This is a genomic window from Psychrobacillus antarcticus (genome assembly GCF_029533155.1).
GTDB lineage: Bacteria > Bacillota > Bacilli > Bacillales_A > Planococcaceae > Psychrobacillus > Psychrobacillus antarcticus.
Genome location: NZ_JAIZDB010000006.1, coordinates 57,672 through 115,342 on the forward strand (window position 1 = coordinate 57,672; position 57,671 = coordinate 115,342).

Genomic DNA, 57,671 nt, shown 5'->3' on the forward strand with positions numbered 1-57,671 from the left:
CCTTCTCACTCTCTTCTATTGCATGTTCATATGCAATTTTTACTAAAGCATTCACATGATGGTCTGTTAAAGAATAATAAACTAATTTTCCTTTTCGTCGTGATTTGGCTAGTGATAAATCTCGTAATAATCGTAAATGGTGGGATGCTGTTGCTGTAGAGGAACCTATAATTTCTCCAACATCACAAACGCAAAGCTCTTCCTCTATTGTTAGTGCATAGGCTATCTTCAATCTCGTTTCATCTGCTAGGGCTTTGAAGATTTTAACAGCCATCGTTAGCTCTGGCATTTGCTTCTTTACGGAAAGTACTACATCTTCATGTACTTTTGTTACTTCGCACATATCTTTTGCTTGCATGCTTTCACCTCATTCAAATCATTGTTTGATTGTTATTTATTATATGTTCAAAGTATTTAAAACGCAACTTATTCAAATAGGCGTTTGAATGTTTATTTTTTGCTTTCTTATTTACTTGGTAACGAATGATTTTTTAAATAGGGAAAACCGGGTATAAAAACGCCCGATCCTTTAAGGTCTAAACCTGTTTCTATCGTTTTCTAAGGACTTTGGACAGTGTTTTGATATATGATTATCGTTTGATTTTTTAAAGAGGCTGGTCGTGACTAACGTCACGACTAGCCTCTTTTTTTCTCGGTAATCTTATGGCTATTGACTGTCCGTCGCCCTTATACAACTTTTAGAAACGGGTAAGTACATTTTTGGTTAACTAGAGAAAAGATACTTCCCTATTCCTAGAAGAAGCTCACGAAGATGCAATTTCGTTCGCAATCTCACTTCTTTATAAAATTGAACACTTACTAATTCTTTTGTTTCCACTTGAATAAAAGAACCTGCTTTTTTCATGCTCATTACAACATAGAATTTCTAATTTAAAATTTGAATAAATCACTATATTAACTTATTCACTTTAACCAATATTATTGTTATCCACGTGATAAGCTATGCCCAATCTTATAGTTGAGCACTACTCATTTCATTGATTGTAGTGCAAGCCCGCGGAAAGCGTCCGACTGGAACGAAAATCAGTAGCATTAATCTATCTTTAAATTTCTGTAAACTCAGTGTTCATGCTGTATTTTCATATATTTTCCTATCAATAAAAAGCAACCGAAGATTATTATCTTCGGCCGCTTTTTATTAGTTTGCTTTTAGTATTAATTCATAACCTTCTTCAATCTTGCCATCTATGACTGTTGTGTGATAGTTTCCTTCTACCCAATCCTTCACTTGGCTATGATACCATTCGGATTTCATATGACCACTTTGTCCTGGTCCTACGATATGATAGGCCTCATTTAAATTAGCCAAATCTGCAACAAATCGCCAGGACGCTCCGTGATCCACTTTTCCATCCTCTCCGTAACCAGCTGCTTGAACGGTTATATTGGATCCTCCGATTGGCACTGAATCTGGATTTAGTAGATAAGCTAAAATTGGAGAAGCCCCTCCTAACGGATGATCAAACGTTAGCTGGTGGTAATCTCCCCACTTCCATTTCTTTTCGTTCGAACCAAACTCTTCAGATATTTCTTCGGTCGCTTCTACAAAAGATTCATAAACCCACTCATCTACACCACCGTAGGACTCTAACCAAGCACTTTGCTCGTTATTATAGCCTTTTCGTAGTAATTGGTCTGTAATATTCCCTTTACCAGGTAACATCGAATATACATCCTCAGGCATTTCCTCTTCTAGCAAAGTCTGAGGCAGTTCTTTCATCCATTTATGAAATACGAGCGGAGCTGCTTGATCTTTACCATCAACTTGATCCCACTGCTCCAGTAAGGTTAGAATTTCTTTATATTCACCTTCAACATCTAGATTTTCGACTGACCCAATCATTTGTGTCAGGAATTCTTTAGCATATAAATTTGTTTGATCCATCTGTAAATTCATCATATCTTCTTTTGTGAAATCTGATTTACTCTCAAGTACTTCCGCAATTCTCTCGTATCGATATGATTGGGCCCAAAAATCAGTAATATGATATGGATAGGAACCATCCACAACTTCATTGTTTGCAGTTGCTATAAATCCTTCTTCTGGATTCACAACAATTGGAAGTTCATCATACGGAACAAATCCATCCCAGTCATAATCTGCCGAGTCTCCAGGGACCGGTAATTGACCATCCCCTGTCTTTCTTAAAGGTATTTTACCATTTGCTTTATATGCAATTGTCCCGTCTTTGGCAGCAAATACAAAGTTTTGTGCCGGTGCATGGAAATCCTCCAAAGCGACTTCAAACTCTTTCCAGTCAGACGATTTATTCATTTTTAAAATTGCTTGTAATTCAAGTGTTGGTTCTAATGCAGTCCACTGCATAGAAAATAATGCCGACGCTTCCTCATCTTTGAATAATACATCGGAAATAATAGGACCATGCCTAGTCACTACTACTTCAAAGGGTATATCATCCTGACCTTTTACCTTGATAGGTGAATCACGAACTTCCGCCTGCTCCCATTCCCCTTCATATAAGAATTGTGTACGGTCATCTGGATTTGGCGTTTCAATATAAAGATCCTGTACATCCGGTCCTACATTCGTTACTCCCCAAGCAACCTCTTCGTTATGACCAAGAATAATACCTGGTATACCAGCAAATATAACTCCACTTACATTTTGCTCTGGTGATTCTAAATGCATTTGGTACCAAATGGATGGTGTACTCAACCCTAAATGCGGGTCATCTGCCAGTAAAGGAAGCCCACTTGCTGTCTTTTCCCCACTCACAACCCAGTTATTACTACCATTAAATTCGTTCGGTAGCACGGACGAATCAAAGTAGCCGCTTACATTTACTCGATTACTAATATTTGCCTCTATTATTGATTGGGCATTTTCAGGATAAGTGATGAAAAGTTCCTTCGCCTTTTCTTCATCCAATTCGCTCAAAGCCCAATGTCTTATTGCAAGTGTTGACCAGTTTCCACCTAAATCATATGCCATATACTTCCCAATCGCTAACGAGTCAGTTGGTGTCCACTCTTCTGGCTCGTATCCTAGTAACTTAAACTCATAGCTAAACTTATTTTCTTCTTTTGCAAATTCAATGAAATCATTGACCCCTTCTGCATAAAACTTTAATACTTCCTTCGCTTCTTCACTGTAGCCATCATAAGATTTCTCGGCAGCATCACGTAAGCTGAAGGTTAAGAAAAATTTATCAGTATCAACAGCAGCTTCTCCTACAACTTCTGCCAAACGACCACTAGCCTGCCTTCTAGCAAGATCCATTTGAAAAAGCCTATCCTGTGCTTGCACAAATCCTTGCGCTCGGTAAAGGTCTGCATCTGATTGTGCAGTAATATGTGGAACCCCATCTGTATCACGAACGACTGTTACATCCGAGTCTAATACCTCCATTGCTAGTTCCCCTTCAATAATTGCTTTCGTGCTAGACAAATACATATTCAATCCAATAACGCCAATAACTGCTAGTGCAACAATAGTACCTATAATCCAAGCAGTTATTTTCCACCCTTTTCTCATAATCCTTGCCCCCTTTGCTCTTTTACAATATTCGACATTTGCGGGAATTTCCCTTCCAATAAAAAAGGGAAAACGGAAAATAACGAAGCCCATCTTGATTATTTTGCATCCATATAAAAAAGACCCATGAATAATTATATTCATGGGTCGAGGCTTGTATTAGTCTATATTTTCTCCAACAATTTTCACTTCAAGCTCTAGTTCGACGCCAAAATTTTCTTTTACTGTCTCTTTCACCATTTCAATCGTACTAATATAATCGGTTGCAGTGGCATTATTTTTATTGACGATAAAACCCGCATGCTTCATAGAAACCTCTGCTCCACCAAAGCCTTTCCCTTGCAAGCCACTATCTTGAATGAGCTTTCCGGCAAAATATCCTGGTGGCCGTTTAAATACACTACCAGCAGAAGGGTATTCTAACGGTTGTTTCGATTCTCGTTGGAAAGTAAGATCTGCGATTTTAGCATTAATCTCTTCTTGATTTCCTTTTTCCAATAAAAACTCAGTCGATAATACATAATAACCTTTTTTCGATATAATACTTTTTCGATAACCTAATTCCAATTGCTCTTTTGAAAGCACCAACTTTTCACCAGTTGAAGTTAACACTGTACATTGCACAATTACATCTTGGATTTCTCCACCGTATGCTCCTGCATTCATTGCCATTGCCCCACCAATAGATCCTGGGATGCCACAGGCAAATTCTAAGCCTGTTAGCGATTCCTTTGCTGCAGCCTGTGACACATCAATAATATCAGCACCACTTTCAGCAATTACTTTGTTACCATCAATCATAATTTTATTTAAATTTTCCAACCGCAGTACAATTCCTCTTACTCCACCATCACGAACTACCATATTCGAACCGTTTCCAAGTAGCAATAACGGTATATTATGTTCATGTGCATATTGAACAACAAAGGCTGTCTCATCTTGTGTAGTAGGAGTAACAAATAGATCTGCTTTCCCACCCATTTTAGTTAATGTGTGCAAATTCAATGCTTCATCTATTTTAATATTGGTCGGACTTAACTTTTCATTTAAATTTTGAAACACTTTTTGTTTATTCAAAGAGGGACAATCCTTTCTGCTTTAACCTGGTTACCCTTACATAGTATGCATTTTCAAGCATAATATATCAAGCGAAAAAGTTATAACCATTCTTTAGACCAAGTCTCGATTCCGCCAACTACTTCTTTTAGCGCAAGACCTTTATCCGTCAAGTTATATTCTACCCGTATAGGTACCTCTGAAAAGACAGTTCTTTCAACTACTCCCTCTTTTTCAAGTTCCTTTAAACGCTCTGATAACAAACGACCACTTATAGGAAGAGACGACTCAATTTCATTAAATCGTTTTGCTCCATCTATTAGTTGGTACACGATTAGCGTAGTCCATCTTTTTCCTAGCAACTCCATTGCCTTCGATAAACGTGGACATAATAACGTTTCTTTCATCTGATTCACCTCTATTACTACTTATTATATTCCTTTTTTCGCACTTTGTAAAATTAAAGTAATTTAATTACTTGACGTAACTAATATATTAATCTATATTTAGTTACATAAAGTAACCATATGTTTAATTATTGACAAAAAGAGGGAAAAGAAAATTATGGCATTATATATTACTTTGAAGTTAAAACTCTTGATTTCGAGGTAATATTGTATTATACTAAAAAAAAACACAATCCTTAGGAGGAAATAATAATGACAAAATTTAATCTTGACGCAGCACATTCTACAATCGACTTTTCTGTAAAACATATGATGGTTTCAAAAGTTAAAGGGTCTTTCACTAACTTCACAGCTGACTTAGATGGTAATGCTGATGATTTAAACGGTGCAACTATTAGCTTTGATATTGATGTAAAATCGATCAACTCAAACAACGCTGATCGCGATAACCACTTACGCTCTGGAGATTTCTTTGATGTAGAAACATACCCAAGCATCAAATTTGTTGCAACTGATATTAAGAAAAAATCTGATGGTGAATATGATGTAACTGGTGACCTTACGATTAAAGATGTTACAAAACCAATAACATTCGACGTTGAATATGGTGGTAAGGGTACTAATCCATGGGGCCAAGAAGTAGTAGCATTCGCTGCTGAGTCAAAAGTTAACCGTAAAGAATTTGGTTTAACTTGGAACCAAGCTTTAGAAACAGGTGGCGTTTTAGTTGGCGAAGACATTAAAATTACTGTTGAACTTGAACTAAACCCAGCTCAATAATTAATGATTACACGAGACTATCCTATAACTTTAGGATAGTCTTTTTTAATAGATAGGAAAGTATAAAAAAACAGCATGAACACCAGTTTTTCAGGACTATTAAGAATGATTAATACTACTGATTCCCGTTTCAGGTGGACGCTTTCCGTGGGCACGGCTTCAATCTCCTCGTCACTACGTTCCTGCGGGGCTTTCAGCTCGTGCACCTGTCGCTTCGCTATCGGTGCAGAAAACATTTGCTGTTCCCACAGGAGTCGCCACCTTGCACTCCAATCAATTAAATGAGTAGTACTCAACTAGGAGATATTGCATAGTCTCTCGCTTAGATAAGAAGAGTAGTCCGAGTTAATGTGGGGATAATATCGTCTGTTGAAAGTAGGAATGAAATTGTGTTATGAAGGATAAAGATAGTAGATTTCCTTTTTTACTAGTGGAAATAAAGAAAAATAGTAAGTGTCTATCCAATAAAGAAGCAGAATAGCGAACGAAATTGCATCTTCGTGAGCTTCCTCTATTATTAGGATAGTATCTTTTCTCTAGTTAACAAAAAATGCACTAACCTGTTTCTAAAAATTGTAGAAGGGTTTGGACAGTCAATCGCCATAAGATTACCGAGAAAAAAAGATGCTGGTCGTGACTTCAGTCACGACCAGCATCTTTAAAAAATCAAATGGTAATTATTTAGCAATAAATCTGTACAAAGCCCTTCGAAAACAGTAGAAACAGGTTTAGATCTTAGAGGACCGGGCGTTTTTTTGCCCGTCTTTTTTAATGATAGATAACTAAATGTATAGGCATTTAACTACTCTTATATTACTCGGTGTAGTTTTTTAAATTTTGAAACTATTGCTCAAGATTTTCGTATATACTAGAGAAGAAAAGCTTGGAGGGATATGTATGGAAGAGTTTATAGGATTAGTTGCCGTTGTGATGGTTTTTTCAATACCATTGACCGCAATATGGACCACACATCTACGAAAGTCGCAAAAAGTGAAATTAATCATTGTAAAAGATGAAATTGAACTAGAAAAAATCAGATATAATAACTTTTTACTAGAAACAGAAAAAATGAGAATCGACCTTCAGCAAAAACAAACGAACTTGTTGCAGAGTTCAGATCCCCTTATTTTAGATTTACAAAAAGATACACAAACTGAGAACAAAGCTATATCTTCTTAATACAATCGTGCTGATTTCATTAAGCACGATTGTTTTTTTGAAGTATAACTCCGCACTTCCAGCCTTTTCAGTCGCTCCTATTCCAGACCTTCGATTACAATAGAATAATCAACTAAACGAAATGGGAGCTTACTATGAAAACATCTACCAAAGGGTTTTTCCAATTACTTAAGAGCCTAAAATGGCCAGTAAAAATCACCATAATAGCGATGGTTCTATCACTCTTAAGTACTGTTATTGGGCTAATCGTACCACTTGTTACTAAAGATTTAGTAGATACGCTAACAACTACTGCTTTCAATTGGAAAATGATTGGCGTATTACTTGTTGTATTCCTTATGCAGGCTATTTCCGGGGGATTCTCATTTTATTTATTGTCTTATATCGGAGAATATATAGTTGCTGATCTTCGTAAAAAACTATGGAGCAAAGTACTCCATCTCCCTATTCCTTATTATGATCAAAATGAAAGTGGCGAAACGATGAGTCGTATTACGCAAGATACGACAATGTTGAAGTCACTTATTACGGATCATTTAGTGAATTTCGTATCTGGCATTATTACCATTATTGGATCTGTTACTATCCTATTCTTTATCGATTGGAAAATGACGTTGATCATGCTTGTTAGTGTTCCACTGAGTATAGCAATCATGATGCCGCTTGGCTCCATGATGCATAAAGTATCGAAATCTACGCAAAAAGAAATGGCTTCGTTTTCAGGTCTTTTAGGACGAGTGCTATCTGAAATTCGATTAGTCAAATCTTATCGAGCCGAGAAAACAGAAACTGCTAATGGTAACGACGCAATTCAAAACTTATATCGTTTTGGCTTAAAAGAAGCGAAAATACAAGCGTTTATCTCCCCTTTTATGACACTCATAATGATGGGTATTTTAGTCGTCATTTTAGGCTATGGCGGTTTACAAGTATCTAAAGGAATCTTATCGGCCGGAGAACTTGTTGCGATTATCTTTTACTTAGTAAATATTATTGTTCCTTTTGCACAGATGGCTACGTTTTTCACCTCTTTCCAAAAAGCAGTTGGGGCAACAGAGCGAATCCAAGAAATATTCTATTTGGAAAGTGAAGCTGTAGAACTAGAAGCACCAAAGCCTTTAAAAGATGGAGTTATTACATTTGAAGATGTCCACTTTTCTTATAGTCCAGAGAAGAAAATAATTGGTGGTATTTCCTTCTTAGCGCAACCGGGAACTGTCACTGCTTTTGTCGGCCCTAGTGGTGGTGGAAAAACAACTATTTTCTCTTTGCTTGAACGATTTTATGAACCCGATTCTGGAACAATATTATTTAACGAAATACCTATAGCCGACCTATCATTACATGCTTGGCGCTCTAAAATTGGGTACGTCTCTCAGGAAAGTCCACTAATGAGTGGAACTATTTTATCGAACATCACCTATGGCATGACAGACCCCCCCCCAATGGAGAAAATTATCCACGCTGCTGAGGGAGCTAATGCCGCTGATTTTATAGAGGAACTTCCAGACAAATACGATACTCTTGTTGGAGAACGTGGCATCAAGTTATCAGGCGGGCAGCGCCAACGCATAGCAATTGCTCGAGCTCTTCTTCATAATCCAAAAATATTATTACTAGATGAAGCTACTTCCAATCTAGATAGTGGATCAGAGACATTAGTACAAGAAGCCCTAGAACGATTAATGAATGGAAGAACTACCCTTATCATCGCACATAGACTGGCTACAATTATTCACGCCGACCAAATATTCTTTTTAGAACAAGGTAAAATTACGGGTAGCGGTTCACATGATGAGTTACTTGCTCATCATAAGTTATACCAAGAATTTACCCATGGACAAGGTTTATCTTAAGGACTTTATTAACACATTTAAGAAGGATCAGAAAGTGACGAAGTCGCTATCCGATCCTTCTTTTGTTAAATCAGCCTTCAACTCTTTAAAATCAGTCCTGGATCTAAATTTATCCTTCTTTATCGTAAGTGTTCCTTGTAAGTTGGAGATTTTGGCATATAAGTATTTCCACCTGCTAACACTTCTTTTGTTTCAACATCATAAATTGCATATCTACCTCTAAATTCTTTTTCTGTGTCTTTAAAGGAATAAAAGAAATAAACTTGCCTATCAGGGCTAACAGTCTGATGGTAGTTAATATCGATATCAGGATAAGGACGAAGAATATTCCCATCAGAAGTTATATAATTTAACCCTTCTACCTCATTAAATAATAATTTTTTTCTAATATTTACAGATGCATCTGGCATTTCTTTAAAAAGAACTGTATCCAAATGTCTTTGTTGTTGCTTAGGCTTCTGCTTATATCTTTGATAAAGCTCCTGATGTATGGGATACTTTATGTCTCTTAATGCCTGGTAAAATTCATCTACAGTTTCATCAAAAACTTTTTCCTTATTTGCAGGATGTAAATATTCAATTTTTATTGAAGGTGTAGTTTGTGAATAAACAGGATTTACTAATAACATGGTAAGACTGCACGAAAATATAAACATATACAAACCAGTTAAGAAGGAATTTTTCATTTAGGTTACTCCTTTTTAAAAGTAACGTGCCCTAAATGTTCATTAACTATCCTACCGCTTTATTTCCATAAGAAAAAGTCTTTACTCCTTCTTGAATTAAAACAACAGTTAGTTGAAGAGGCTATCATAAATAAATTTAATACTATTGATTATTTTTATTCAATTGATAGTAAGCATTAATAAGCTTTTCTACTGGAACATTATCTATTTTCATACCTGTCAAATCACTATTTTGTATTTCTACATTTCTAAGATTACTGTTACTAAATTTACTTCCTTCAAGGTCACATCGTTCAAATGAGATTGGCATATTTTCATCTCCAAGATTTGTATCAATGAAACTAACTCCACCTAAAGTGACAAATATCATCTCACTGTTAGAAAGATTTAAATCGGCATATAGTGAATTTCTAAGATTTAAATTTTGGAACTTTGAGTGACTGAGATTACAATTGCTAATATGACTATTCATTACATTACTGTTACTGAATGAACTTCCTTCTAAATTTACACTATAAAACTCTGTTTTTACCATATCGCAATTCTCGTATTGGATACTTGAAATATTTTTATTTTCAACTAAGTTTTCTTTTTCTGATGAAGTTTCTATTTTCTTTAGATAACCATATTCCTCTTCAGTTTCAAAGGTAGTTGTATAACCCATTTTTTCATAAAAGTAATGATTGTTAATTTGTCTACCTGATGTCTCCAGGTCCCAAGTTCTTACATTAGGAAACTCATCCTCTATTAAATTAATTACCCTAGAACCAATTCCTTTACCTTGATAGTTAGGATCAATGAAAATGCGGTCTATTCTCCCGTAACTAATACCAGAAATAGTTATTATTATTCCACCTACAATTTCTTTATCCTGTAAGACTTTAAAATACTCCAATTCTCTAATCATATACTTAGTCATCTCAATAGAAGAATATCCTGGTGGCTGAATATTGTAATCAACTACATTTTCTTGATTTGGAAGCCACTTTTTCAATTCTTCATCAAAAGTCCTTTTCTTAATTTCTGTTAACTTTTCAGCATCCGTAATGGTTGATTTTTCAATAGTTATTAGTGACATTTAAGTATTCCCCCTTTGTATTTATCCTTATATAACCATGTGAAAATAGTATTTTCTTATTAACTCCTGCGTTACTTCAAGTAAGAAAAAGGCTTTACTCCTTATTGCAGTAGAACCCCGATAGTTGAAGAGGACCTAATATCTAAATTAACATTGGTAAGTCATTTTCAGAAATTCAAAACTATCTCCATTTGTATCCTGCGTAAAAGTGCCAACATCCTCAAACCCAATTTTTCTATATAATTTTATCGCCCTCTGATTGAAAGTCGCTACTGATAGCGTTATTCTTTGGGGTGTATATTTTGATTCAGCAAACTCTATACCTGCTTTTAAAAATTCCAAACCATTTCCATTACCGATCAAATTCGGTCTCATCCCCAACCCTATATCGATAGTATTTATAGTTACTTTATTAAAGCTAAAGAAGCCTATAATATCATTCTCTTTAGTAACAACAAAGTTTGAGTCACCTCGTTTTTGTTGGTCTAAGAACATAACAAAGTCTTCTTTATCTGCCTCCATATCGTAAAAAGAATATTCAGCATCATAATGCCAATTAAATGCAATTTCTTCCGCTTGTTCTTGTGTCATAATTTCAAATTTATATCCCACACTTATCCCCCCTTGTATTACAATATCATCCAACCATTAACCTTATTGAGCTACGGGTGCTTTCCGTTAGATGAATATAGATATTGCTATCCCTAACCAAATATTTGTGCAGTAATAGCAAATAACTCTTTATTCCTATATGGCATATTAATAGAATTCTTTATCATTATCGGGGGATTACTAACTTTTACAAATCCGCTTTTCTCCAAGAATAACATTAACTCTTCATTATTGGATGGCACATCAATTCTTAACTTTCCTTGATGATTACGAACTAACCTATCGATTATTAAAGCAGCTGTTTGCGAATCTGGTGCTACAATAGGTCCTATTAATAGATTTACTGGTCCTAATATGGATAATCCAAATCCAATAATATTCCCCTTTAGATTTCTAACAACTAAACAATGTTTTGATTGATTTATCCTGTTAAGAAGTAATTTTCTTCTCTTATCACCAAAAGCAGCCGAGTCTAATTCAATAGTTTCATTAATATCATTCTCACTGTACTTCTCTATGGTAATTTCTCGATTATTAAATAGTTTAGTTTGAATATATTTATCATTTAAATACTTATGTATATAGTCGACAGTATTAAAACCCATGTTTTCATATAAGGGTTTCCCATCTTCAGTTGAAATTAACATTATTGAAGTATCTTGAGAAACACTGTCTATACATTTCTGAGTAGCCTTTTTTCCTAAGCCTAAACCTCTATATTCTTCATTAACAATAACCGTTCCAATTGAAGCTAAATCAGTGTCATAAGGAATTATTGCAGCACTCGAAACAATTTTGCCCATAGAATTTTTATGTCCGTATATTTTACCAGATGACATAACAGTTCTAATTTCATGTTCATCATAATCCCAGCCTACTGATGCAGAAAGTTCTATTAAACTTAAGACATCATATTTATCAAATTCCACTAATTCTAATACTGTTTTATTGTCTGTATGCATTAGAAATCCCCCTAGTTTAAATTCAATTCTTATAATAATTTCCTATCTAGCCTTGTTCAACTTAACTGCGCCATAAGTTCAATTGAAAAATTTCACAATATTATAATTATTTTAACATAAATATCCATTGCCTATATTTATAGGAAGAACCATTCATATATTCATTAACGATTAATCAGCCTTTTTGGCATATATAATCTATATAGAATTAAACTAATAAACATATTAAGCAATGAAAGTTGCACTAAAATACAGTCATATTCTCAGTCTTTTCATAACTTCTTTCATATTTTAAATTTTCTATGATTTCCAATCTAGAGTATGGTATCTTATTAATAATTGGATTTGATTTCCTTTTATTGATGTAGAAGAGGGTGTGGGTTTTATGAACCTAGGACAATTGATTAAGTTAGAGCGCCAGAGACAGAGTATTAAGCAAGAGGCTTTAGCTTCTGGTATTTGCGTCCCCTCCTACTTAAGCCGAATTGAAAATGGCTTAGTCATTCCAAGCGAAGATATAAAGCACCATATTCTTATGCGACTAAATATTCCAGTAGATACTTTAGTGAGTAGTTCCAGCGAAGAGAATACTATTCAGTTTAAATTGCGGTTTAAGCAAGTTATAAACTCAAGAGATAAAGTATTGGCTAAACAGCTTCTACATAAAATTCACCTTTATATTGAAGAACATCCCCTCGAAGCCGATCGACTTACACTGTTATTATTGGAAGCTCGTTTAATGCTTATGTTACCTGATGATTTGGAGATACAAAGAAGTATAAACATATTATTAGGTTTCAAAAAGGAAATGACGATAGAGCAATTATATTATCTGTACACGATTCAAGGTATTACCGCTTACCAAGATAACCAGTACAGCCAAGCATCCCATTTTTTTAAAGAAGTTTTTAAATTGATCAAAGGCTATCGTATGGAAGATTGGGAGATGGCGGAGTTATATTATATATCTGGATTATCTCTATTGTCTGAATCTCGTTACATACTAGCAATTGACTATGTAAAGGAAGCAGTTTCTTATTTCAATCAAGAAATATTAATCGAACGATCTATCGAGTGTTTAATCATTCTAGGGATTGCGCAAAAGAATTCGGGTGTCCTAAAAGAAGCACTTGCTACTTTTGAAAGGGCCAAAGATATCAACTTGAAGATAGAATCACGTAAGTTTAATGGAATGATTGAGCATAATCTAGGCTCCTGCTACTCTTTACAGAAGCAATCTGAACAAGCCTTACAGCATTTTTTTAATGCTCTAGATTTCAAACATAACCCGGACGATAAGATTGTCACTATTTTATCTTTACTTAAGGAATATCATAAAAATGGTGATTTACAGAATGCATTAGTATGGTTGGAAAAAGGATTACAAACTGTCGAGTATATAGGAGATAGTAAGAAAGAACTTTATAACAACCATTTTTCCGTATATGGAGCGATATTACTGGAAAACCAAGTGCTTATACCTATATTTAAGAAAAGCTTGGACTATTTTGAAGGTAAGCAAGATTATAAACATTGTATGATTTATTGCCATGTATTAGCTAAGCGATTAGCTAAAACTAAGCAATATAAGCAAGCTTCCATTTATTATGAATTAGGATTCCATTATCACTTGCAGCAATTAAAAGTATCAAGTTGGGAGGAATTGTCATGAAGAAAGGACTATTTTAGGTTCTACTTCGTTTCGTTTTATTCACACTTCCAGCTCTAAGTTCAACTAATCTTGCAGAAGATGACAAACCAAAAATTACATCCGTTGATAAGTTTATCTAAATGATAAAAAACTAAGGTACAAGATTCACTTGAGAATTTTGTGCTTTTTTATTCTATTTTTGTTATTCAATGGTTAAATCTTCAAGTGATTTGAAATTTCACTGCATAAGTATCAAAAAATAGGAGGAACTATGTCTACACGTAATTCTAAGAGAATTGGAAAGAATAAAAAGAACTTAAAATATATTATCTTTGTTATTTCTACATTACTTTTGGTAGGTGTTATTAGTTTTGGTGTAAATCTTATTTTGGAAACGAAGAAAGCAACAACCAAAATGTTTGAGCCATTAATACGCGATGAAGATGTACAGAGTGACAAGCCTGAACTGAAAACAACACCTTTTAGTTTATTGGTAGCTGGTATTGACGAAAATAAAGGCGAAACATACGGTCGTTCTGACATGCTACTATTAGTCACCGTACATCCTAATTTAGGTAAAATTTCAATGGTGAATATCCCTCGAGATACTAGGGTTTATGTGGAGGAATTAGAAAGAGAAGATAAAGTGAATCACACCTATTCAAATGGCGGGATAGACTATACGATAAATGCGCTTGAAAAACTGTTAGAAATTCCAATAGATTTTTACGTTTCTACAAATTTTCAGGGCTTCGAAGACATAGTCGATACACTTGGCGGAATTGAAGTAGATGTACCGTTTACAGTTAATATTCAAATGGCAGATACACTTGAATGGAAAACTTACATCGAAGGCCCCATGGTATTAAAGGGAAACGAGGCTCTAGCCTATGTTCGAATGCGTAAAAAAGATCCTGAAGGTGATATAGGTCGCAATAAACGTCAAAAACAAGTGATTCAAGAAATACTAAACGAATCCACAAGTTTTAGTAGTATATCTAAACTAGATGATTTGATAAAAAATGTAGGTGATAACGTAAAAACAAATATTTCAACGTCTGATTATTGGAGCTTTATTCAACTATCTCAACAATTGAAGGGCTCGCCTATCGATCAATTAACGCTTGAAGGATATGATGAAAGAATCTACAGTAAAACAGAAGGAAAAGAATTATGGTTCTTTATACCAAATGAAGACTCCTTAGAACAATTAAAGAGTAGCCTGCAAACAAACTTGGGGAAAGAAACACCAAAGAATATTCCTCCAAGTAATATCAACTTAACACTTTATAATAAATAGGAAAATATAAAAACGAGTCCTCATAAATAGATAGACTCGTTTTTGGGGATTTTAAAAACTCCTATCTACAGCCACTTCTTCATCTGCAACGATATGTTGACTATATACTTCCACAAAATCCAAAGACTCTTCAATATTATCCACTAGTTCAAAAACGTCAAGAATCATTACGAGCCTTATCTTCGTATCTTCTCCAAAGATATTCTTATAAATAACATCTTTATAATGCGCCTTAACCAATCGATCGACATCCTCTAGTTTTACAGCACGGATGATATTAATGGTCTCTTCATATATCTTGCTTGACTTCGTGTCGGATAACGAAATATGTTCGAATAATAATTTAACTGAAAAAATTTTATACATTATGCCCACCTCTTACTTATAACTCTATTATGTGAGCACAAGGATTGCTATATATTTTATGTGTGAATGTAGCTTCGTAAATATACCCTTAATCTAATGTTTTTGTTCATACTTTCCTCGATAAAAAAACTAGCTAATGCCTGAAGCACTCGCTAGTTTTTCTTTCATATATAATTCCACAAATATAATTGATTTTGTTCAAATATTAAACTGACTTTCATATAACTCGGAGTAAAAACCTTTTTGTTTCAGTAGTTCTGTATGTGTCCCAACCTCGATTAATTCGCCCTGGTGAATGACTAAAATTCTATCTGCGTTTTCAATAGTTTTTAAGCGGTGGGCTATGACAAAACTAGTTCGCCCTTCCGAGAGTCTATTAAGTCCTTGTTGTATATCTATCTCTGTTTTCGTATCAATGCTTGAAGTTGCTTCATCTAAAATCAATATATCAGAGTCTGCTAAAATGGCACGAGCAATGGCCAATAACTGACGCTGCCCTTGACTCAAATTAGATCCACTCCCAGTAATCTGTGTGTCATATTTATCAGGTAAATGCTTGATAAATCGGTGAGCTGAGGCCAGTTTTGAAGCCTCTATTACCTCCTCATCCGTTGCCTCAAGTCTACCGTAACGAATATTTTCCAAGATGGATCCAGAAAATAAGAAAGTGTCTTGCAAAACAATACCAATTTTTTCTCGAAGCTTACTTATTTGATAGTCCTTGATCGATCTCCCATCGATTTTAATGTCTCCCGAGTCTATCTCATAAAAACGCATAAGCAAATTAATAATCGTAGTTTTCCCTGAGCCTGTCGGACCTACTAGAGCAATCTTTTCTCCTGACTTAGCCTCGAAACTAATATTCTTCAAGATAGGTTTTCCAGTATGATACGAAAAGTGAACGTTCGAAAATGCAATATCTCCTTTTAAAGTATCTATCGAAATTGCGCTCTCCTGATCTTGAAGATCCGGTGTTTCATCCATTATTTCAAATACTCGCTCTGCTCCAGCTATGGCAGATTGAAAAGTATTCAATAATGTTGAAAGCTGATTGATAGGCCGGAAGAATTGTCTTGAGTAATTAACAAATGCTGCGATTATTCCGATAGTTGCTAATTCTTGAACAGCCATCAGCGCACCAATCCCTATTATTAATGCAAGACCTAAATTGTTAATAAAGTTATTGATAGGTCCTAGAAATCCGGATACAGTATCAGCTGCAGTGGCCGAGTGCCGAAGTCGTTCATTTACAACGGAGAACTTGTTGAAATTCTTTTCTTCTTGGCCAAATAGCTTAATTACTTCATTTCCGGAAATGGCTTCTTCTATAAAACCATTCAGTTCTCCTAAATCACGTTGTCTTTTGATGAAGTTGCTACTACTATAGGTGATTATCTTTTTTGTTGTGAAAATAACTAATGGAACTATTAATAGAGACACGATAGCCAACACCCAGTTAAGCATAAACATCGCTATCGTCACACCAGTCACCATCATTACTGTAGAAATTATTTGAATGACACTTTGACTTAGTGCGTTATTTAAACTTTCAATATCATTTGTCACACGACTCATAAGATCTCCATGTGTACGTTTATCGAAAAACCGCAGAGACAAAGTTTGAAACTTTTCATATAAATCTTGGCGTAGTGACCTAATTGTTATTAGGGACACACGAACCATTATAAAGTTCTGTAACCAAGTAAACGCAGCCGCGGCAATGTACACAATCGCAAGGATCACTAAGAAACGCAGCGTCCCGTCCATATCTTTCGGAATTATATAGTCATCAATGGTGACACCAATCATATAAGGAACTAACAGGTTTAATAGAGTAGATATTATAACTAATAAAATCGACACAGTAATAGCAATTTTTTGTTTCTCCATATATCGCCAGACTCGTATGATTGTTCCTTTTTTATCTTTTGCTTTCTCTACTGGTCCACCAAATCCTCTTGGACCTCTTGCTCGCCCTATTGCACTAGATACTGGTTGAGCGGAAGTTTTACTCATAGGAAAGGACCCCCTCTCCACTTTGCGTCGCGTAAATACTACGGTAAATCTCGCTAGTTTCAAGCAATTTTTCATGCATACCACTTGCCACAATCATTCCATCTTCCATTACTAGAATTCGGTCAGCATTGATAATCGATGAGACTTTGGATGATACGATAAATACAGTAGTATCAGATAGATAATCTGTTAGTGCTTGTTGTACCTTTACTTCAGATATTGCATCTATAGCAGAAGTTGAGTCATCTAACACTAATATTTTTGGTTGACGGATGAATGCACGAGTCATCGTTAAACGTTGCTTTTGACCACCAGACAGATTTGTAGCCCCTTGCATAAGCTCATGAGAAAACTGTCCATCCACTTTTTCTATAAACTCACTTGCAGCTGCTGAGTTAGCAGATTTTTCCATATCCTCTAAAGTCGCCTCTTCTTTGCCGAAGCGTATATTTTCCTCTATGGTCCCTGCAAATAACGTTGCCTTTTGCGGCACAAAACCAATTAACCCACGTAGCTTCTCAATAGAGTACTCTTTTATATTTATGCCATTAATCAGTACCTCACCTAAATCTGGATCATACAATCGAGGAAGGAGTTTGATAAGCGTCGACTTCCCACTTCCTGTTGGTCCAATAATTCCAATCGTTTCTCCACTATTTACACGAAAGGAAATATCCTTTAATACATATTCTCCATTTTTACTATAGCTAAAGTACACTGATTTAAACTCAATCTCTCCCCGGACGTTTTCGGGAGATACAGGTTTTACAGGATCAGTTATATCAATTTTTGTTTCCAATACTTGTCGAATTCGACCTGCGGAAGTGAATGACCTCGTAATTTGCATTAATACATGGCTACTCGATACCAATCCGTTCATGATAATAGTTAAATAGTTGATGAAAGCTAAAATAACACCGACTTTTAGTGCTCCTTCATTGACTTTTATCGCACCCATCCACATTCCAATTACTACCCCGATATTAACGATAAATAGCATAACCGGCATGAGTGTTAGAATCACTTGTTCTGCAGACATATTACGTTTCGTAAGTTCTTCATTTACACGTTTAAATGCGTCTATCTCATAATCTTGTCTATTAAATGCTTTAATGACACGAATACCGGCGAACGTTTCTTGAAGCTTCATATTCACTTTGTCCATAGCTTTTTGTACTTTCGCAAATAATTTACCTGTTTTATAAGAAAAGAAGTAGATTAAAGCCATTAAGATAGGAATAATGACGAATAACACTGGGAATAACTCTCTAGCTGTAAACCAAACAATCGCAACTGCTCCTACAAATAAAAGCGGTCCTCTTACAAAAACTCGAAGTGTCATCATAAGTGCTTGTTGGACAGCATTGATGTCACTTGTCACAATCGTTATTAATTTTCCTACACCAATATTGTCCATATTTTCACTTGAAAACCGCTCGCTCATTTTGAATACATCTTTACGAATATCAGCAGCAAAGTTTACAGCAGCTCTAGTACTGTATATCGTACACCCTACTCCCCCTATTAAACCAATGACTGCAGTTACAAGCATTAGAACACCAAGTTTAATAACATACGCTACGTCATTATTAGCTATACCACCATCAATAATATGTTGCATAATAGTCGGGGATAGTAAATCCATTGCTACTTCAATACACATAAATATTGGTGCTAAAATAGCAAAAAGCATATATGGTTTAACATAAGGAAGTAATTTTCCAAAGGCCTTCATAAAATCTCACTCCCCTAATAATCTTCATTCTTTAATCGTTCTGTTATTTCTTTCATAAATGCAATTAGTTTCTGGGAGTTTTCAGGAGTACTCCGTGTTTGCCTAATCGCCGTTCTCAGCTCAGTCTCCCACAAATCGATTAGCTCTTTCAAATGAGTCGCTTCCTCGGAATTTTGCCAACTCCACCGAGCTTCCCAGTTGCTCCAGAACGCCCCTTCTTTACGAATTCGGAACTCCTTTAATCGAACTTTTCCCTTTTCTTGAATGAAATAAGTCTTTTTCTCGGATGTAGGCTCTAGCTCAATCATTTCCTGTTCATGCATTTCCTGAAGTGCCGGGTACACAGTTCCCGCACTTGCTGAATAATTTCCACCCGATCTAATTTCTAATTCCTTCATTATCTGATAGCCATGCATCGGCGCTTCCTCTAGCAGGTGCAAGACTGCCATTTGAACAAACCCTCTTCTCCTTTTCATGTAAATCAGCTCCTTCTTACTATATCGATAATTTTAAACGATATATCGATTAAAAACAATAATAAAGGAGTTACCCAATATACGATTTGGGTAACTCCTCTTTTGATTCAACTATTATAGATAAAATTGTATACCACTACTTTCAGTCGATGTATTCAACCTTTTCCAATGGTTCAAAGGCTGGTCCTTCTAGTACATCACCCTTATAACTAAATCTGGAACCATGACATGGGCAATCCCATGAGCTTTCTGCATTATTAAAGGAGACATTACAGCCCATATGCGTGCACGCCGGTTTTACTAAATAGACTTTTCCTTGATCGTCTTTGTAAGCACCGACTTTTTTGCCATCTAGCATTATTAAATCGCCGCTACCATTTTTCAAGTCCTCAAGCTTCAAATCTAATAACTCTGTTTTTCCTTTAACAAGCTCCTTCGCAACACTGGCATTTGTCTTTGCAAAACTGGTGATATCTTCTTTTTTCATTTTAGAACGGGTTGGACTATACAAATCGATATAGCGATTTTCCTTTTCGAGTACAAGGTCAGCCATTATTTTTCCCGCAACCGTACTATTTGTCATACCCCATTTAGCATATCCTGTAGCAACTAATACATCATTCATACCTGCTGTCATCTGACCGACATAAGGTAGCTGATCTAAAGTTACTAAATCCTGAGCCGACCAGCGGTAGTCGTAACTTTTCACTTTAAACTGTTCTCGTCCAAAAGCTGCAAGGGTTTCAACGTTATCATTTGTGTCGCCTTCGAATCGACCAGTTACATGACCTTCTCCCCCTAATAACAAATACCTTTTTCCATCTTGACCTAAAGCTGTGCGTACAGATCTTATCGGCTTCTCCACATTTATATACATACCCTTTGGATAGTTAGGTGGTGCAATAGAAGCCAGAGCATAGGAACGCTCTGAATGCATCCGTGCAAAGTATAAACCACTCCCGTCATTAAACGGGAAATGACTGCATACTAGTATTTTATTTGCTCGGATTTGCTGACCTTCCATCAGTTCTACTGTGTTGGACTTAACAGTCTTCGCACGTGATTCTTCAAAAAATTGCACACCATTTTCTATCGCTTTTTCCATTAATGCCTTTGCATATTTTATGGGATGGAACTGACCTTGGTCATCTAGCTTAAGTGCTTGCTTCACTGTATATGGAAGCCCTGTATCCTTCGTTAAGGCTGCACCCTCTATTCCTAAAGTGTTATAAGCTTCCATTTCCTTTTCCACTATTTCTATACCAGGATCGGTCTCTGCGTAAATATAAGCCGGCAGCGTTTCATAGTCACAATGTATGCCCAATTGTTCAATCGTTTGTTTGATAAATTCTTTAGCCTCCGTATTCGCATCATAGTATAACCGTGCGTTTTCTTCTCCAAAGGTAGTAATCAGTTGCTGATAGATAGGGCCATGCTGCGCTGTCACCTTGGCAGTTGTGAATCCCGTAGTTCCTGTTAATATCCGACTCCCTTCTACCACAATCACTTTTCGTCCGCTACTACTCAATAAATACGCTGCGGTTATTCCTGTAAGACCAGCACCAACAATCACAATATCCGTTTCTATATGGTCGGTAAGTTTAGGGAATAGTGGAAAGTCATTGCTTGCTTTCCAGTAGGATTTTGATTCTGTAGGTAAAATTTGATCTGACAATGTATTTCCTCCTTTTTCTACAGTGTCTATCTATTGATGAAACTTTATTCAACATTTTACGTATTACAGAAAAACAGCTTTTAGTTAGGAGTGTTAATATGGATAGTTTTGGGTTCTTTTTTGCAGGTGTGCCTATATTTATTGGAATTATTTTTATAGTAGTAGTTGGATTTATCATTTTCGCGATAATTAGCGCTTTAAAGCAGTGGAGTAAAAACAATAATTCTCCTACGTTATCTGTACCTTCACAAGTAGTGACTAAACGCACTAAAACAAGTGGGGGTGCAGGTGATAGCTCGGCATCTACTTCTTACTTTGTTACTTTTCAATTTGATAGCGGAGACCGTTTGGAATTACATCTTAGTGGAACCGAATATGGAATGCTAGCTGAGGATGATATTGGTGTATTGACCTTTCAAGGTACGAGATACCACTCATTTGAACGAAAATAAAAACGTGCAAAAACGCCTGGTCCTTTAATAACAAAACGCAGATATACCAATGGTTTTCGCTCCGAGAGGACGCTTTCCGTGGGCACCGCTTCAGCCGCTTCAGCCGCTTCCCTCGCTTACGCTCAGTCCAGGGTCTTCAACTCGCGCTGTTCCCACGGGAGTCGCCGCTCTGCGCTCCAATCAATTAGATCCACTTTATATAATCGGCTACTCGGATATAAAACCACCTAAGTAGACGTGTTTTTCTAAAAATAATTAAGGGAGTCAGTGACTTAGAAAAAAGAAAATATGTTCAAGCTGTATTTTTATATACTTATCTTAATCTTAAATAAAAGCGTACAGGCTCATGTAACCCGTTCAGTTGAGTGGAACAAAATTACATTCGAATTCGCAATATATTGATATCTAAGTTATCATCGCAATTAACAAATCAATTAGCTTTATTTTTGACGCATAAAATGGCTTAGTTCTCCTTGAGTGAGAACTAAGCCATAACTATTTCGACATCTGAATCTTCCACTAACGCACGCGTTAGTTCAAAAAAATAAATTCAAAATTCATCTTTTTTCCTAAGCTTATATCCGATAAACTCCACACTACCGCAACCTATTATCATCGATAAAATTGGTACAACATAATACCTCGGAGGTCCAAATATAAAAATAACAATAATAAATAGGATAAACCCCTCCTTAGAAGACAGATTAGGATACCTTTCTTTTTTCTGTACACTATGAGGGGCCATAGAAGCGCTTGAACGCTTAGAACAAACTATTCATTTATTTATAAAGTTCTTTTAACTAGGTTATCTTTCTCCTGAAAAGTTCTATTTACAAGATAGATACCAATAATAATAAACAAGCCACCAACTATGATAGAAGGGTATAACGTCTCCCCTAATAGTAACCAGCCAGATAATACACCGAAGAAAGGTGCCAAAAATAAATAGGCACTCGTTTTTCCTGGATCCCCCTTTTGTAAAAGATAATACCAGACGGCGAATTGAACAATAGAAGACATAATACTTAACCATAATAAAATGAACAATGAATTACTGTTCAATATGAAGACTGGTTTTTCAAGAATAAAGCTGCCAAGTAAAAGTAGTAATCCACCAAAAAGCATCTGGTAAGCGGATAGAACCCACGTATTGAAAAGTGAACCCCATTTTTTAACTAATAATGTTGAAATTGCCCAAAAAACAGCAGAAAGAATACCGAAAAGAACGCCAATCTTTAATTCAATTTGCGCACCTACTGCAATACTTACCCCTACTAACCCTAAAAGAACCCCAATCCATTGATAAAATTTATAGCGTGTTTTTAAAAATAAGGTACCGAATACAACAACAAGTAACGGATTAGTGAATGTAAGAATTGAGGATTCACTAGCTGTAATGGTTCGTAAACTCAAGAAAATACAACCCATAACACCGGCTGTTTGGAATGCACCAATAATAAGCATCTTTATCCAGTTTCCTTTAGATACTGGGTGCGGTCTTTTTAAAATGATAACACTTACTGCCATTATGAATCCAGCAAGTGTGAAGCGTAATCCTGCTAATAACAACGGGGATGAATAAGACAAACCTATTTTACCTACTGCAAAAGAAGAACCCATTAAAAATGTCGTTAAGAGTATTAACAATGTAAATTTGAAAGTATTCATTTTTTATCTCCTTACATATTATACTGAGCTATCTGTATCTATTATAACTTCTAAACATTTCAGCTACGGTCGAAATATGGAATGGAAATGGAAATAAAAATCCAAGTTGGTCGAATAGGCTTATTTGCTTGAGGAACCTTCAAATGCTGCACTGCCAATTAAATTAACTAATGGGCTTTTCCATACTGCAGTGATCTTGCTTATAGGAGTGTTGTTAAACACAAATCGACAAATATTTGTTCTCTTTCATTTTGATTCCAACTATTGTTCTTTCAATTTGGACTGGTCCAAATGCAAAGAAATCAAATTCAAAGCCACTCAAGTATCCGAAAATGATAGGAACAAGTTCATGTATAGCAATTGCTACCCACATCGCTAAAATTAGACTCCTAACATGGCTGTCATATCATATGTATCCTTAAAACTAAGTCCAACTAAAATTAGAAGGAATCCAAAAAAATATACTTGTTATAATACCGAAATTCACTTCTTCTTAATAGTCCTCGCTTATGTTTATAAATGGGATTACCACCACTTTATAACCTCCCCTACGTTAGTTTAAGAATAACATTTCACAATTCATATCTGAGATCAACTTAATTTTTTGGACATAAAAATAGACCATCGGAATGATGGCCATATTTTGCTAAAGCACCACGTTAGTTGAACAAGGAATATTAAATCTTCAATAGATTTTCAGTTAGAAAAACTTTAGCCATAAAATAAGCATTTGCAGTAAAAAGTTGTGTATTTATCTGATTTGTTCTTATTAGATTTCCCATTTCTTCAAAATCAACTAACTTAACATTTATCTCTTCTGTATCATCTAAGTCTTGTTCAAATTCTTTAAATGCATCCAACATTAGATAAGTTATCACTTTGTTATTTTGTGTGGCTGGGTTAACCATGAATTCACCCAAAAAAATTGGTTTTCTCAAAGAAATAAAACCTGTTTCTTCCTTAACCTCTCTAATTAACCCTTCTTCATGTGTTTCATTTCCTTCTCTTTTTCCAGCAGGAACTTCTAAGAAAAAGTCTTTTCCTGCATAACGATACTGTTCAACAAGAACAATTTGTTTTTCCTTTGTAATTACTACTGCATTTACCCAATCAGAATATTCGTTTACATAATAATCGTCAATCACAATTCCATTTGGAAGCTTGCATTTATCTTTTCTTATATTCCCAAATGGACTTTTATGTATATACTCTGATTTTAATGTTTTCCATTTATCCATAATATCCCTCCACTATTGCTGTTTCTTAATTTAATCAACCTATATCTTTATATATTCTCTAATAATGGGGGTTACTCCTTCTTCAACTAAACTGCTTTGTTAGTTCAATAAGAAAAAGCTACCACTACAGGCAGCCATTTGTTTAACTAAATCACCCGTTAGTTGAATAAGGGTTGTAGTTTCTCAAGTCGCATTAATAAAAAATCTGCCTCGAGGTGCTTTGATTTCAAAGAAATATTTTTCATTTCTTTTCAAGTCATCTAATTTCACACTTTTCCCAGCAGGTACTTGAATTTCATCAATAAGTACATTACCATCTTCATCTTTTACTCTTAAAAATACATCCGATTCACTATTACCATCATTAATGATTTCTTTATCCCAAAAAATACTATCGAAAATTATAAAATCTTGGTCGTTAAACTTTAGGCTCTCCCACTCTTCCGTATCAATTGTCATATTTACAATACCCGTCTCCTTTGGGAAAAAGATTTGATTGACAACACCAACTTCTTGAACTGTAAAAAATCCTATTATTGTCACCATAAAAGTAATGGCGATTGCTATAAATACTTGAATACGTCGCTTTCTATTAATTTTTTTGAACGGTGTAATGGCTTTCTCAATATCTTCTGGCAATTGTTGAAAAAGATTTGTTTGCTGTTGCATAGTGTCTAACCATACCTTACATTCTTCACAACGTTCTATATGGTCTTCAACTAATTTTATAGTTTCTTCACTACATATTCTGTCAATGTAAGATGGCATTAAATCTTTAATAATATTACAATTCATGTGGTTCAATCCTTTCTGATAGTTTTAATTTCGCACGATAATAAGTCACTCTCGCCCAGTTTTCACTTTTATCAAATATTTCACCGATTTCCTTAAAACTCAGATGAAGAGATGCTCTGAGTAAAAAGATTTCACGATAAGGCTCTTGCAATCTATGAATTTCTTTATGTATCGCAATCAGTGTACTTCGTTTTATTACCGCAACATCTGGTAAATCCTTATTTGATGGGACATCTAATCCTATTTGCATCATGTTTTCTATACTGGTACTATGAAATTTTTTCTCCTTTTTTAAATAGTTGTAATAGGAGTGTTTAGCAATTTGGCATAACCAAACGGATATTTTGCATTCGCCATTGTAGCGATGAAACGACTTTACCGCCTGATAAAAGGTTTCTTGTGTCAATTCTTCAGCCAAATCCACATTTGACGTTAAACAAATAAGAAACCGCTTAACTTCATCTGCATAAGATTTATAAATTTCACTTAAATCTTCCAAATCCCCCCTCCTCTCACAAAATTTTTAACTGGGATACTTATATATAGATTTAAAACGTTTTTCGTTACAAGAAATTTAATGTTTTTTTGAAAGACTCTATTTTATTTGATTTGTAATTCATTTTCATAACGAAAATAGCATTTTACTAACTAATAATTAAAAGGTTTGGTTCTCTCGTACTCAAAACCAAACCTTTTTCAAAACTTAGACTCTTCTTTTCCTCAATGAAAAAATTCATTATTCAACTAAACTGCTTCTTTAGTTTAATAAGAAAAAAGCTTTACTCCTTCTTGAAGTAAAGCACCCGTTAGTTTAAGTGAAGTGTTTCACATACTCTTATCATTACTCTGTATGTTGTGGTTCAATTCCACTTTCTTCTACCGATGTGCCTCATACAGTCCACATACTTACTTAACTTATCACTATATCTTCAACTGTATATTCATAAACTACTTTTGGCTCACTATCGAAAATTACATGAAAATTTATAACTGGTTCTATTTTAAAGTCGTCTGTATCTGTAATTCCCCATGAATCCATTGGATATTTATCTTCTAAATGACCTTCTAATACTTCTATGGCTTTTCCTAGAGGTTGAAAGTATTTTTGCAATTATGAGTTGATGCATCTTTAATTAAAGCCTATTATAAACTCGACTATAATCACGTGGCAAAATTGTTTTTTGGGTCAAATCTTCTGTTTTTTCATTGACCATTAAGGACTTTCTTTTTTGTTTCTTTTTCAGAATTTTTCTCGAATCTTTGGTAGCGATCCCTTCTGCTATCTTATTAAAACAATAAATTAATAACATAAATACTAAAATAGGAGGAATAATCATCCAATATTGCTTTGTCGTAAATACTTCTCTTGAAATAGAAATCATACCGGATAGCTCATATATTTCGGGAACTAAACGCCCAGGAGAGTCCGGATAACTTCTTGCACCCCCAACAAAAAGAGATAATATACCTAAATGAACAAACATTTGTAGAACTTGAACCACATGCTGCGTCCAGTACAATAAAAGCTTATTCCATAATTGAGGGTTCAAATGCTTGTTGATAATCCAAATTAGAGAGCCCCCCATCACCACCGAGCTTTGTACATATTCTTTTTTCAGTGCATCATTCATTTCATTTCCAATGAGACTAGTTGTTACCGGTAATACAATAAGGGACATGATCATTATTTGAATAAACAATCTCTCCCCAAGAGTTGTTTCCCAAGCTCCTGTAGAAGTGGTCAAGATCTGTAAAAGTAAAATATACACTAACAATGTCAAAGGTAAAAAGTGCATACCATCAGCTATGGAGTTGATAATTTTTCTGCCTTTTCCGTTTAAAAAGAAAACATAAACAACCCCAAAGATATATCCAGCTACTACACGAATGGTGGCAATAATCAATGTCACGAGAATTGTATACTTAATACCAACCAGCAGTTGTTGGAATACAGAATAACCATATGGGTCCGTTCCGAATATCACGCTTGAAGATGGCGGGTGTGGAGCACTACTCAAAATTTTTCCTGCTCCATCATAGACAAAATTAATCTGTTCAATATGATCATCATAAAAAAAGAAATAGCCAAAGCTAATTGCTAACAAGGATAATAAAATGAACAGCGGAATATTAAAGATTAAATTATTAAAAGGATTAAGTTTTACCTTGAAACTATTTTTACTTTTCATTAGGAAGATAGATTTCCATTGTTCTTTATCAAATAAAGGCACATGCATTTTCTCAAAAAGAACACTTCGCTCTGTTTCTCCCTTATTTACCATTCTTTCTCCTATTTGATAAAAAATATAAAATGGCGTGAAAATGGAAATTAATATAAAGGTTATGCCCTGTGGACTAAAATCATTGCGTAAATAGTAGAGAATCCCTTGAATACCAAAAAGATATTCAATGATTAACAAGGAAGACAATGTAAGCCAGACAATTGATTTTGATTGATGGAAGATACTTTTTAAGACATTCGACGTACAATGTCTAATCAAAATTTGCATTTTCGATAACCCTTTAGATTTTGCAAGATCTACATAAGGCTGCTCCATCTCTTCCGCGAACAGGACTACGAAAAGTTTAAAAAATAAGATAGTCGGCACGACAGCTAAGCAGAGAATAGGTGCTGCGTAAACCTTCTCCCCACCTAAACTATAAAAAGATAAAAAACGATAGCCAGTAATTAAATAAACTTGTACAACTGCAATTTGAAAAATATATATGTATGTGATATCAGGAAGGGCCGTTAAAAGTTCAGAAACACGTGACATAAGCTTTTTAAAATTTCCTTTGCTACTTGCTGTCATTACAGCAAATAGAAAGGATGCGAATAGAGAAAATAATAAAGCAAGAACAAGTATTGTCATAGAATAAAGATATGGCCCATCAAAGTAACTACTTAGAGAAAATGGAATCGTTTCTATTGTTGTTAATGATTTGTTGAATGATTTGTAATTGAGATGCCATTCAGATGGGGTTATCAAAGCCGTACATACACTAATAAACTCTTTAAAAAACAGTTTAAAATTGAAAAGACTTCCTTGAGTAAAGAGAATAGGTACACAACTTAATAAAATAATCCCAACGACACCCAGGATATACTTTTGTATGGACAAACTTAAATTTTTCATAATTCCCCCCTTAATTCTTTGTATAAATTTCTCTGTTTATTTTTTTTACGTTAGATTTGGAGAGAAGTTTCATTTTAAATTGAATATTGTGTATTTTAATTAATTTTGAAGTTAATAAAAAGAAGCAATATTAGTCATTCAGTTGTCAGTCCCCAGTTGTCAGTCCCCATATCTAGCTCCTGTCTGTCTTTAAATTTTCACTTTTTCGATTATCGATAAGTTCCTTCTTCAACTAGACTGCCGCTTTACTTCAATAAAAAAAAGGCTTTACTCCTTCTTGAAGTAAAGCACCCGTTACTTGAATAAGTGTCACACATTTATTTACACAAAATAAATTGATTAAATTGTTCTACTGTTTCAAAGTAATATTTAGATTCCAATTTCATTTGTTCCTTGATTTCAGGAATACTGTGAGACCATCCAGCAGCAGAAAAATCTACATTACAACTTCTAGCCATCTCCAATCCAGGCTTTAGGTCATCCAACATGAGTGCTTCAGTTTCTCGAAGATTAAAGCGTTTTAAAATTTCCTTGATTGGATATGGATGTGGTTTTCTCTGATGTTCTGGAAGTTCCCATCCAAAGATTGCGTCTGGCATAAATCCACAATGAATAGAATAATCTCTTTCAATTCGGTTCCTCTCAGAATGAGAAACAACCGTCACAATTCCACCTTGTTTTTTAAATTCTTGAATAGTCTCTACAAACAGTTCATAGAAGTCTGGTACAGTTGATTCGGTATATTTTTTCCATACCACTTGCTGATGTCTTTGTTCTTCCTCTGTGAATTTAATAATGTCTTTACATAAAGAAGAAAATCCTGGATTGAAACAGTTTCTAACAAAATCTTCAAAAGTAATGGATTTATCATGTGGTCGTAAGTCTGTAAGAGCCTCCACAAATGATGGATAGTGTATATCTGGTGTGCTTTTTACTGCTGTATCATCGTGGTCTAAGATTAAACATTTATATTTTAAAGCCATAATACCCTCCTATAAACTCATAGTAACCTAAACATTTTAACATAATATTATTTAGTAATTCTTTTTCTTAAGGCAGATAATTCTCTAGATATAAAATCACCCATTCTCTATAACAGAGTCATTTAAATAATATCGCCATCAACTATTCTTAATCCTTGTTAAACTAACCTGCGGCGTTAGTTCAATAAGAAAAAAGGCTTTACTCCTTCTTGAAGTAGTCGAGTAGAGGGGAACCTCTCTACCTAACGGTAGATTGTGGCCCCCCTCACAGAACCGTGCTTGCGCAATTCACGCACACGGCTCCTCCAAATCATCATTCACACTGACTCTGCTATCCTCAATAGTTTAGTTTACATTTATTATCTCTACCACTGTGTGTAGTAAATGTGTCCCTAGTAAGGGTGATCACTTGGTAGCAGCCTTTCCTCCATCGGCATTACCCAACTTCATTGGTACTACGCTGCTATCCGACTCCCTACAACGGCATTTGGTTTCCTTGCTTATTATCGCTTGTACACCATACTCTCCTAGAAAAAAAAGAAAAGACCGGTAGAGTCTCCCGAGTTGCCGTATCATATCGATGTGTGACGTGCCAAGGTCTCTGACTCCAGAAAGGTTTTATCCTTCTTGCCTTTAACGATGGATAAAATATAGCTTTCTGCCGTGCTTAAAGCATCAGCCCTCTCGATAGTAACAATAACCATTGTTACTTGGATGATTTAGTTGCTATTAGTTGTGTTAAAAGGGTATTTAATTCAGTGGAAATCGCTATATACCTATGAAAAACGGACTGTTAATTGTATGTTAATTAACAGTCCGTTTATGTGTTTAATTTGAGTTTTTTACCACTCAACTGAACGAGTTAGCTCAGAATGAGCTCCACGTTTCTTGATGATTTCTTAAGCTTGTAGTCCTTCTTCTTCCGCCACTTTTTGTAAAGCACCAACAAATGCATCCGTTGGTTGAGCTCCTGAAATAGCATACTTGTCGTTTATCACAAAGAAAGGTACACCTCGTACTCCGATTTGTCCAGCCTTAGCAATGTCCATACGCACATCCGCTAAATATTCTTTGGAGTTTAGGACACTCTCTGCTTCCTCTCTTGATAAATCAAGTGATTCGATCAAATCAAGCAGCACATCATTATTTCCAATTGCTTTTCCTTCGATAAAGTAGGCATGTAATAATAACTCATTAGCCTCTTTTGCTTTACCTTGTGCAGATGCCCATTTAACTAAACGATGTGCATCTAATGTGTTAGCTGGCTTCATTGCTTCAAAGTTGTACTCAAGACCAACTGTTTTTGCTTGTTCTACTACTCCAGCAGTCATCGTTTTAGCAGCTTCCACAGTAGAACCGTATTTTTCTGCAAGTATTTCATACATACTTTTATCTGATTGTTTTGGTGTATTCGGGTCTAATTCAAAGCTTTTAAATTCTACTTGAGCTTGTGAAGTAAAACCGGTTTGTTCTAAAGCTTCTTCTAATCTTCTTTTCCCAATATAACAAAAAGGACATACAAAATCTGACCAAATTTCAATTTTCATTTTCGTCATCACCTCCTCTACATTGTAATAGGAACAAATCTTGATTTCAAAATTATTGCCTTGCTTTAAGATGCTTTTTTCAAACTAATAAAAAGTTCAACGTACGAACACAATAATAGATAAGTAAAGTACTAGATATCATACAAAAAAACGATGCAATATGCATCGTTTTTCAAGATCTCTTATTCTGCTAATGCTTCTGTTAAGGCTGGTACTACTTGTTTTTTACGGGACACTACGCCTTTTAGAAGGGCAGTATTGTTTTCAAACTTCACATTGAATGCTGCCTCAGCTTTTAACGCTAGTTTTCCTAAGGCTAGTACTACTGAGTCATTATTTAGAATATCTGTTACGACAAAGAAGAATAGATCCAATTCTTTTTCTTGGATTTCACGAGTGATTAGCTCTTCTAATTCCGCTTGACGATTCATCACATCGTTGACATCTACTGCGTTTACTTGCGCAATGATTACTTTTGAATCACCCATACCAAACTCTTTTGCATCTAGCGTAAGTAGCTCTACTAAGCTCTTATCACTTAAATCTGCTCCTGCTTTTAACATGGCTAGTCCGTACTCTTCTACATTAACTCCAGCAATTTTCTCTAATTCTCTTGCAGCAGCTATGTCTTCCTCTGTGCAAGTAGGTGATTTGAATAATAATGTGTCTGAAACGATTGCAGAAAGCATTAATCCTGCAATGTTTGCAGGTACTTCTACGTCTTTTTCTTTATAGATTTTATTGATAATCGTGGCCGTACAACCTACTGGCTCTGCACGGTAGTAAAGTGGATCTGCCGTTTCAAAGTTTGCAATACGGTGATGATCGATTACTTCTGTTACTTGAACCTCTTCGATCCCTTCTGCGCTTTGTTGTTTTTCATTGTGATCAACTAAAATAACCTTTTTCGCTTCGGTGGATACGTTTATTATAAGTCTCGGTGCTTCAAAACCGAATTTTTCTAAAGCAAATTTTGTTTCATTATTTACAACACCTAAACGAACTGCCTCTGCTTCCACACCAACCTGATTCTTTAAGTGTGCATAAACGATAGCTGATGTAATTGTGTCTGTATCTGGGTTTTGATGCCCAAAAACGAGTACTTTTTCCATGAATAATCCTCCTAAAATCTATTTCCGATTATATTTTATCATACATCTTGATTGTCATTGAAAAGTATATCCGCTAGTTTATGCTTTTGATGTAGAAAATCTGCCAATGTATATTCATCTAGCACCTGTAGATAGGCATTCAGCGCTAAGCGTAGCGTCGCCCGTAATCCACATACCGGTGTAATAACGCAAGTATTCGTTTGACAATCAAAGCATTCGACAAGATGAAAGTCGTCTTCTGTATGTCGTACGACTTGTCCTATATTAATAGTTTCTGGCTCCATTGCTAAACGGATACCTCCACCTCTTCCTCTAACTGTATCTATATACCCGAGTTTCCCGAGTTCATGGGTAACTTTCATCAAATGGTTTTTTGATATTCCATATGCATCTGATATCGCTTGAATAGTAGAAAGTTTATCTTTTTCTTGTGCTCCAAGGTATATTAACACGCGAAGTGAGAAATCTGTATACATAGTCATTCTCATATTGCCACCGCCATTCTTCCATTTCATTATAACGATATTGAAAAGATTATGGTATAAATGTGTCTGATTTATTAAAGATGTATTTTATATATTGCTTTTAAAAATATAAGGGAGTATATTGTGGTTGTAACCAAAAGAAAAGGGAGTGTGTATAAATGTTATCTCAAAAAACAATTGATATCGTTAAATCTACAGCACCAGTTTTAGAAGTACACGGTGTAGCTATTACTACTGCTTTTTACAAAAATATGTTCGAAGCACATCCAGAACTATTAAATATATTCAATCATGCAAACCAAGCAAAAGGACGTCAACAAACTGCTTTAGCAAACACTGTGTATGCTGCTGCTGTTCATATTGATAATCTTGCTGCAATTATTCCTGTTGTAAAACAAATTGGTCAAAAACATGTAAGTTTAGGTATCAAACCTGAACATTATCCTATCGTTGGGAAATATTTACTTGAAGCAATTAAAGAAGTACTCGGTGATGCTGCAACGGATGATATTATTAATGCTTGGGCAGAGGCATACGGAGTAATCGCAGATGCATTTATTGGCATTGAGGAAGAAATGTATACTGCTACTGAGTCTAAACAAGGTGGTTGGAGATTCTTCAAGGACTTCGTTATAGCTGACAAAGTAAAAGAAAGCGATAACATCACTTCTTTCTATCTGAAAGCTGCTGATGGTTCCGTATTGCCATCTTATGAGCCAGGTCAATTTATCACAGTTCGAGTAAGTATCCCTGGTGAAAAATACATGATGATTAGACAATATAGCTTATCAAAAGCTGCGGACAATGAATCTTTCCGTATTTCTGTGAAAAAAGAGGATGAAGCGAACCCGGAAGGTAAAGTATCGGTTCACCTTCACAATAACGTGAAAGTTGGAGACAAAGTAGAGCTTACTGCACCAGCTGGAGATTTCATTTTAGATTCATCACAAACAACTCCTGTTACTTTCGTAAGTGGTGGAGTTGGTATCACGCCAATGATGAGTATGTTCGAAACAGTTGCAAAAAATAACCCAAGTCGCATTGTATCATTTATCTATAGTGCTCGTAATGAAAACTTACATCCATTCGACAAAGATATTCGCTCATTGATGGAAAACATGGTTGATGCAAAATATGTAACACTTTACTCTGAAATTGGCGATGGTTTTATTACGAAAGACGTTCTTAAAGAATATGCAATTGCAAACGGCGATGTTTATGTATGTGGACCAGTTGGATTTATGGAAGCTATGATCAACTATTTGTTGGAGATAGGAATTCCAAACGAAAAAATTCACTATGAATTCTTTGGGCCAGCAATACAATTAGAATTGGCAAACGCTTAATAAATTTAATTAATAAAAAGTGTTACTTCTATATGAAGTAACACTTTCTCAATTTAGGAATTATTTTACTTTTGAATAGATTTTAAGTTGTGTTTACTTATCAACAATAATGTTATAATTAGGATATAATTCATAACATGAGAAGAAATGAGTGAAAATGTCTAATGCCTAAAAATTCCGAGAGCAAATATATCCCGTTGGCTGATTTTTTTAAACAATCGACTAACAAAGAAATTACATTAACATTCGTTGAAATCGAAGCAATTATTGGACATGTTCTTCCGAATGCAGCTTATTTAAGTAGTAGTTGGTGGAAAAAAACGAAACCACCTGCACTTCACTATTTTGCATGGACAGATTCGGGTTATTCCGTTAAAAGTGTGGATCTTGGAAAGGCAATTCATTTTCATAGTGTTTTACATGAGACCGATGAACGAAAACCTGATGATAATAACAATCAGGACATCCTTGTTATTCGTGAAGCGGATTTAGAGGATGCTCGTCCTTTTATAAATTTACAAGAAACTATTTTTGCGGAAACCGATTTTATGTTATTCGGAAAATCTGATAGACAATTAACAGTTCAAAGTATCCGAAAAAGCATGAATACATGGAAAACTTCACCTAATTCTATTTTACTTTTAGCTATTGTGAACGGCCAATACGCAGGGTTTGTACAGTTTATAGGTGGCCCTGCTCCACGTGCTGTACATAGAGCATCTGTAGTTATCGGGGTTAAGCAAACCTTTTCTAATAAGGGAGTTGCTTCTTCTCTCATGCTGCAAGGCGAGAAATGGGCAAAGGGATCTGGAATTTCTAAGCTAGAACTTACTGTTATTAAAGAAAATATCAATGCTCAAAAGCTCTATAAAAAGCTTGGGTTTGAATTAGAGGGCACACGAAAAAACGCATTAATTATCCATGACCAATTCGTAGATGAATATTATATGGGGAAACAAATTTAAGGAAAAGCATATACTTCATAATAAGAAAAACAAGGTAAAAAAACGCCCGATCCTTTAGGATTTAAAACTGTTTCTATTGTTTTCGAAGGGCTTTGGACAGACCTACTGCTATATAATTACCGTTTGATTTTTTAAAGATGCTGGTCGTGACTGAAGTCACGACCAGCATCTTTTTTTCTCGGTAATCTTATGGCTATTAACTGTCCGTCGCCCTTCTACAACTTTTAGAAACGGGTTAGTTCATTTTTTGGGTAACTAGAGAAAAGATACTATCCTAATAATAGAGGAAGCTAACGAAGATGCAATTTCGTTAGCAATTCCGCTTCTTTATTTAGAGAACACTGACTATTTCTCTTTTCTCCACTAGTAACAAACGAAATCTACTTTTTTCATCTTTCATTACACAATTTCATTCCTAAATTCAACAGACGGTTTTATTTCACATTAACTCGGACTACTCTTCTTATCTAAGCGAGAGTCTATGCAATATCTCCTAGTTGAGTACTACTCACTTAATTGATTGTAGTGCAAGTCGGCGACTCCGGCGGGAATAGCGTTAGGTGAAGACCCCGCAGCGCAGCGAGGAGGCTGAGGCAACGCCCGCGGAGGCCAACAGGAGGTTGGTCACGAAGGCGTTGCCACACGAGGTGGCGCTCTTAGCCTTTGTACTCCGACTGGAACGGAAATCAGAAGCATTAATCTTTCTTAGAAGTTCTGTAAACCAATGTTCATGCTGTATTTTTATATGCATTCTTTTAAAAAACCAAAGTTGATCTAATTTCAGGCCATCTTTGGTTTTCTTGTTTTTGATACGAATGGATTGTCTGTCTCCCAAAATCGATACGGGTAATGTATAGCCTCTCCACTGTTTTCAATGCCAATTCTTGGACCAGTTGATATAGATGTTACTTGCTTCCCTTCTGCCATATACAAAGGCTTATCGGTCCAATGTGAACCATAGTGTTCCATGGAGATAGCCATAGCTTTTGTTAGCTTTCCCGGTCCGTTCGTCCACTGTGTCATCGGAAGTCCGTTCCGCAATTGCTTCATCAACTCTAAGCCTTCCACTGGTTCCACAGCACGAATTAGTATCGCATTAGGAATGCCAGTAGGTGCCGAAACTACATTGATGAGTGTATGAGTATGCATTTGATACGTATAAATCAAACCTGGCTCCCCAAACATAACCTCCGTCCGCTTCGTCTTTCTATTACCAAAACTATGTGCTGCACGGTCATCTGGTCCCATATAGGCTTCCGTTTCAACAATCTTTCCAATTAGCAACCCACTTGGATGCTCATGGACAATATAATTCCCTAATAATTGACGAGCAAGTTCTAAAGTTGGCTGCTGAAAAAAACGATTATCGATTGGTTTCAACTTAAATAAACCCCATTTTTTTCGCTTCAAATGTTAGCTCTTCTCTAAACTTCGGATGAGCAATAGAGATAAGCTGCTTCGCCCGCTCTGAAATTGGTTTCCCAAACATTTTAGCAACACCGTATTCCGTTACAATCATATCGACATCATTTTTAGAAGTCGATACTACTGAGCCTGGAGTAAGACTTAGCTTTATACGTGAGATCTCATCATTTTTGGCTGTAGAAGTTATACATACAAAGCCTTTCCCTTCTTTAGCAAAACGAACACCACGGGCGAAGTCTGCTTGTCCTCCAGTAGATGAATAGTACTTTCCAGCAACTGTTTCGGATGCACATTGCCCAAATAAGTCGACCTCGGTAGTCGCGTTAATAGAAACAATACGCTCCTCCTTAGCTATTTCTCGTGGATCATTCACAATGCTCACAGGTAAAAATTGTACAGCAGGATTATTATTAAGGAAATCATACATTTTCTTCGATCCATGTGCAAATGTGGCAATAATCTTTCCTTTATTCGTAAACTTTTGTGTTCCATCGATGGCACCCGCTTGTACTAAGTCCACAATTCCATCGACGAACATTTCTGTATGAATACCTAAATGACGATGATTTTTTAATAAACTCACTACTGCATTTGGAATAGAACCAATTCCTATTTGTAGTGTGTCTCCATTTTTTATCGTTTCTGTCACATATTCAGCGATTTTCAAGTCCTTTTCGCCAATAGGTGCTGTAATATCCTCGAATAAAAGACGATCATTTTCAACAAATCCAGCAATTTGGCTAATATGGATTTGATTTTGACCAAAAGTGCGAGGCATATGCTGGTTCACTTCTAATATAAATGGCACTGTACCGATAAATTCACTCACTATATCTGCCTGTGTCCCTAAAGAAAAGTATCCGAACTCGTCCATCGGTGAAGCTACAGCCATAATCGTTGACAGATTTGTAGAGCTTCTTAATATACGCGGCATCTCATGAAAATGATTTGGTACTAAATCTACTAATCCTTGTTGGAACTGCTTTCTGGTTGCCCCACTTAAAAAGTAGGAAACATGGTGTAGTTGCCCTGGAAAAGCAGCATTCATATACTTTCTAGATTGTAACGCGAGTAATTGATGTATTTTCACATTATTTAATTGGTGTGCTTGATCCTCTAAAATATCCAATAATTTATGTGGTTCACCATTCGTTAGCGGAAGAATTATGTCTGCATTAGTAGGAATTAGATCAATTACCTGTTGCGCTGTTAGATGTTTGTTATTCATGTTGTTATACCCCTATGGTGATCCATATTTTTAATAATTGGTGCGGTCATTAGAAATCCTTCAACTTCTTTCGGATTTCGTAAAATACATATATCAGTATTTTTTACTTTTCTTAATATGTCGAGTGTATGTGGGCGTACATCCTTCGGAAAACGCCATACCCATTTAGCAAATTCCACGTCCATTTTTTCCTTACAGCCCGGTGCCATATCCGGACGTGTTTTGCCGCGATAAATCCATGCCCTTTTGAAAACTCTATACGTGCATAGTACTTTTGAGAAATCCAAAAACACGATCAAATCTGCATAGGATGCTCGTAACTCTAATGTCGAGTCAAAATTTCCATCTATGATCCATTTATCTTTTTTAAGTTCCCCTTTAATCTTTTCGCGAAATTCTGGCTTTGCTGTAGGAACCCAACCTTCGTTCCAAAAGAGTGCATCTAGATGGATTAAAGGCAAATCCCATCTATCAGACAATCGTTTGGATAATGTAGATTTACCTGCCCCGCTTGAACCAATGATGAGTATACGTTTATGTTTTAACTGATACATCCTCTGCCCCCTTTGTATTGCCACTCTTCATTTTACTATGTTTTCATCCTGAGGCAAAACAAAAACCTGCTCCTCCCAAGGAACAGGTTCTGGTTCTGATTCTATTCTAATTCTGTTTGTTTTGTTTCTGTACCGAGGAATATTACCGCTAGTACGCCAATCACAATAGCAACACAGAAAATACCAAAGATTAAACCCATATCATACCCAGTTGTTACCATTGTTCCAACTAATAACGGACCTAATATTCCTCCCACTCGCCCAACTGCAGCCGCCATTCCAGAGCCAGTTGCACGAATAACTGTTGGATATTGTTCAGGTGAGTATGCATATAATGCACCCCAAGCCCCTAAGTTAAAGAATGATAATAGTATTCCAGAAAGCATTAGTAATCCCGTACTTTCCGCAGACCCAAATACTAACGCACTAGCCGCAGTTCCCAATAAATAAGTAACTAATACAAATTTACGCCCTGCCCTCTCGATTAACCACGCTGCAGAGAAATAACCTGGTAATTGAGCAATGGTCATGATCAATACGTATTCAAAGCTTTTAATAAGGGTGAATCCTTTAATGACCATTACACTTGGTAGCCATAGGAACATTCCGTAATAGGAAAACACAACTGTAAACCATACAATCCATAACATTAGCGTTCGCTTTGCATATTTCTTTGACCAAACTTCACTCATGTTTTGAATAATGCTTCTAGATTCCGATTTTTTTTCCGTAAATTTCGGGGAATCAGGTAATTTTAAACGTAAATAAATGGCATAAAAGGCTGGTAAAGCTGTGATAATTAAGGCAAGTCTCCAACCGTAATTAGGAATAATAAAATAGGCAATGAGAGCAGAAATAATCCATCCTGCTGCCCAAAAACTTTCTAATAGGACAACTACTCTTCCACGTTCTTTCGCTTCCACACTCTCAGAAACTAATGTAGATGCTACTGGAAGTTCTCCTCCTAGTCCCATTCCTACAAAGAATCTTAACAATAAAAATGCTGCAAGTGTCGTTGTAAGAGCGGATAATCCACTTGCAATAGAAAACATTAAAAGAGTAATCATGAATATTTTCTTTCGTCCGACTTTATCTGCTAGCACTCCAAATACGAGGGCACCTACTGCCATCCCTATAGAATTGACACTTCCGACCCATCCCATTTGTCCTGGAGTTAAATTCCAATCTATCGCTAAGGCTGCAATGACAAATGATAGAATTCCAACGTCCATTGCATCGAACATCCATGCAAGCCCTGCTATCCCCAATAGTTTATTTTTGGATATCGTTTTTTGTTCTTTCATAACTTTAGATTTCACTCCTGTCTTTACAGCTGTAAAGTTTTTAGTTTACTTGTTTAGTATACGCATGAAACTTCAAACTTACAATATAAATTTCACCTTGTTTTTTACACTTTATTAGAGTAAAATGTCCTTTATACACACACATATGTTTGTTCAAGAAGAACAGAAAGGCGGAATACATCATGGCTTGGCAAGGACTAATTGAAGAATATAAAGAGTTTTTACCAGTAACAGAGAAAACACCTAAATTGACTTTACTGGAGGGTAATACGCCTCTTATTAAGCTAGAAAATTTATCTAAAGAATTAGGTATCGAATTATATGTGAAGATAGAAGGAGCAAATCCTACTGGATCTTTTAAAGATAGAGGCATGGTTTTTGCGGTTGCAAAAGCAAAAGAAGAAGGAAGTAAAGCAGTTATTTGTGCTTCTACAGGAAATACTTCTGCTGCCGCTGCTGCTTATGCAGCTCGCGCGGGCATGCGAGCAGTTATTGTTATACCGGAAGGAAAAGTAGCTGCTGGAAAGTTAGCTCAAGCATATATGTACGGAGCAGAGGTCATTCAAATAGAAGGAAACTTCGATGTGGCACTTGAAATGGTTCGTGCAATTAGTGAAACTTCCCCTATTACTCTAGTGAATTCTGTTAATCCATATCGTATTGAAGGTCAAAAGACAGCAGCCTTTGAAATTTGCGATGTGTTAGGTAGCGCACCAGACTATCTAGCAATACCAGTCGGAAACGCGGGTAATATTACTGCCTACTGGAAAGGGTTTAAAGAATATAACGAGAAAAAACAAACAGGTCTTCCTAAAATATTTGGCTTTGAAGCTGAGGGTTCAGCCGCTATCGTACAAGGAAAACCTATCGAATTTCCCGAAACAATTGCTACTGCAATTCGTATCGGTAATCCCGCAAGCTGGAAAGGCGCAGAAGCAGCGCGCGATGAGTCTAACGGTGTGATCGAAGCTGTAACTGACGATGAAATTATCGAAGCATACAAACTAATTGCAAGCAGAGAAGGTATCTTCGCAGAACCAGGCTCATGTGCTTCCATCGCAGGTCTATTGCGTTCTGTCAAAGAAGGAAAAATTAAAGCAGGAAGCAAAGTAGTCGCAGTACTAACTGGTAACGGTTTAAAAGATCCACAAACTGCAATCGACGTAAAAGTTGCGGAGCCACATAAAATTGAAAGTAATGCACCAGCTCTTAGCGCATTTATAGAGGAGGTGCTAGCGTAATGGTTTGGTGTATTTCAATACCAGCAAGTACTGCGAACCTTGGACCGGGATTTGACTCCATTGGCATTGCACTAGATAAGTATTTAGAACTTGAAGTAGAGTTAGCGTCCGATTGGAAAATCATTAACCTGTCAAGTAATCTTCCGGACGTGCCAAACCCACTGGATCATTTGATCGTACAAGCTGCGGAAAAAACTGCGGAGTTACACGGTTTTTCCCTACCACCGTGTTTAGTGCGAGTGAAGAGTCAAATCCCACTAGCACGTGGTATGGGAAGCAGTGCTTCTGCCATAGTCGCGGGAGTAGAATTAGCCAATCAAATCATGGAACTACAGCTCACTGACCAGGACAAATTAAAAGTGGCAACGCTTATGGAGGGACATCCTGACAATGCAGCAGCTTCCATTTACGGTGGCTTTACGATCTCCTCTAATGCAGAAAATGGAGAAATAAATGTATTTCATGCAAATCATATCGAGGCTTCATTTGTGCTATTTATCCCAAACTTCGAGTTAAAAACAGCAAAGGCTAGACAAGCACTGCCAGATACTTATACTCGTCGAGAAGCAGCACAAGCAAGTGCAACTGCAAACTTGTTAACTGCAGCTTTTCTCTCACAACAATTTGAACAAGCTGGAGCTTATATGGAACAGGACTTATTTCACGAGCCATACCGACTCGATTTGATTCCACAGAGTAAGGATATAAAAATTTTCGCTAAAAACGCAGGTGCATATGGTACTTGTATTAGTGGAGCAGGTCCTACCCTACTCTCACTTGTTGAAAAAGGAACAGAAGAGGAATTCATTTGTAAGTTAAAAGGACATTTCACTGATTTCGACATCGTTGCAATACCAATGAATCGTACAGGTATTGTTGTTACGATAAAAGATACGGAGAGCGCCCACTAAGGGAAATTCCCGTAAATTAGAGTTGTATTATACGTAAAAAGGCAGCGCAACCTTCAAACGAAGTTGCACTGCCTTTTATTATTAAGCTAGTAGAACAAGACTTAGAGCCATTACTGCCATTCCTGCAACGAGTCCGTAAATAGATGAATGGGTTTCATCATATTTTTTTGCTGCTGGTAATAATTCATCTAAAGAAATAAAGACCATAATCCCCGCTACTCCAGCAAATATTACTCCAAACGCGACTCCATTTAAATATGGCATCAATACTAAATAAGCAACAAACGCTCCAACTGGTTCAGCTAAGCCAGACAAGAAAGATAACTTAAAGGCTTTCTTCCGACTACCAGTTGCATAGTATATAGGTACTGCTACTGCAATTCCTTCTGGTATATTGTGAATAGCTACTGCAATCGCAATTGCAATCCCCAAATCGGGATCTTGTAGAGCAGATGCAAAGGTCGCTATTCCCTCTGGAAAATTGTGAATTCCTATTGCCAATGCTGTGAAAACACCCATTTTCATGAGTTTTGTCTGCTCTGCATTGCTTATTTTGACATCCATATCTTCTACACTTTTTACTTCATGTGGGTTACCAAGACTAGGTATTAATCGGTCGATTACCGCAATTACGAACATCCCGCCGAAAAAACCAACTAATGTCATCCAATAACCGTTAGTCTCTCCAAGTTCTGCAACGAGAGAATCCTTAGCTTTCACAAATATCTCTACCAAGGATACATAAATCATAACTCCTGCTGAGAAACCTAATGCAACGGATAAAAATTTAGTATTTGTGCGAGATGTCAATAATGAAAGTAGACTACCAATCCCAGTTGCAAGACCAGCAAATAATGTAAGTAACAAAGCAAAGGCTACATTTCCATCCATTGACCCAACTTCTTTCTATTTATCGATTTTCATTTATTATACGCAAAATGTTTCCTTTACGCAACTCTTTTCAACTAGTGAAAATATAAATTTTTTAATTTGGAAATTTTCACGTTTCTTATCAATTGGAAAGCCAACACCCCTCCTTTAATATCTTCCCCAAGTGACCTAGGTTTAACCTATTTTTGCGATAAGTCGATTTATAGATCCGAATGCCTTCTATCTTTTTTATAAAATGCTTTAACAAATGAAAAAACACTGGAAGAAGTGTACGACACTTAATCCAATGCTGATTTTTTATAAAGCCTTCATTGCTACTCTTATTCTATTCCACGACAGTGTAACTACCATGCTCCATAGCAATTACATACTCAGGTTGTGGTGGTTTTCCACCGTGCTCTTTAATTTTATTTTTATGTCCCGCAATATGCTCTGGACTCTTTTCCCATGCTTTCCAAGCCTCTTCTGATTCCCAACGAACTATCATTAATACTTCTTCTTCACCACGACGAACATTTTTCACTAATAGTTCGCGCCCTATAAAACCTTCACGCTGTTCAATTAATGTTGGACCTTGATCAGGTTTTTTCTTAAAACGTTCAATAATTTTATCTGCGTTACCTTCAGTCACTGTCCACTTACGAATTTGCACTAACATTTCCATTCCTCCATTTTAAATCTATCTTTATGATATTCTCTTTTTTAGCTTTCCGTATCAATTGGCTTGTCTTCATTAATAATCTCTTGAGTTGTTTCTTCTACTTCATATAATTCAAATAACTGCGAAAACTCTTCCATAAGCATTTCTACCGCTTTCAATTCACCCACTATGATTGGATTAATCGATTGTAATTCGGGAGTTTCTAGTTGTTTCTTTAATGCTATAGATTTCATATTCATCATATCATAAAACGCTAATGCTCTCCCACGTCGGAACGTTTTAGCACCATGTCTTTTTTCTTTGCCATCTACTTTTTCTGGTCTTCCTCTACGTTGTCCTTCATGATGATTTTCGTCACGACGATTATGTCTACCTCGAGGATGTGATTCACTTCTCATATAAAACTCCTCCTTTGTATACGTTTGTATACGTTTGTATACGATTTAAATGTATACAAACGTATACATTTAGTCAATTTATAAAGCTAAAATTATCTAAGGTAAAATCAAAATTTCCTGTTCGCTAAATAGTTTCCGATATTCAACCAATCCTGCTCAAGAAAGTCCCGATTGGACGGTCTATAAAACACAGATGCAGGGTGATAGGTAGGAATTATCATATAACTTTCAGCCGAACATATAAATACAGTAGAATCCAGAGACTCCAAGTGACGTATTGGTTGATTTAGCAGTTTACCATGTAACATGGAAACCTTTGCATCTTTTCCTATTAATCGCTGTAAACCTACATTTCCTAATGTAACAATAATATTAGGTACAATATTTTTTAATTCATAATCTAATATTGGAGCATGTGCCACCACTTCTAACGCAGTGGGCGGCCGATTATACTTTCTTTGCATTACCTCGCCATTTCGAGCCTTCTTTTCTCTCCACACATATGGTCGACTACGAACTGCACTGGTCATATATACGTCATCTCGGGTCAATCCAATACTTTCTAACGACTTATTTAATTCGTCCCCTGCTCTACCGATAAATGGCACCGCCTTTATCGCCTCATTCTCTCCAGGAGCTTCACCTATTAACAGTATACTTGGTTTTTTTGGGCCTTTCCCTTTAACAAATCCTTCAACAGGAAATCCCGCTATACGTTCGATTCCTAGTTTAACAAGCTCCTCTGGTATTTCAAACATGTATCTCACTCCTTTTAAAAAAACCTTTCCAATGAGGAAAGGTTTTTACTGTGTATACTTTTTAAAAACTCTATTTCTATATTCATACCACAATGCCACGATGACAAACCAAGAATACCCAATCATCCATCCGGCTAAAACATCTGAAGCATAATGTCTGTGTTCCGCAATTCGAGATAAACCTACCATCACAGTGACAAATATAGTGACTAACCAGATTAAAATTCGTCTCGTTTTATTGGACTGATGCTCTGTTAAAAAGTAGGCAATTGTAAACAAATATAAAAGCCCAACCATTGCATGACTGGAAGGAAAGCTAAAAGTCTCTAACTGTTGCGGGACATCGGGGCGTTCTCTTTCAATCCATTTTTTTAGCATTTGATTCAGAACATTCCCAAACCCTATAGACAGTAAAACAAAGAGCATTCCTCGATAATTTTTTGAGCGAAACCATAGATAAACAATTAATAAAAGCGTTATAAATATAATAAATTTAGTATCCCCTAAGTAATGAAAAAAAACAATTACTTTATTATCTCCAAACAACTGGGACATCTGCGAATCAAACTGAGCTATTTCTGTCGTATTAAAATATAAAAAGAGGGCAGCAAACCCTAATAATGTTACTAGACTAAGTGGATAAAACCATTTCTTCACAAAAAAACCTCCTATCCCATAACAAAATTATAAGCTAGAAATATGTGGATGTACAATGAATACTGCCTTTTAAAATCAAGATATGATATCCGAATATAGTTGACTTCCACTCCATTCAGGCGGACGCTTTCCGCTGGGAACGTATCCTCCTGAACCGAAAATCAGAAGTAACATTTAATTTTTGTACTATTTACACTGAGTTAGTAGCTTTATAAACCGTATATTTTCTTTAAATAAAGAGCCACCCTTCTCGTTTGCACGGTTAGGGTGGCTCCTCGTTAGTTTGAATTATTTTAATTCATCTAAGATTTCTTGTAATTTTGCTGCTTCAGTTGTTACACCGTTACTTGAGAAGTACCAGTTCGTACCATCTAAGTATACGATCTTACCTTCTTTATAAGCACGAGTTTGTTTAATAATATCATTTTCGATATCTGCTTTAATCGTTTCTACATCCGAAACTGTACGATCAACGACTAATAATACTTCTGGATCTACAGAAAGTATTGACTCATAAGAAAAGTCAGATCCATGGGAAGACGCATCAATATCAGTTGTTGCTGGTTTGAAACCAAAGTCATTGTACACATATGCGAAACGAGAATTTGCGCCATTATCGAAACCAGACATTTTTTTGTCGTCATACATAGCAACTAATGCATTTTCATAGCCAGCTACTTTTTCGTTTACAGCATCCACTTTTTCTTGTAATGCAGCCTTTAACTCTTCACCTTTTTCTACTTTATCAAACATATTAGCTGCTAAGTCAACTGTTTCATAAACTGCATCAATATAGTTAGAGTTATCTGAACCAATGAATACTACGTTTGGTGTGATTTCTTTTAATTCTTCATAGAATGGAGTTTGACGACCAGAGATAAAAATGATATCTGGTTCTGCAGCTGCCACTGCTTCGAAGTCGATTGCTTTTAATGTACCAACGTCAGCAATATCATCGCTTGGTGCATATTTTTCTTTTAAGTGTGTTGGAATGTTCCCTTTACCGCCACCAGCTGGTACACCTACGATACCTTCAACGCCTAATGCATCAAGTGTATCTAAGAAACCGTAGTCCAAAGAGATAATGCGCTTAGGCTCTTCTTCTAATGTAATATCTTCAAAAGTAACTGAAGCGCCTTCTTCTGTTTCACGCGCAGTACTTAACGAAGATACTGTCATAGGAAATGCTGATTCTTCTACTACTTCTTTTTCTGTCTCACTTGCTTTGTTTGTGTCACTTGCTTTAGGTGTTTCTGTTTCTTCTGATCCACATGCAGCCAACATTAATGCTAATGCTGCTGCAGTAATTATATTCCACTTCTTCATACTAATTTTTCTCCTCCTAATAATTAACTCATTCACCCTCTGGTGTGATAATGAAAATCATTCTCATCAACTAACCAAATTCTAGTTGAGTATCCTCAGATTGTCAATTACTTTATTAAAATTAATTATGAGAATTAAAATATACACAAATTCGGCAACCGTCTTGTACTTGAACAGGAATATGCATATCATATACTTCGCGCAAAGATTCTGAGTTAATAATCTCATTTGTTGGACCATCTTTTACTAGACGTCCATCCTTCAACGCAACGATACGATCTGAATAGACGGAGGCAAAGTTAATATCGTGCAACACGATGACAACTGTTTTCCCTAGCTCATCAACAAGTTTACGCAAGATTTTCATAATTTGTACTGAATGCTTCATATCTAGATTGTTTAATGGTTCGTCGAGTAAAATATATTCCGTATCTTGCGCAATAACCATAGAAATGAACGCACGTTGTTTTTGTCCACCAGAAAGCTCATCTAAAAACTTATCTTGCATATCAGTTAAATTTAAATACGCTAACGCTTTGTCCACAAATTGGTTATCCTCTTCGTTTAAACGACCTTTCGAGTATGGATACCGTCCAAAAGATACAAGCTCACGAACCGTTAAACGAACATTTAAATGATTTGCTTGCTTTAAAATCGCAACTCGTTTTGAAAATGCATCTGATTTCATTTTCTTAACGTCCGATTGATCCAACAACACTTCTCCAGTATCCGCATCTAACAAACGGCTCACCATTGATAATAACGTTGATTTACCAGCACCATTAGGTCCAATAAAGGACGTAATGGCTCCAGATTGAATTTTTAATGTGACATTTTCGACAACAGTTTTTTTCCCAAAGCTTTTAGAAAGACCTTTAAGTTCAATCATGCTGTTTTCCTACTTTCCTTTAGTAACAAGTAAATAAAGTAAAGCCCACCGATAAAGTTAATAATTACACTAATCGTTGTCGTTAAATTAAATACATGTAGCACTAAGAATTGTCCGCCCACTAATGCAATAACACTTATTAAGCTTGCGCCAACTATTAAAACGGAATGTTTGTATGTGGAAAAATATTGATAAGCTAAGTTGGAAACAATTAACCCTAAAAATGTAATTGGTCCAACTAACGCTGTTGATACTGCAATTAAAATCGATGATAAAATTAATATTCGTAAAACCATTTTGTCATAGTTAATACCTAAGTTTATTGCATGTTCACGCCCTAAAGACATTACATCTAACTTATGTAATATGCGTCTACCATACAGAAATGCTAAAGAGACAATACCTGCTGATATAAATAGCAATTCTGTTTTTACGTTCATAAAGCTAGCAAATAATCGAGCTTGTAAGCTTTCATACTCCACCGGATCAATAATTACTTGCATAAATGTAACTAAGCTACCGAGTAGTGTACCGATAATCATACCTGCTAATAGTAGCAAGAAAATAGGATACTTATCTGCTCGGAATAAGAAACGATATAAAATCACTGCAAATAGTACCATTGCAACAACTGATACACCGAAGTTTAAGTAACGACTTACAACAAATATGGAAGACGATCCTAAAGCAAAGTAAATAATTGTTTGAACGATGTGATACATCGAATCGATACCCATAACCGATGGTGTTAACAATCGATTATGCGTTACTGTTTGAAACGCTACTGTTGCATAAGCGATTGCAGTTCCTGTAATGACCATTGCAAATAATCGTTCTAATCGTTTTGGAAATGCATAACTAAACCCGCCTTTTATGTCGTAAAACGCAAATAACAACATACAAATTAAGGCAATTACCGATAATATAATTAACTTCGTACTATTTTTGCGCATATGCTTTCCCCCTAAATAACATAATTAAGAAGATCGCACTACCGATTACTGCAACTGTAGTATTAACCGGAATTTCATATGGATGTACGATTAAGCGGCTAATGATATCGCAGAATAATAAGAATGCTGCGCCCATAAAAATGGTATGAGGAATTGTTTTACGTAAATTGTCCCCTAAATAAAGGGAAACAAGGTTAGGCACAATTAATCCTAAAAACGGTATAATACCGACTGTTAAAACGACTGTCGTAGAAATAACTGCAACAATAATTAAACCAATATTCAATACCGTTCGATAGCTTAACCCAAGGTTTTTAGCAAAATCCTCACCCAAACCTGCTACGGTAAATTTATTGGCATAAATATATGCAATAATAATCGCTGGGACAGCTACATAAAGAAGCTCATACCGACCAGATACAACTAATGTGAAACTCCCTTGGAAAAACGAATCAACATTTTGTAAAATGTTCGCTTCATACGCCAAGAAAGTAGAAAATGCTCCAATAATATTCCCGTACATAATCCCTATTAGTGGGACAAATATTGCATCTTTGAACTTAATACGTTCAAGTAGCTGCATAAAGATAAATGAACCAATTAATGCGAAAGCAAAACTAAACATGATTTGGCCGATATAGGACATACCCGAAAAGAATAACATTGATATGATGATACCTAATTTTGCTGCATCTAACGTACCAGCCGTTGTTGGCGATACAAATTTGTTTCGGCTTAAACTTTGCATGATTAAACCTGCAATACCCATCCCTGCGCCAGCTAAAATTATAGCGAATAATCTTGGTAACCGACTTATTAAGAAAATCTGTGTTTCTAACGATTCCCAATCAAGCAAATCACTCGGCTTTATGTCAATCGCACCAATAAATAGCGAAATTACTGACAGGATGATCACTGTAACTACCAACATCCACAGTCTCATTTTAAACCCCATATTTCTTTTATTCTCAGATTAGCGAGAATCATTCTCAACACTGAGTAAAAATTTATTTTGTATTTGAAGATATAACATCCCCAAATATAAGTCCGACTAGCGGGTCATATATAACTTCCTTAAATATAATACATTCCATTAATAAATACTTAGTTGGTGATTGAGCCTTTTTTATAATTAGACTACATATGAGTAAATCTTTTCAAAATTATAGTCGCCACTCTTTTAAATAATGAATCACTATTGAAAATCATTATCAATTAATTATAGCATCTCGACTCTTTAAGTCAACGACTAAATGAAAATGGTTTTCAATTGAAACTCAATTGAAATGCCATTTTACCCTATTTTAACCCATTTCTATTTTACTACATTATTCTCCTAATTCAAAAAGGCTTTTGCAATTGTTGTTTTTTCGCAACATTTACACAAGCCTTTTGACACTAAGTGTTCATTTAAATTTCTTTCGCACTATCTATAATCTCTTGTGGGACCACTATCTCATTTATTTCGTTAAATTTAGAGAAGTTTGTTTTAACGTCCATTTTTAAGTTGATCGTTTCTCCATCCATTGTCATATCCATATCTATAACCATATCTAATTTGTTCGTTTGGAATGATTCTTTGTCAATATGAACTACATAGTCGACCGAATGAATGGTATAGTCTAAGTCAACATTTCCTTCTCCAGTAAGGCTTTGAAGTGCTTCATCTACTTGATCTTTCACAAGACTTGTAAACTCTTCACCACTGCCTTCAAGTGTTAAAATATAGTTCTCATCGTCTTGTTCAAATTCCACTTTTTCTAAATATTCTTCTAAAGGCTGTAGTTGTGCTGCTGGATCTGTTTGGTTCGTAGCACCCATCATTTGGTCTACCATTTCCTTAGGAAACTTCATCCACTGTGCAGCAGTTCCTTCATACACATACAATGCATCTTCCGTAATATAAGTCTCCATATCAATCTCTTGAGATTCGCTTCCTTCGCCAACGCCCATCATAGTGGTTGTCCCTTTTTGATGCATTTGCATTGGTTCTATTATATATTCCATATCCATCATGGATTTTATATCCAGCGTCATTTCTTCACTTGGAATACTCATTGTTTGTTTCATATCTATCGTACCTTTTACGCTTTTAAGCTCTTCTGAAGCTTTCATTGACTTGTCATATACTTCTTGTAAGGTAAGTTTACTAGTTTCTGTTACCTCTTTATCTTGTACCGGCGTTGCAGTTTCGTTACATGCAGCCAAACCTAACGCTAAGGTTACTACGGATAATAGAGCTGTCCATTTTTTCATAAAAATAATCATCCCTTCTCAGTAAGATACTTACTTTACGGGATGATTGCATAAAAGGTTTCATTTTGTTGGAATTTACTTAACGCCACGCATATATTTTTGAATCAACGGAGTCATCAAGTACAGTAATAAACCAATAACTAGAGCTACTGCTCCAATGACACCGAAGTAAATAATTTCGTTTTCCGGCGTGTAAAATTTAACTACTTGAGCATTGATTGCTTGAGCTGATGCGTTCGTCATAAACCATAAACTCATCGTTTGAGCTGCGAATGCTCCTGGTGCCAGTTTCGTTGTTGCAGATAACCCTACCGGTGATAATAAGAGCTCTCCTAATACTACAAGGAAAAAGCTCAGTACAAGCCAGAAAGGACTAACTAGTGAATCTGTTCCATTGAAGTAAGCTGGAATAATCATGACGATAAAAGACAACCCTGCAAATAACAAACCAAATGAGAATTTTTTAGGAGTAGATGGTTGTCTGTCCCCAAGTTTCACCCACATCCAAGCAAAAACTGGTGCCAGAGCAATGATAAATAATGGATTTAACGATTGGAACCAGGCAGGTGAAATCTCATATGAGCCAATCATTAAATCTACTCGCTCATCCGCATACTGTGCCAAAATGTTAGAACCTTGCTCTTGAATCGCCCAGAACATCATAGCCGCAACAAATAATGGAATATATGCAAGTAAGCGAGACCTTTCATCTTCCGTTGTTTTACTGCTTCTATACATAACGATAAAGTACAAGGTAGGAATTATGATACCTAGTATAGAGACAGTCATGATGAACCCATCTAACGTTAAAATTCCTTGTTGAATCAATACAAAGCCAATAACTAAAATTATAACTATAGCAATACCAATTCTAGTTAATACTTTTTTGCGTTCATCTTTGGCCATTGGGTTTGGCACATATGTACCTGCTAACCCTAGATATTTCTTTTTAGTTACTAAAAATACGACTAAACCAATTGCCATACCGACCGCAGCAAGACCAAATCCTAAATGGAAGTTATACTCAAGACCAATTGTTCCAACGATTAAAGGTGCGATAAACGCTCCCATATTAATCCCCATATAGAAAATGCTAAAACCTGAATCACGACGAGTATCTTCTTTAGAATACAGATCCCCGATAATACTTGAAATATTTGGTTTCAACAAGCCTGTCCCAATGATGATTAATGCCATCGAGGCAAACAAAGTAGTTAAACCACCTGGGAATGCCAAGACGATATGACCGAACATGATGAGAACCCCACCATAGAATACCGTTTTCGTCGTACCGAATAGGCGGTCAGCTATCCAACCTCCAATAATTCCAGACATATAAACTAGTGAACCATACACAGCCATAATGGAGTTAGCAGTAGAACGTTCTAGTCCCAATCCTCCCTGCGTTACTTCGTAATACATATAGTAGATTAGTATTGCGCGCATTCCATAGTAAGAAAAACGCTCCCAAAACTCCGTGAAAAACAATGATAGTAATGCTTTCGGATGACCAAAAAATCCCTTCTGAGGGACGGATTTAACAATTTCTTCTTTTGTTGGCATCTTTTTACCTCTTTTCTAATTTTGAAAACATTAGGAATACACTCTATCGCCATATTAATGGATTACATGAAAAGTAACCTAATGCCCATAAACCTAACAAGACACATATTATAAACTGCCCTTTTGCAATTGTCAAAAAACCTTTTATATTTCAACTAAGAAGATTTCTAGTAAAAAAGAGCGTAATATCAACGTTCTAATATAAAATATAGCGAAAATTTTTACTGAAATTGGAATTTTATTTATTCTATCGAATTTAATTATTTCGACTTTTGAAATTGTTGGTTATAATAGTCGTTATGACAGAAGGAAGGAGCTAATAAAATGCTCAAGAAGTTTTTTTCATATTACAAACCGCATAAACGACTATTTATCATTGACTTCAGTAGTGCTGTATTTGTCGCAATTTTAGAGCTCGCATATCCAGTTGCAGTTCAATGGTTTATCGATGACTTGTTACCTACTGGGGATTGGAGCATGATAACAAAAATCAGTATCCTACTATTAGTGGTATTTATCCTCAGCACTTTTCTACAGTATATCGTAAGTTATTTTGGCCATAAACTCGGCATTAATATAGAAACCGATATGAGACAGCAATTATTCACCCACGTTCAACGCCAATCATTCCGGTTCTTTGATAATACAAAGACAGGCCATATTATGAGTCGAATTACAAATGATCTATTTGATATAGGCGAACTGGCTCATCATGGTCCTGAGGATTTATTCATTGCCATCATGACTTTAATCGGGGCCTTTACGATTATGTACAATATCAATCCAGAGCTTGCAATTATCGCGATCGTCATGGTGCCAGTACTATCCGTTGTAGCAACATACGGTAACATCATGATGAACAGAGCTTGGAAGAATATGTACGGTAAAATTGCTGATGTAAACGCTCGAGTGGAGGACAGTGTTTCTGGTGTTCGCGTCGTCCAATCATTTACAAATGAACATTTTGAAATAGCTCGTTTTAAAGAAGATAATGGACAATTCCGTTTAGCTAAGCTTGTTGCCTATAAAGTAATGGCTGGTACACATTCCAGTATTTATATGTTAACTCGTTTAGTAACCTTGGTAGTGCTTGTTGTCGGAGCTTGGTTCACGCATAAGGGAACGCTTTCCACCGGGGAGCTTGTAAGTTTTGTTCTATATGTCAATGTGTTGATCAAACCCGTTGATAAAATTACCGCACTACTTGAACTATATCCTAAAGGGATGGCTGGTTTCAAACGTTTCTTAGAGCTAATCGAACAGGATCCTGAAATTCAGGACAAGCCTAATGCACTTACTGTTCAGCATTTAAAAGGAGATATAACTTTTGAGCAAGTTGGTTTCCGATACGATGAATATAAACCTGTATTAGACAATATCAATTTGTCGATTAAAGCAGGAGAAACTATCGCATTTGTAGGTCCATCTGGTGCAGGAAAAACTACTATTTGTTCGCTAATCCCAAGGTTTTACGATGTTCAAGAGGGTGCGATTTCTGTAGACGGGTTGAATATTCAAGATATGACGATGAAATCATTGCGTTCACAAATTGGTATTGTTCAACAGGACGTGTTCTTATTTACAGGGTCCATTCATGAGAATATCGCATATGGTAAACAAGATGCGAGTGAAGCAGAAATTCGAGATGCGGCCAAAAAGGCTCATTTAGAGGATATGATTGCATCTCTTCCAGAAGGTTACGATACACAAATTGGAGAACGAGGACTTAAATTATCTGGTGGACAAAAACAACGTCTAGCAATAGCTCGTATGTTCCTGAAAAATCCGCCAATTTTAATTTTGGATGAGGCTACATCTGCTCTTGATACTGAAACGGAACGATATATCCAGAAGTCTCTGATGGAGCTAGCTGAAAATAGGACTACGCTTATTATTGCACATAGACTTGCAACTATTCGTGATGCGGACCGTGTACTTGTTGTAACAGAGGACGGTATCGTGGAAGATGGGTCCTATAGTGATTTAGTGGCACAGGATGGCATTTTTGCTAGACTGCATAACATACAGTTTCAAGAGGTTTAATTGGCTCAACTAAAAAGTTGTCTTCCGGTAGTTAACTACCGGAAGACAACTTTTTTATCCTATGGTTTTATTCGGGTGATTCACCTAATTGTTCCCGCTAAAGTAGCAATTTTCTATTGAACAAATAGAAATTCTTGAAAGCGATCATAATCTGACTTTTTCAGTTCTACTTGTACAACCGTGCCTTCTTCTTCATATGAGGTAGCGGAAACGGATGCATGCTCGTTTAAGTAAGATACAATATCTCCTCGATCAAATGGGATCAATAGTGAGCAATGCACATAATTAAAGAAGATATGTTTTTTAATAATGTCTAATAACTCTTCTAATCCTGCTCCCTCTTTCGCAGAAATCCAAATATTATCGCCTGTTACATTCGGGTATTTCAAATCCGCTAAATCAGATTTGTTATATATATAGACAGTTGGAACATCTTCTACACCAACAGCTTGAAGTGTTTCATTCGTAACGTCCATCATAAAACGATGTTCTGCGTTCGATACATCCACCACATGTAAAAGTAAGTCCGCATCACGTGCTTCTTCCAATGTGGAGCGAAAAGCTTTCACTAAGTGATGGGGAAGCTTGCTAACGAAACCTACCGTGTCGGTTAATAAAAATTCCTTTTGATCGGGAAGTTTAATCTGTCTTACGGAAGTTTCTAGGGTTGCAAAAAGCATGTCCTTCTCAAATACCTGTTTGGATTCCATTTGACCAACTTTGTTCAGTAATTGGTTCATAATGGTCGACTTACCAGCATTCGTATAACCTACTAAAGATACAACTGGAATAGCATTTTTCTTACGTTGCTTGCGCTGTGTCTCTCGTTGATCTTTTGCATGGTCGAGGTCCTTTTTAAGTTTAGCAATCTGGTCTTCTATTTTACGTCTATCTAGCTCAAGTTTTGTTTCCCCAGCACCACGGTTTTTAAATCCACCGCCAGTTCCTCCGCCTTGTCTACCAAGAGATGCTCGAAGTCCTACAAGACGTGGGAGCATATATTGAAGCTGCGCTAAGTCTACTTGCATCTGTGCCTCATTCGACTTCGCACGGCGAGCAAAGATATCGAGTATTAGCATCGTTCGGTCAATAACCTTGCAGTCTAAATCGCGTTCTAAGTTTCTAATTTGGGATGGCGACAGTTCGTCATTGAAGATAATTAGATTAGCCCCAGCTTCTTCAAAGAGGTTTCTAATCTCCTCTACCTTCCCTGTGCCAACGTAATGGGACGAAGTAACTCGATCAAGATTTTGCGTGACCTGCCCAACTACTTCCACATCTAAAGCACCTGCTAAATTGTGTAGTTCTTCCAATCCATATTCAAAATGCTCGTCCTTTTGTAGTTTTACAGCAACGAGTATTGCCTTTTCTATTAATTCATCCATATAATTTCTCCTTTTAAAGAAAGCGATAGATTGCTTGTTCGTAAATGATTTCTTCCTGTCGATTAGATCCAACTATATCAATGCTGGCAAGTCGCTCTTTAGCATTATTTGTACTTTGTTTAAATATTAAACGTGTATTTTCCAACAGTAATGTTTGCTCATCATGTTCTATCAGTTGAAAATAACTTTTCCACTTATTCATTACTTCCCTTGGATTTCGAACTTGAAACTCACAGGCTGTAATTGATAATTCTAAATTACTTTTTTCTATTGTTCCATCTTCCTGAAGCAAGCGATACTTGTCCTCATCACTTTCCTCCCATTCTATAAAGAACGGTAATGGTAATGCATCACTTATTTCTTCTTTTACAAATAGCATTTTCCACTTACGCACTAGACCACTAGTCGTCTTCCTTTCAGCATGTAGAACACCAGATGTTTTTATACCCTGCTCCTCTAGCTGTATACAAAGGCCATCTATGGTTGTCGTACGTATGCAAATTGTATTGAACCCCGCTCCACTCTTTTTCAAGTCATGAAGGATTAGATTGATCAAAGGGTGATTTGCATTTTTTGCAACATCTTCATATTCTGCTGCAAGCCATTCAATATAGCTAGTTTTCGTATAAAGAAGTGCGTTATATGTTCCCCACTTAGTATGTTGACCACCCACTACTGCGTGAATTCCTTTTTCAGTCCAATCTTCAGCTACTTCTTGCGGCTTTTTCGTTACGCTATGAACGATATGATCCAAATACATTTTAGTGCCTCCATTCAATAATTCCCTTGTCATTAGTATACCAACAAATGTAAAGAGCATCGATTGGAAAAACCGATGCTCTCACATTTTATTAAGATCCTACCTTAATAACCTGTGTCTTAACAACAATATCATAAAGTGACTTTTTTCTTTTAGTGAATATAGCGGTTAAAATATATGCAAACATAAGGGCATAGATAATTCCGCCGATGATATAGTACTTGAACGGAACTTCTGCATCTCCTAGGTAAATTAGACGATAAACAAGATAATGCGAAAGCTCCCAAGGTAAAAATTTTAGGACGTTTCGACAAATTGCATGAAGTAACGAAAGAGGTTCTTCTTTTTCATTGACCACCTTAATCCCTATATATTTCTTTCCAAATGACTGTCCACCTATCACTGAGTCACTCATAATAAAATAGAGTGAAACTGGCAAAGTGACCATTATAAATCCTGTGACCTGAGCTACTACAAGTGATTCACTGAAAAGATTTTGTACAGAAGGAAATAAAAAAATATTCAAGATAGCAAGTACAATCAGGTAGGCAAATATAAGTAAGTAATCAAACATAAACGCCTTGAATCGCATTATAAATGTTGCATTCACTTAAATTTACTCCTCCTATTGTGTTTATTTACATGAAACTTGTCGATTTCCCAGGAAATAATTCGAATTATGCTTTGGTCTTCTCCTTAGACATTTCACGAAGGAGGAACTTTTGAATTTTCCCTGAGGCTGTCATTGGGTATGCCTCTATAAACTCAACATATTTCGGTATTTTATGAAATGAAATTTTTCCTTTGCAGTAATCCTTTAATTCATCGGAAGTTAACTGCTGCCCATTTTTTAAAATAACCCACGCCATAAGCTCTTCCCCATATTTTGGATCAGGTACTCCAACTACTTGAACGTCCTGGACATTTGGATGTTGATATAAAAATTCTTCTACTTCTTTTGGATAGATATTTTCTCCGCCACGGATTACCATATCTTTTATACGTCCTGTTATATCAATATATCCTTCCTCATCCATCACTGCGATATCACCCGTGTGAAGCCAGCCATTGTTGTCGATTGCCGACTTAGTAGCTTGTTCGTTCTTATAATAACCCTTCATCACTAAATAACCTCGTGTACAAAGTTCTCCAGGAACTCCAGTAGGTGTATCTTCTCCTGTTGCTGGATCAATAATTTTAACCTCAACCCCTTTATGGGGCTTCCCAACTGATGACACACGTTTCTCAATTGGATCATCCGTCTTCGTTTGCGTAATGACTGGAGATGCTTCGGTTTGCCCATATGCGATCGTTATTTCGGCTGCGCCCATATCAATAATCACTTTTTTCATCACTTCAATTGGACAAATCGATCCAGCCATAATACC

Annotated in this window: 54 protein-coding genes (2 of these 54 cut by a window edge); 11 read left to right on the forward strand and 43 right to left on the reverse strand. The window is 36.0% G+C overall.

The features are described from left to right. From LDK52_RS04375 to LDK52_RS04390, 4 genes are all read right to left on the reverse strand, one after another. A protein-coding gene (locus LDK52_RS04375) for an ArsR/SmtB family transcription factor (RefSeq protein ID WP_277584729.1) crosses the window boundary here: on the reverse strand, positions 1 to 358 show its 5' portion. The gene continues 17 nt to the left of window position 1, outside the view; the window shows 358 of its 375 coding nt (coding positions 1-358); the start codon lies at positions 356 to 358; the stop codon falls past the left edge of the window. Positions 359 to 1,159: 801 nt separating this feature from the next. After that, positions 1,160 to 3,517 (reverse strand): penicillin acylase family protein, encoded by a 2,358-nt coding sequence (locus tag LDK52_RS04380; protein ID WP_277584730.1) that lies wholly within the window; start codon positions 3,515 to 3,517, stop codon positions 1,160 to 1,162. Positions 3,518 to 3,676: 159 nt separating this feature from the next. Next, positions 3,677 to 4,594: a UDP-N-acetylmuramate dehydrogenase gene (gene murB, locus LDK52_RS04385; RefSeq protein ID WP_277584731.1), complete on the reverse strand. Its 918-nt coding sequence runs from the start codon at positions 4,592 to 4,594 to the stop codon at positions 3,677 to 3,679. 80 nt (positions 4,595 to 4,674) lie between these two features. Continuing rightward, entirely contained in the window at positions 4,675 to 4,980 is a 306-nt protein-coding gene (locus LDK52_RS04390; protein ID WP_277584732.1) for a winged helix-turn-helix transcriptional regulator, read from the reverse strand. Positions 4,981 to 5,232: 252 nt separating this feature from the next. On the opposite strand from LDK52_RS04390, the gene LDK52_RS04395 reads away from it, so the two are divergent. The 3 genes from LDK52_RS04395 (at position 5,233) to LDK52_RS04405 (ending at position 8,795) form a co-directional block, all read left to right on the forward strand. Further along, positions 5,233 to 5,760 carry a YceI family protein gene (locus tag LDK52_RS04395; RefSeq protein ID WP_277584733.1) on the forward strand — a complete coding sequence of 176 codons (528 nt, stop codon included), beginning with the start codon at positions 5,233 to 5,235 and terminating at the stop codon, positions 5,758 to 5,760. 897 nt (positions 5,761 to 6,657) lie between these two features. Beyond that, positions 6,658 to 6,939 carry a hypothetical protein gene (locus LDK52_RS04400; protein ID WP_277584734.1) on the forward strand — a complete coding sequence of 94 codons (282 nt, stop codon included), beginning with the start codon at positions 6,658 to 6,660 and terminating at the stop codon, positions 6,937 to 6,939. Between the two features lie 134 nt (positions 6,940 to 7,073). Further along, positions 7,074 to 8,795 carry an ABC transporter ATP-binding protein gene (locus tag LDK52_RS04405; RefSeq protein WP_277584735.1) on the forward strand — a complete coding sequence of 574 codons (1,722 nt, stop codon included), beginning with the start codon at positions 7,074 to 7,076 and terminating at the stop codon, positions 8,793 to 8,795. Between the two features lie 119 nt (positions 8,796 to 8,914). On the opposite strand, the gene LDK52_RS04410 is transcribed toward LDK52_RS04405, so the two are convergent. The 4 genes from LDK52_RS04410 to LDK52_RS04425 form a co-directional block, all read right to left on the reverse strand. After that, positions 8,915 to 9,481 (reverse strand): hypothetical protein, encoded by a 567-nt coding sequence (locus tag LDK52_RS04410; protein ID WP_277584736.1) that lies wholly within the window; start codon positions 9,479 to 9,481, stop codon positions 8,915 to 8,917. Between the two features lie 142 nt (positions 9,482 to 9,623). Further along, on the reverse strand, positions 9,624 to 10,559 hold the full coding sequence (locus LDK52_RS04415) for a GNAT family N-acetyltransferase (protein WP_277584737.1): 936 nt from the start codon (positions 10,557 to 10,559) through the stop codon (positions 9,624 to 9,626). A 147-nt stretch (positions 10,560 to 10,706) separates the two neighbouring features. Next, on the reverse strand, positions 10,707 to 11,171 hold the full coding sequence (locus LDK52_RS04420) for a GNAT family N-acetyltransferase (RefSeq protein ID WP_277584738.1): 465 nt from the start codon (positions 11,169 to 11,171) through the stop codon (positions 10,707 to 10,709). A 92-nt stretch (positions 11,172 to 11,263) separates the two neighbouring features. Continuing rightward, positions 11,264 to 12,133, reverse strand: a complete 870-nt coding sequence (locus LDK52_RS04425; protein WP_277584739.1) for a GNAT family N-acetyltransferase — start codon at positions 12,131 to 12,133, stop codon at positions 11,264 to 11,266. 385 nt (positions 12,134 to 12,518) lie between these two features. Between LDK52_RS04425 and LDK52_RS04430 the strand changes: the two genes are divergently transcribed. Both LDK52_RS04430 and LDK52_RS04435 read left to right on the forward strand, forming a co-directional pair. After that, a complete protein-coding gene (locus LDK52_RS04430; protein WP_277584740.1) occupies positions 12,519 to 13,805 on the forward strand; it encodes a helix-turn-helix domain-containing protein in 1,287 nt (428 codons plus the stop codon). A 250-nt stretch (positions 13,806 to 14,055) separates the two neighbouring features. After that, positions 14,056 to 15,084, forward strand: a complete 1,029-nt coding sequence (locus tag LDK52_RS04435; protein WP_277584741.1) for an LCP family protein — start codon at positions 14,056 to 14,058, stop codon at positions 15,082 to 15,084. A 51-nt stretch (positions 15,085 to 15,135) separates the two neighbouring features. Here LDK52_RS04435 and LDK52_RS04440 read toward each other — a convergent pair whose 3' ends face one another. From LDK52_RS04440 to LDK52_RS04460, 5 genes are all read right to left on the reverse strand, one after another. Next, entirely contained in the window at positions 15,136 to 15,450 is a 315-nt protein-coding gene (locus LDK52_RS04440) for a DUF4288 domain-containing protein (RefSeq protein ID WP_277584742.1), read from the reverse strand. 198 nt (positions 15,451 to 15,648) lie between these two features. Continuing rightward, positions 15,649 to 17,340: an ABC transporter ATP-binding protein gene (locus LDK52_RS04445; RefSeq protein WP_277584934.1), complete on the reverse strand. Its 1,692-nt coding sequence runs from the start codon at positions 17,338 to 17,340 to the stop codon at positions 15,649 to 15,651. A 118-nt stretch (positions 17,341 to 17,458) separates the two neighbouring features. Further along, the gene (locus LDK52_RS04450; protein WP_277584743.1) at positions 17,459 to 19,201 is read right to left on the reverse strand and encodes an ABC transporter ATP-binding protein; all 1,743 of its coding nucleotides are present in this window, start codon (positions 19,199 to 19,201) and stop codon (positions 17,459 to 17,461) included. A 14-nt stretch (positions 19,202 to 19,215) separates the two neighbouring features. Beyond that, positions 19,216 to 19,677, reverse strand: a complete 462-nt coding sequence (locus LDK52_RS04455; RefSeq protein WP_277584744.1) for a PadR family transcriptional regulator — start codon at positions 19,675 to 19,677, stop codon at positions 19,216 to 19,218. Positions 19,678 to 19,819: 142 nt separating this feature from the next. Next, complete coding sequence (locus tag LDK52_RS04460) at positions 19,820 to 21,352, reverse strand: FAD-dependent oxidoreductase (protein WP_277584745.1); 1,533 nt, start codon at positions 21,350 to 21,352, stop codon at positions 19,820 to 19,822. A gap of 98 nt (positions 21,353 to 21,450) precedes the next feature. Between LDK52_RS04460 and LDK52_RS04465 the strand changes: the two genes are divergently transcribed. Further along, positions 21,451 to 21,804 carry a DUF2500 domain-containing protein gene (locus LDK52_RS04465; protein ID WP_277584746.1) on the forward strand — a complete coding sequence of 118 codons (354 nt, stop codon included), beginning with the start codon at positions 21,451 to 21,453 and terminating at the stop codon, positions 21,802 to 21,804. A 783-nt stretch (positions 21,805 to 22,587) separates the two neighbouring features. Here the strand turns inward: LDK52_RS04465 and LDK52_RS04470 are convergent. The 11 genes from LDK52_RS04470 to LDK52_RS04520 form a co-directional block, all read right to left on the reverse strand. After that, positions 22,588 to 23,472 carry a DMT family transporter gene (locus tag LDK52_RS04470; protein ID WP_277584747.1) on the reverse strand — a complete coding sequence of 295 codons (885 nt, stop codon included), beginning with the start codon at positions 23,470 to 23,472 and terminating at the stop codon, positions 22,588 to 22,590. Between the two features lie 214 nt (positions 23,473 to 23,686). Next, on the reverse strand, positions 23,687 to 23,845 hold the full coding sequence (locus LDK52_RS04475; protein ID WP_277584748.1) for a hypothetical protein: 159 nt from the start codon (positions 23,843 to 23,845) through the stop codon (positions 23,687 to 23,689). Between the two features lie 304 nt (positions 23,846 to 24,149). Further along, a complete protein-coding gene (locus tag LDK52_RS04480; RefSeq protein ID WP_277584749.1) occupies positions 24,150 to 24,710 on the reverse strand; it encodes an NUDIX hydrolase in 561 nt (186 codons plus the stop codon). A gap of 183 nt (positions 24,711 to 24,893) precedes the next feature. After that, the gene (locus tag LDK52_RS04485; RefSeq protein ID WP_277584750.1) at positions 24,894 to 25,505 is read right to left on the reverse strand and encodes an anti-sigma factor family protein; all 612 of its coding nucleotides are present in this window, start codon (positions 25,503 to 25,505) and stop codon (positions 24,894 to 24,896) included. Beyond that, positions 25,495 to 26,004, reverse strand: coding sequence for an RNA polymerase sigma factor (locus LDK52_RS04490; RefSeq protein WP_277584751.1), 510 nt, complete (start codon positions 26,002 to 26,004; stop codon positions 25,495 to 25,497). The genes LDK52_RS04485 and LDK52_RS04490 overlap by 11 nt, the downstream gene beginning before the upstream one ends. 411 nt (positions 26,005 to 26,415) lie before the next feature. Beyond that, positions 26,416 to 26,616 (reverse strand): hypothetical protein, encoded by a 201-nt coding sequence (locus LDK52_RS04495; protein ID WP_277584752.1) that lies wholly within the window; start codon positions 26,614 to 26,616, stop codon positions 26,416 to 26,418. A gap of 22 nt (positions 26,617 to 26,638) precedes the next feature. After that, complete coding sequence (locus tag LDK52_RS04500; protein ID WP_277584753.1) at positions 26,639 to 28,642, reverse strand: ABC transporter permease subunit; 2,004 nt, start codon at positions 28,640 to 28,642, stop codon at positions 26,639 to 26,641. Positions 28,643 to 28,959: 317 nt separating this feature from the next. Next, entirely contained in the window at positions 28,960 to 29,625 is a 666-nt protein-coding gene (locus LDK52_RS04505) for an HAD family hydrolase (protein ID WP_277584754.1), read from the reverse strand. 899 nt (positions 29,626 to 30,524) lie between these two features. Then, the gene (locus LDK52_RS04510; protein WP_277584755.1) at positions 30,525 to 31,172 is read right to left on the reverse strand and encodes a DsbA family oxidoreductase; all 648 of its coding nucleotides are present in this window, start codon (positions 31,170 to 31,172) and stop codon (positions 30,525 to 30,527) included. A 182-nt stretch (positions 31,173 to 31,354) separates the two neighbouring features. Beyond that, positions 31,355 to 32,284, reverse strand: coding sequence for a manganese-dependent inorganic pyrophosphatase (locus LDK52_RS04515; protein ID WP_277584756.1), 930 nt, complete (start codon positions 32,282 to 32,284; stop codon positions 31,355 to 31,357). A 38-nt stretch (positions 32,285 to 32,322) separates the two neighbouring features. Further along, a complete protein-coding gene (locus LDK52_RS04520) occupies positions 32,323 to 32,772 on the reverse strand; it encodes an RrF2 family transcriptional regulator (RefSeq protein WP_277584757.1) in 450 nt (149 codons plus the stop codon). A gap of 155 nt (positions 32,773 to 32,927) precedes the next feature. On the opposite strand from LDK52_RS04520, the gene hmpA reads away from it, so the two are divergent. Both hmpA and LDK52_RS04530 read left to right on the forward strand, forming a co-directional pair. Continuing rightward, positions 32,928 to 34,115, forward strand: coding sequence for an NO-inducible flavohemoprotein (gene hmpA, locus LDK52_RS04525; protein WP_277584758.1), 1,188 nt, complete (start codon positions 32,928 to 32,930; stop codon positions 34,113 to 34,115). Between the two features lie 164 nt (positions 34,116 to 34,279). Then, complete coding sequence (locus LDK52_RS04530) at positions 34,280 to 35,080, forward strand: GNAT family N-acetyltransferase (protein WP_277584759.1); 801 nt, start codon at positions 34,280 to 34,282, stop codon at positions 35,078 to 35,080. A 780-nt stretch (positions 35,081 to 35,860) separates the two neighbouring features. On the opposite strand, the gene LDK52_RS04535 is transcribed toward LDK52_RS04530, so the two are convergent. From LDK52_RS04535 to LDK52_RS04550, 4 genes are all read right to left on the reverse strand, one after another. Continuing rightward, a complete protein-coding gene (locus LDK52_RS04535; protein WP_407081781.1) occupies positions 35,861 to 36,490 on the reverse strand; it encodes a DNA-3-methyladenine glycosylase in 630 nt (209 codons plus the stop codon). Next, entirely contained in the window at positions 36,462 to 37,733 is a 1,272-nt protein-coding gene (locus LDK52_RS04540) for an acetyl-CoA hydrolase/transferase family protein (protein ID WP_277584760.1), read from the reverse strand. The genes LDK52_RS04535 and LDK52_RS04540 overlap by 29 nt, the downstream gene beginning before the upstream one ends. Beyond that, entirely contained in the window at positions 37,730 to 38,287 is a 558-nt protein-coding gene (locus LDK52_RS04545) for a DNA topology modulation protein (RefSeq protein WP_277584761.1), read from the reverse strand. The genes LDK52_RS04540 and LDK52_RS04545 overlap by 4 nt, the downstream gene beginning before the upstream one ends. A gap of 101 nt (positions 38,288 to 38,388) precedes the next feature. Next, a complete protein-coding gene (locus tag LDK52_RS04550; protein WP_277584762.1) occupies positions 38,389 to 39,591 on the reverse strand; it encodes an MFS transporter in 1,203 nt (400 codons plus the stop codon). Between the two features lie 182 nt (positions 39,592 to 39,773). On the opposite strand from LDK52_RS04550, the gene thrC reads away from it, so the two are divergent. Together thrC and thrB are read left to right on the forward strand one after the other, a co-directional pair. Then, positions 39,774 to 40,832, forward strand: coding sequence for a threonine synthase (gene thrC, locus LDK52_RS04555; RefSeq protein WP_277584763.1), 1,059 nt, complete (start codon positions 39,774 to 39,776; stop codon positions 40,830 to 40,832). Beyond that, complete coding sequence (thrB, locus tag LDK52_RS04560) at positions 40,832 to 41,743, forward strand: homoserine kinase (protein WP_277584764.1); 912 nt, start codon at positions 40,832 to 40,834, stop codon at positions 41,741 to 41,743. The genes thrC and thrB overlap by 1 nt, the downstream gene beginning before the upstream one ends. Before the next feature lie 81 nt (positions 41,744 to 41,824). Here the strand turns inward: thrB and zupT are convergent, their stop codons facing one another. The 11 genes from zupT to LDK52_RS04615 all read right to left on the reverse strand — a co-directional run bounded on the left by zupT (position 41,825) and on the right by LDK52_RS04615 (position 52,095). Then, positions 41,825 to 42,634, reverse strand: a complete 810-nt coding sequence (zupT, locus tag LDK52_RS04565) for a zinc transporter ZupT (protein WP_277584765.1) — start codon at positions 42,632 to 42,634, stop codon at positions 41,825 to 41,827. Between the two features lie 325 nt (positions 42,635 to 42,959). Next, positions 42,960 to 43,292 (reverse strand): antibiotic biosynthesis monooxygenase family protein, encoded by a 333-nt coding sequence (locus LDK52_RS04570; protein ID WP_277584766.1) that lies wholly within the window; start codon positions 43,290 to 43,292, stop codon positions 42,960 to 42,962. Positions 43,293 to 43,336: 44 nt separating this feature from the next. Further along, positions 43,337 to 43,693 carry a hypothetical protein gene (locus LDK52_RS04575; protein ID WP_277584767.1) on the reverse strand — a complete coding sequence of 119 codons (357 nt, stop codon included), beginning with the start codon at positions 43,691 to 43,693 and terminating at the stop codon, positions 43,337 to 43,339. A 107-nt stretch (positions 43,694 to 43,800) separates the two neighbouring features. Then, a complete protein-coding gene (locus LDK52_RS04580; protein ID WP_277584768.1) occupies positions 43,801 to 44,451 on the reverse strand; it encodes a uracil-DNA glycosylase in 651 nt (216 codons plus the stop codon). 45 nt (positions 44,452 to 44,496) lie between these two features. Further along, on the reverse strand, positions 44,497 to 45,108 hold the full coding sequence (locus LDK52_RS04585; protein WP_277584769.1) for a phosphatase PAP2 family protein: 612 nt from the start codon (positions 45,106 to 45,108) through the stop codon (positions 44,497 to 44,499). Between the two features lie 288 nt (positions 45,109 to 45,396). Continuing rightward, entirely contained in the window at positions 45,397 to 46,434 is a 1,038-nt protein-coding gene (locus tag LDK52_RS04590) for a siderophore ABC transporter substrate-binding protein (protein WP_277584770.1), read from the reverse strand. Between the two features lie 121 nt (positions 46,435 to 46,555). Next, a complete protein-coding gene (locus LDK52_RS04595; RefSeq protein ID WP_277584771.1) occupies positions 46,556 to 47,323 on the reverse strand; it encodes an iron ABC transporter ATP-binding protein in 768 nt (255 codons plus the stop codon). Continuing rightward, positions 47,320 to 48,276, reverse strand: coding sequence for an iron chelate uptake ABC transporter family permease subunit (locus LDK52_RS04600; protein WP_277584772.1), 957 nt, complete (start codon positions 48,274 to 48,276; stop codon positions 47,320 to 47,322). The genes LDK52_RS04595 and LDK52_RS04600 overlap by 4 nt, the downstream gene beginning before the upstream one ends. Beyond that, the gene (locus LDK52_RS04605; protein WP_277584773.1) at positions 48,263 to 49,219 is read right to left on the reverse strand and encodes an ABC transporter permease; all 957 of its coding nucleotides are present in this window, start codon (positions 49,217 to 49,219) and stop codon (positions 48,263 to 48,265) included. Before LDK52_RS04605 ends, LDK52_RS04600 begins: the two co-directional genes overlap by 14 nt. 467 nt (positions 49,220 to 49,686) lie before the next feature. Continuing rightward, positions 49,687 to 50,532 carry a DUF6612 family protein gene (locus LDK52_RS04610; RefSeq protein WP_277584774.1) on the reverse strand — a complete coding sequence of 282 codons (846 nt, stop codon included), beginning with the start codon at positions 50,530 to 50,532 and terminating at the stop codon, positions 49,687 to 49,689. A 75-nt stretch (positions 50,533 to 50,607) separates the two neighbouring features. Further along, positions 50,608 to 52,095, reverse strand: coding sequence for a peptide MFS transporter (locus LDK52_RS04615; RefSeq protein WP_277584775.1), 1,488 nt, complete (start codon positions 52,093 to 52,095; stop codon positions 50,608 to 50,610). Between the two features lie 324 nt (positions 52,096 to 52,419). Between LDK52_RS04615 and LDK52_RS04620 the strand changes: the two genes are divergently transcribed. After that, positions 52,420 to 54,138 (forward strand): ABC transporter ATP-binding protein, encoded by a 1,719-nt coding sequence (locus LDK52_RS04620; RefSeq protein ID WP_277584776.1) that lies wholly within the window; start codon positions 52,420 to 52,422, stop codon positions 54,136 to 54,138. 113 nt (positions 54,139 to 54,251) lie between these two features. Here LDK52_RS04620 and hflX read toward each other — a convergent pair whose 3' ends face one another. The 4 genes from hflX to LDK52_RS04640 all read right to left on the reverse strand — a co-directional run. Then, positions 54,252 to 55,523, reverse strand: coding sequence for a GTPase HflX (hflX, locus tag LDK52_RS04625; protein ID WP_277584777.1), 1,272 nt, complete (start codon positions 55,521 to 55,523; stop codon positions 54,252 to 54,254). A 13-nt stretch (positions 55,524 to 55,536) separates the two neighbouring features. Further along, positions 55,537 to 56,283, reverse strand: a complete 747-nt coding sequence (locus LDK52_RS04630; RefSeq protein WP_277584778.1) for a VOC family protein — start codon at positions 56,281 to 56,283, stop codon at positions 55,537 to 55,539. Positions 56,284 to 56,374: 91 nt separating this feature from the next. After that, positions 56,375 to 56,893, reverse strand: coding sequence for an RDD family protein (locus LDK52_RS04635; protein ID WP_277584779.1), 519 nt, complete (start codon positions 56,891 to 56,893; stop codon positions 56,375 to 56,377). A 67-nt stretch (positions 56,894 to 56,960) separates the two neighbouring features. After that, positions 56,961 to 57,671: the 3' portion of an AMP-binding protein gene (locus LDK52_RS04640; RefSeq protein ID WP_407081782.1), read on the reverse strand. 921 nt of this gene lie beyond the right edge of the window; the window shows 711 of its 1,632 coding nt (coding positions 922-1,632); its start codon lies beyond the right edge, outside the window; its stop codon occupies positions 56,961 to 56,963.

Bases quoted from the DNA above. Each gene is read 5' to 3' on its own strand.
- LDK52_RS04520 (WP_277584757.1), bottom strand. From the start codon at position 32,772: ATGAGAATGACTATGTATACAGATTTCTCACTTCGCGTGTTAATATAC.
- hmpA (WP_277584758.1), top strand. From the start codon at position 32,928: ATGTTATCTCAAAAAACAATTGATATCGTTAAATCTACAGCACCAGTT.
- thrB (WP_277584764.1), top strand. From the start codon at position 40,832: ATGGTTTGGTGTATTTCAATACCAGCAAGTACTGCGAACCTTGGACCG.
- LDK52_RS04445 (WP_277584934.1), bottom strand. From the start codon at position 17,340: ATGGAGAAACAAAAAATTGCTATTACTGTGTCGATTTTATTAGTTATA.
- LDK52_RS04380 (WP_277584730.1), bottom strand. From the start codon at position 3,517: ATGAGAAAAGGGTGGAAAATAACTGCTTGGATTATAGGTACTATTGTT.
- LDK52_RS04450 (WP_277584743.1), bottom strand. From the start codon at position 19,201: ATGAAGGCCTTTGGAAAATTACTTCCTTATGTTAAACCATATATGCTT.
- LDK52_RS04575 (WP_277584767.1), bottom strand. From the start codon at position 43,693: ATGAGAAGTGAATCACATCCTCGAGGTAGACATAATCGTCGTGACGAA.
- LDK52_RS04605 (WP_277584773.1), bottom strand. From the start codon at position 49,219: ATGAGACTGTGGATGTTGGTAGTTACAGTGATCATCCTGTCAGTAATT.
- LDK52_RS04485 (WP_277584750.1), bottom strand. From the start codon at position 25,505: ATGAATTGTAATATTATTAAAGATTTAATGCCATCTTACATTGACAGA.
- LDK52_RS04595 (WP_277584771.1), bottom strand. From the start codon at position 47,323: ATGATTGAACTTAAAGGTCTTTCTAAAAGCTTTGGGAAAAAAACTGTT.
- LDK52_RS04570 (WP_277584766.1), bottom strand. From the start codon at position 43,292: ATGTTAGTGCAAATTCGTAAGTGGACAGTGACTGAAGGTAACGCAGAT.
- LDK52_RS04600 (WP_277584772.1), bottom strand. From the start codon at position 48,276: ATGCGCAAAAATAGTACGAAGTTAATTATATTATCGGTAATTGCCTTA.
- LDK52_RS04550 (WP_277584762.1), bottom strand. From the start codon at position 39,591: ATGAAAGAACAAAAAACGATATCCAAAAATAAACTATTGGGGATAGCA.
- LDK52_RS04590 (WP_277584770.1), bottom strand. From the start codon at position 46,434: ATGAAGAAGTGGAATATAATTACTGCAGCAGCATTAGCATTAATGTTG.
- LDK52_RS04440 (WP_277584742.1), bottom strand. From the start codon at position 15,450: ATGTATAAAATTTTTTCAGTTAAATTATTATTCGAACATATTTCGTTA.
- LDK52_RS04505 (WP_277584754.1), bottom strand. From the start codon at position 29,625: ATGGCTTTAAAATATAAATGTTTAATCTTAGACCACGATGATACAGCA.
- LDK52_RS04510 (WP_277584755.1), bottom strand. From the start codon at position 31,172: ATGAAAATTGAAATTTGGTCAGATTTTGTATGTCCTTTTTGTTATATT.
- LDK52_RS04425 (WP_277584739.1), bottom strand. From the start codon at position 12,133: ATGCATACAGACAATAAAACAGTATTAGAATTAGTGGAATTTGATAAA.
- LDK52_RS04540 (WP_277584760.1), bottom strand. From the start codon at position 37,733: ATGAATAACAAACATCTAACAGCGCAACAGGTAATTGATCTAATTCCT.
- LDK52_RS04465 (WP_277584746.1), top strand. From the start codon at position 21,451: ATGGATAGTTTTGGGTTCTTTTTTGCAGGTGTGCCTATATTTATTGGA.
- LDK52_RS04415 (WP_277584737.1), bottom strand. From the start codon at position 10,559: ATGTCACTAATAACTATTGAAAAATCAACCATTACGGATGCTGAAAAG.
- LDK52_RS04405 (WP_277584735.1), top strand. From the start codon at position 7,074: ATGAAAACATCTACCAAAGGGTTTTTCCAATTACTTAAGAGCCTAAAA.
- zupT (WP_277584765.1), bottom strand. From the start codon at position 42,634: ATGGATGGAAATGTAGCCTTTGCTTTGTTACTTACATTATTTGCTGGT.
- LDK52_RS04545 (WP_277584761.1), bottom strand. From the start codon at position 38,287: ATGTATCAGTTAAAACATAAACGTATACTCATCATTGGTTCAAGCGGG.
- LDK52_RS04530 (WP_277584759.1), top strand. From the start codon at position 34,280: ATGCCTAAAAATTCCGAGAGCAAATATATCCCGTTGGCTGATTTTTTT.
- thrC (WP_277584763.1), top strand. From the start codon at position 39,774: ATGGCTTGGCAAGGACTAATTGAAGAATATAAAGAGTTTTTACCAGTA.
- LDK52_RS04435 (WP_277584741.1), top strand. From the start codon at position 14,056: ATGTCTACACGTAATTCTAAGAGAATTGGAAAGAATAAAAAGAACTTA.
- LDK52_RS04615 (WP_277584775.1), bottom strand. From the start codon at position 52,095: ATGCCAACAAAAGAAGAAATTGTTAAATCCGTCCCTCAGAAGGGATTT.
- LDK52_RS04630 (WP_277584778.1), bottom strand. From the start codon at position 56,283: ATGTATTTGGATCATATCGTTCATAGCGTAACGAAAAAGCCGCAAGAA.
- LDK52_RS04580 (WP_277584768.1), bottom strand. From the start codon at position 44,451: ATGTTTGAAATACCAGAGGAGCTTGTTAAACTAGGAATCGAACGTATA.
- LDK52_RS04475 (WP_277584748.1), bottom strand. From the start codon at position 23,845: ATGTGGGTAGCAATTGCTATACATGAACTTGTTCCTATCATTTTCGGA.
- LDK52_RS04400 (WP_277584734.1), top strand. From the start codon at position 6,658: ATGGAAGAGTTTATAGGATTAGTTGCCGTTGTGATGGTTTTTTCAATA.
- hflX (WP_277584777.1), bottom strand. From the start codon at position 55,523: ATGGATGAATTAATAGAAAAGGCAATACTCGTTGCTGTAAAACTACAA.
- LDK52_RS04620 (WP_277584776.1), top strand. From the start codon at position 52,420: ATGCTCAAGAAGTTTTTTTCATATTACAAACCGCATAAACGACTATTT.
- LDK52_RS04390 (WP_277584732.1), bottom strand. From the start codon at position 4,980: ATGAAAGAAACGTTATTATGTCCACGTTTATCGAAGGCAATGGAGTTG.
- LDK52_RS04395 (WP_277584733.1), top strand. From the start codon at position 5,233: ATGACAAAATTTAATCTTGACGCAGCACATTCTACAATCGACTTTTCT.
- LDK52_RS04430 (WP_277584740.1), top strand. From the start codon at position 12,519: ATGAACCTAGGACAATTGATTAAGTTAGAGCGCCAGAGACAGAGTATT.
- LDK52_RS04610 (WP_277584774.1), bottom strand. From the start codon at position 50,532: ATGAAAAAATGGACAGCTCTATTATCCGTAGTAACCTTAGCGTTAGGT.
- LDK52_RS04515 (WP_277584756.1), bottom strand. From the start codon at position 32,284: ATGGAAAAAGTACTCGTTTTTGGGCATCAAAACCCAGATACAGACACA.
- LDK52_RS04455 (WP_277584744.1), bottom strand. From the start codon at position 19,677: ATGAAAAGGAGAAGAGGGTTTGTTCAAATGGCAGTCTTGCACCTGCTA.
- LDK52_RS04470 (WP_277584747.1), bottom strand. From the start codon at position 23,472: ATGAATACTTTCAAATTTACATTGTTAATACTCTTAACGACATTTTTA.
- LDK52_RS04410 (WP_277584736.1), bottom strand. From the start codon at position 9,481: ATGAAAAATTCCTTCTTAACTGGTTTGTATATGTTTATATTTTCGTGC.
- LDK52_RS04500 (WP_277584753.1), bottom strand. From the start codon at position 28,642: ATGAAAAATTTAAGTTTGTCCATACAAAAGTATATCCTGGGTGTCGTT.
- LDK52_RS04480 (WP_277584749.1), bottom strand. From the start codon at position 24,710: ATGGATAAATGGAAAACATTAAAATCAGAGTATATACATAAAAGTCCA.